Consider the following 56,762-nt stretch of genomic DNA (forward strand, 5'->3'; position numbering starts at 1 on the left):
AGTAGAAATGTCTCCTTGGGATTCTATCAGATGGCACAAGCAGGTTGCTCAAGCAGGTTTAATGTCTATGGTTCCAGGAACAGGTGAGATTAAAGCTTGGGTTGGAGGGATTGATTGGCAACACTTCCAATATGACCACATTAAACAGGGGAAAAGACAGGTAGGGTCTACCTTCAAACCTTTTGTATATGCTACTGCTATTATGAAATTGGGTATGACGCCTTGCTCTACCGTTTCAAATGCAACGTTTGTAAAAGGAAGCTATCGAGTTCCTGGAAGAGGAGGAATGCTTACTTTGAAAAATGCATTAGCGCACTCTCAAAACCCTGTAGCGCTCCGTCTTGCAGATATGGTAGGTACACAAAGTGTTATTCAAACAGCAAGAGATTTAGGAGTTACTGAAGATATCTCTACAAGTTTGCCGATGGCTTTAGGTTCTTCCGATATTACGATTTACGAAATGGTTGGTGCTTACAGTACTTTTGCTAACTATGGAAACTACAATAAGCCAGAGATGATCTGGAGGATTGAAGATGCCAACAATAGAGTAATTAAAGAAATTAATGCAGAGCCAAAAGAAGTAATGAACCCTAATTATGCATACACAATGATTGAATTGATGAAAGGGGTTGCAGAATTTGGTACAGCAAGCGGAGAATTAGGAAGAAAAGGTATTTCTAAAGCGGTAGAAATCGCTGGTAAAACCGGAACAACACAGAATAACTCGGATGGTTGGTTTATGGGAATTGTTCCTAAATTAGCAACCGGAGCATGGGTTGGCTGGGAAGACAGAGCTACTCACTTCTTAGGAACAGGGGAAGGACAAGGAGCTAAAATGGCGCTACCAATTTGGGCAATATTTATGAAGAAAGTTTGGGCAGATAAATCATTGAAAATTTCGCCAGACGATAAATTTGTAAAACCTTCAGAATGGAAAGATGGCTGTAGCAATCTTAAAGGATTAAGCACTGGTTATGGTGATGAAGGAGGTTTGCAGACAATAGATGAAATTAAAAATCCTAAACCGGTAGAAAATAACCCAAAATCACCGGGTAAAAAAGAAGAAAACATCAATGAGAATTTAAATAATTCTGAAGAAATAGACTTCAATAAATAAAAATATTCAACTATAACGATAGAGGCCTTCCATTTCGGAAGGTCTTTTTTTATCAACTTTTTAGTTAATTTTGAAATATGAATTTCCATAAAATACAGCAACCTTTTACCAATATATTTCCGGGAGATTTTTCTGGAAATACAATGCAAAGACAAACTCCAAAAGTTTTGTTTTCAACAGTAAATCCTTCAGAATTTGAAAATCCAGAATTGCTTATTTTTAATCATAAATTGGCTGAAGAAATTGGTTTGGGAAGCTTTGATGAAAAACAGGATGTTGGTTTTTTAGTGGGCAATCATTTACCTGAAAATATTAAAACCTACGCAACCGCTTATGCAGGTCATCAGTTTGGAAATTGGGCAGGTCAGTTAGGCGATGGTCGTGCTATTTTTGCTGGTGAAATCATCAATAATAAAGGCGAAAAGAACGAAATCCAATGGAAAGGAGCGGGTGCAACACCGTATTCCAGACATGCCGATGGAAGAGCTGTTTTACGGTCTTCCGTCAGAGAATATTTGATGAGTGAAGCCATGTTTCATCTTCGGGTTCCTACCACAAGAGCGTTGAGTTTGGCTTTAACAGGCGAAGATGTTTTGCGTGATATCATGTATAGCGGAAATCCTCAATATGAAAAAGGAGCAGTGGTGATCAGAACGGCAGAAAGTTTTCTTCGTTTTGGTCATTTTGAATGGCTGTCTGCTCAAAAAGAGACTGAAACTTTAAAGAAATTGGTCGATTTTACCATCGAAAATTATTTTTCTGAAATCTCTTCTGAAGGCGATGAAAAGTATCAAGACTTCTTCAAAGCGATTTGCACAAGAACCGCAGATTTGATGGTAGAATGGTATCGTGTAGGTTTTGTACACGGCGTGATGAATACCGATAATATGTCAGTTTTAGGCTTATCTATAGATTTCGGACCTTACTCTATGTTGGATGAATATGACCTTAATTTTACGCCTAATACAACCGATTTGCCCGGAAGAAGATATGCTTTTGGAAAGCAAGCTCAGATTGCTCAATGGAATCTTTGGCAATTGGCAAACTCGCTATTTCTTATCATTAAAGATGAGAAGTTTTTAGAGAAAACATTAAACGAATTTGGTGATTATTTTTGGCGAAAACACGACGAAATGCTGTGTGCGAAATTTGGTTTTGATGAGCTGAAAAAAGGAGACGACGACTTCTTTACGAATTGGCAAACAGTGATGCAAGATTTGTCTTTAGACTACACGCTTTTCTTTCAGTTTTTAGAAAGATTTGAGGGGGATGAAATTGATATTTCTGAACTTCAAAAAATAGCGTATTCTCCTTTAAGTGCTTCAGAATTAGTTAAATTTAAAAATTTAGTTGAAGCTTACGAATCGAGGCTTTCCGAAAATGTTTTATCTAAAGAAGAGTCTAAGAAATTGATGCAAAAAAACAACGCAAAGTTTATTTTGCGAAACTATTTATTGTATCAATGTATTGAAGAATTGGAAGTGGGAAATCATGAAATGTTGAACAAATTATTGAAGGCTTTAGAAAATCCTTATGAAGAAATTTTCCCTGAGTTTTCCGTAAAAAGACCCGATGGTTTTGATGGTGTTGCAGGGTGTTCTATGCTTTCTTGCAGCTCTTGATTTAAATTTAAAACAAAGACGTCGTAAAAGAGTTTTGTAAATACTTACTTTTGCAGAAATTTAAATTGATGTCTTTGAAGTCAAAATTTATTCATTTTTTTAAAATGATATTTCCTTCTACATGGGTAGAGTTGGGAGTTTTCATTTTTTTTCTAGTTGGCTACGGAATTTTTGGAACTTTCCTGGCGCAACATTATAAAATAGTTTTCGACAGCCGAATTCCTTGGGATGCATACTTTAGCTTTGATAATAAAGCGATTGTAATGACGGGTGGAAGCTTTGAAAGACATCCGCTTTCATGGTATTTTTTCAATTGGATCCGGGAGTTTATATTTTTATTTACTCATAATAAGATGGGGATGGAGTTCCGGCTTTTCCTGGTTTGGATAAGTAATATTGTAGTAAGTTTAAGTATTGTTCAGGTTTATAAATATTTAAAAAATATTATAGGTCTTCCTGTTTTTTTAGGATTGATTTTAGTGCTGTTTTTTGGGTTGTTTTCTACCTGTCTTTTATTGTCTTTTACCCCAGAAACCTATACTTACACGCTTTTGTTACTTGCATCGTTTAATTATTATTCTGCGGTAAAGCTTAAGAAAAATGGTAAAATTTCGGGTCTATCGCTCGTTCTGGGCTCAAGTTTAATTGGTGGGTTAACGGTCACGAATATTGTTAAAGTTTTTATCCCTGTACTTTTTGAAAAGAACCTGTTCCGAAGCTGGAAAAATTTTGGTTTTGCTGCGCTTAGAGTTTCGGTTTCTTGTATTATTTTTATTCTTTTATATTTGAATAGAATTAATTTCAAGTACGAAAACATCCTGTCCAAATCTGGTGAGCAATACGAAAAGTTTTCTAATGTAAATTCTACTCCTGTTTGGGATATGATTTATTCTTACTTTTTCGGTGGAAATATTCTTTTTCCTGGCTTTTTTATCAGAGAGAAACATAATATGCAAGGGTTTTATTATAAAGCTCTGTTTATGGATGTTTACACTTCTTTTGTACCTTATATTTTTATTGGTTTACTGGTGGTTTTAATTTTTTGGAGTTTTGCTAAAAATTTTAGAAATAAATTAGTACAAATTCTGATGCTTTCTTTCGTTGTTGATATTTTAATACATTGTGTTTTCAGATTTGGCTTGCATACATCTTATATTTATGGGGGTCATTTTGTATTTGTCTATCCTTTGCTTTTGGGTTGGCTTTTTTACGCTTACCGCAAGTCTCGAAATATGATGTCACTCTTTACAGCGGTGCTACTTGTGATGACGGTTTATTTGGGGATAAATAATTATTATCGAATGACAGAGTTTCTAGATTTTGTTAATACATATTACTAGAAAAGAAAAACGTCCGCAACTTGCGGACGTTTTTTATATTTTTACATTAAAGTTTATTTAGCTTCAGAACAGAAAATTCTGTATTGCACAGAAGAGGCAGATTTAAAATACTCTCTTACCTTTGCCAAATCACTCGCAGCACTCTGTTTAGAGAAATAACTTCCGGCTAAAATCTTGTAATTGGGTCTTAGAGAAGCATCGGTTTCCACTTTTAGATTTGGGAACCTTTTTCTGAAATACATCTTTACTTCGTTGGCTTCTTCATTGCTCTTTACAGTAGTAATCAAGATTTTATAACCCAAAATCTTTGGGTTTTTCTTGCAAATTTCAGCATTTGTAAGTTCACGACTTGGAACAAGAATTTTTGCTGGTTTTTTTACTTCTTCACTCGTATTTCCATAAGATTTTCCGTAGACATTCTTCTCGCAACGGTCTTCAAGATCGTTCAAGGCATCCTCCACACGAGCGTCCATCGTTAGAACCAACTCGGTTCCGGAAATAGTGTCTCTTTTTACAACTTGCTGTGCATCAACGTAATTAATGCTACATAAAGCATAAATTGAAAATATCGCAATAATTTTTTTCATTTAAAAGCTTGTTTCGGCAAAGTTATAAATAATAAAAAACATACCAAACATGGTTATTTAGAATAGTTACAAATTAAACACAAATGACATTTTACCCTTTTCGGTGTTCGTTAAAATCTTCTTAAAAATGTTATTTTTGCGGAATTGATTACATATTCAATAATTACTAACATAAGATAATTTAAATGATTAGTTGGAGAAAGCATTACAAAAAAACGTTGATTGCAATTGGTTTGTTGCTATCAACAAGTGCTTCAATTTACGGGCAAGACGGCGATCCTAAAGCAGGAGAGACACTTTTCAAAGCAAATTGTACAGCATGTCACGCTTTAGACAAGCAGGTAGTGGGACCGGCACTGAAAGGTGTGGTAGAAAGATTGAAGTCTGAGCAGGGGCTAGAAAAAGATTGGCTTCATAAGTGGATTAAAGACAACAAGGCGCTAAGAGCTTCTGGTGACAAGTATGCCAATGAAGTTTTTGAAAAATTTAATAAGACTGAAATGCAGGTCTTTCCAAATCTTTCGGATGCGGATATCGACAACATCTTAGCTTACACAACTAATCCTCCTGTAGAGGAGCCGAAGAAGACTGCTACGTCGGAAGCGGGAGGAACGGCAACTGATGCTGCGGCTGCGCCTCAAGACAAAACGGTTACTAACATTATGATCATTTCACTTTTAGCTATCGCGGGTCTTTTAGTTTGGATTTTATTAAAACTAAGACAGTTGGTGAAATTAGGACAGTCTGAAGAATTATCAGGTCTTAATGAGCAAAGAGTAAAATCGTTCAGCGAAATCTATGCTAAATACCAAATGGTAGGTAAAGGGCTTCTTGCAATCCTTGCAATCCTTGCTGCTTATGGTGTTTGGAACTGGATCATGTGGATCGGTGTTTATAAAGGATACAAGCCTGAACAACCAATCTACTTCTCTCACAAAATTCACGCAGGAGAAAATAAAATCGATTGCCAACTTTGTCACTCAAGTGCAAAATATGGTAAGGTTTCTGAGATTCCTTCAATGAATGTTTGTATGAACTGTCACCGTACAATCTCTGAGTACAATGCAGAGCATTATATGGAGCCAGGAAAAGACAAGGCGTTCTATGATGGAGAAATTCAAAAGATTTATGCTGCGACAGGATGGGATCCTGCAAAACAGCAATACACGGGTAAAACTCAGCCAGTAGAATGGACGAGGATTCACAACATGCCAGATTTCGTTTACTTCAACCACTCTCAACACGTTGTGGCAGGTGAGAAAGCAATCATTAATTCTTTCAACAAGAAGAATCCTGATAACAAAATTGACGTAGTTTGTAAAGCTTGTCACGGTAAAATTGACACGATGAACGTGGTGCAAATGGCAAATGATTTCACTATGGGATGGTGTATCGAATGTCACAGAACTACTGAAATCGATATGACGAATGGTTATAATAAAGAATACTTCAAGAATCTACACGACAAGTTGAAAAAACAATATCCTCAGGATGGTGGTAAGATCACAGTAGATGCAATTGGAGGTCTTGAGTGTGGTAAATGTCATTATTAATAACAAAAAATTAGAAGTATAAATGGCTTCAAATAAAATACAATTCAGAAGTATTCACGAACTTAAAGATCCAGCTTTGAATAATAAGCTGGCTCTGAAAGAGTTCCAAGAAGAAATTCCGGTAGAAGATTTCCTAGATAAAGCACAGAGTAGCGATGCGGGAACTTCAAGAAGAGATTTCTTAAAACTTTTAGGTTTTTCAACAGCTGCCGTTACTTTGGCAGCGTGCGAAGCACCGGTAATTAAAACGATACCTTATGTAGTAAAACCGCACGATATTATTCCGGGCGTTCCTAATTACTACGCTTCAACTTATTTTGATGGGTTCGATTTTGCTAGTGTTTTGGTAAAAACTAGAGAGGGAAGACCAATTAAAATTGAACCAAACCCAGTTGCTGGAGATTTAGGTAAAACTAATGCAAGAGCACAAGCAAGCGTACTTTCACTTTATGATAATGATAAAGTAAAGCAGCCAAAACTTGATGGGAAAGACGAAACTTTCGATAAAGTTGATGATTTCGTTATTAAAGGTTTAGAAGAAGCTAAAGCTTCAGGAAAAAGAATCGTTCTTTTATCTCAATCTTTTGCTTCACCTACATTCAAAAAATTATTTGCAGAATTTAAGGCGAAATATCCTACTGCAGAATTAATAACATACGATGCATTTCCTTACAGTGCGGCTTTAGATGCAGCACAAGAGGTTTTCGGAACTAGAGCATTGCCAGTTTATGACCTTAAAGGTTCTGAATTGGTTGTGGCTTTCCAAGCAGATTTCTTAGGAGATTACAATGCATCAAGCTTAGAATCTTCTTACGCAGCAGCAAGAGTTCCTGGGGCTACAATGTTGAGACACATTCAGGTTGAATCTAATATGTCTTTAACAGGTGCAAACGCTGACTCTAGAATTAGTTTAAAACCAAGCGCAGTAAACAAAACTTTGGTTGAAGTTTACAACGCAATCGTTGGTGGTGCAGCTCCTGCAAGTAAAGAAGCTGCGGAAATTGCTAAAGAACTTCAAGCTAAAGGAAACAAAGCTGTAGTTTTCGCAGATGGTTCTAAAGGTGCGCAAGTTTTAGCACACTTAATCAACCAAAAATTAGGATCTGTAGCATTCACTGGTAAAGCAAACTTCCTTAAAGAATTTAACAAAGCTAGATTTGAAGAATTCTTAGGATGGGTAAACGGTGGACAAGTTGGAGTTCTAATTACAAATAACGTAGATCCTATCTATTCTTATCATAAAGGGGAAGATTTCAAAAAATCTTTAGCAAAAGTTCCTTACGTAGTTGCTGTTGCAGATAAGAAAAACGAAATGTATAAAGCAGCTAAAGCTGTAATTCCTGTAGCGAACTGGCTAGAATCTTGGGGAGATATTGAACCTCAAACTGGAGTTTATACATTAATGCAGCCTACAATCCAGAAAATCTACAAATCTAGACAGATTGAAGAGTCTTTATTGGTTTGGAAGAATGGTAAAAACAACGCTGCTAATAATTATTATGATTATTTAAAAGCGAATGCAGGTACAATCTTAGGAGGTACTTCATTCAACAAAGCTTTATATAATGGTTTTGTAGCTACTGCAAACGCAACAATGCTTTCATATGCGGGCGGAAACGCTGCTCAAGCGGTTGCAGAATTGTCTGGCTTTAAAGCTTCAGAACTAGAATTAGTTCTTTATACTAAGACTTCTATTGGTGATGGTACACAAGCAAACAACCCTTGGTTGCAAGAATTACCAGATCCAATCACAAGAATGGCTTGGGATAATTATCTTACAATTTCTCCAAAAGATGCTGAAAAGTTTGAAATTGAAAACGATCTAAACGCAAGAATGCAGTTAGATGGTTCAATTGTAAACATTACAGTAAACGGAGTAAAACTTGAGAATGTTCCTGTATTCATTCAGCCAGGTCAAGCAGAAGGTTCTGTTGGTTTAGCTTTAGGATATGGTAAGAAAAACTCAGGAGCAACTGCAGATACAGGGGTAAATGCTTACCCAGTATTCGATGGTTCAAACTTGGCTATTTCAGGTGTGAAAATCGAAAAAACCGGTGAAGATCACGAATTTGCAGGGATTCAGCTTCAAAATACATTGATGGGTCGTTATGAAATTGCAAAAGAAGTTCCTTTGGCAGATTTCATTAATGTTCCTTTCGATGATGAGCATAAAGGATGGAACAAACCATTGGAGTATCACACAATTAGTGGAGCACTTCCTGCAGGTAAAATCGATCTTTGGGATGCTTTTGATGATACAGATGGACCTCACTTCAACTTATCTGTAGACTTGAACTCTTGTACAGGTTGTGGAGCATGTATTATTGCTTGTCAAGCTGAAAACAACGTTCCAGTTGTAGGTAAAGAAGAAATCAGAATGTCTAGAGATATGTATTGGTTAAGAATTGACCGTTACTATTCTTCTAAACAAAAGGTAGAGGTTTACGAAGGATTGAAAGAAGGTATGGCAGTTCCTGAATTGTACGGAACTAAAATCCCTGGTATGGCAAGCGAAGGTGCTTTAGAAAACCCAGCTGAAAATCCAGATGTAATCTTCCAACCGGTAATGTGTCAACATTGTAACCACGCGCCATGTGAAACAGTTTGTCCGGTAGCGGCAACTTCACACGGTAAGCAAGGACAAAACCACATGGCTTACAACAGATGTATTGGTACAAGATATTGTGCAAACAACTGTCCTTATAAAGTGAGACGTTTCAACTGGTTTACTTATAACCTAAATGATCGTTTCGACTTCAATATGAACAACGATTTAGGAAGAATGGTTCTTAACCCAGACGTTGTTGTAAGAACGAGAGGGGTAATGGAGAAATGCTCTATGTGTATCCAAATGACACAAACTACTATTCTTGAAGCTAAAAAAGCGGGTAGAAAAGTAAAAGATGGTGAGTTCCAAACAGCTTGTTCAGCAGCTTGTTCTACAGGTGCAATGAAGTTTGGTGACATGAATGACAAGGAGTCTGAAATTAGAAAGCTATATTCTGGTAACAGAAGATATCATTTACTTGAAGAGATTGGAACAAAACCAAATGTGTTCTATCACGCAAAAGTAAGAAACAGAGTAGAAAAATAAAGTTTAAATAATAAATAGGTAAAAAATGTCAGGACATTACGAAGCTCCGATAAGGGAACCTCTAATTATTGGTCACAAAACTTATCACGATATCACTGAAGATATCGCACGTCCTATAGAAGAAAGAGCAGGGAAATTATGGTGGATTTCATTGTATGCTGCTTTAGTTCTTTTCATCTACGGATTTGGGTGTATTGCTTACACAATTGGTACAGGTATTGGATCATGGGGGCTTAACAGAACTATTAACTGGGGTTGGGATATTACCAACTTCGTATGGTGGGTAGGTATCGGTCACGCCGGGACCCTAATCTCCGCAGTATTATTATTATTTAGACAAAGATGGAGAATGTCTGTAAACAGATCTGCAGAGGCGATGACGATCTTTGCGGTTGTACAGGCAGCGATCTTCCCGGTAATTCACATGGGTAGAGTTTGGGTAGGTTATTGGGTATTCCCATTGCCAAACCAATTCGGTTCTCTTTGGGGGAACTTCAACTCTCCACTACTTTGGGACGTATTTGCGATCTCTACGTATTTCTCAGTATCTACAGTATTCTGGTTCATGGGTCTTATTCCAGACTTTGCAATGATCAGAGATAGAGCAAAAACTCCTTGGACTAAGAAAATCTATACGCTTCTTGCGTTTGGATGGGGAGGAAAAGCAAAACACTGGCAAAGATTCGAAGAACTTTCTTTGGTTCTTGCAGGTTTAGCAACTCCGCTAGTATTCTCGGTACACACTACGGTATCATTTGACTTCGCAACTTCAGTAATCAAAGGATGGCACTCAACAATCTATCCTCCTTACTTCGTAGCGGGAGCAATCTTCTCAGGATTCGCAATGGTACAGACGTTATTGTTAGTAGCAAGAAAAGTTTGTCACCTTGAAGATTATATTACAATGTATCATATTGAAATTATGAACATCGTAATTATCCTTACAGGAGGTATGGTAACGGTAGCATACGCAACAGAATATTTCATCGGATGGTATTCAGGGTCTAGATTTGAAGATTTCACATACCTTTCTCCAGGTGCAGCTGTAGGACCTTACTGGTGGGCATTCTGGTCGTTGATTATCTGTAACCTTGTTGTACCAGCATCTTTCTGGTTCAAGAGATTAAGAACAAACATTATCTGGACGTTTATCGTAGCTTTAATCATCAACATTGGTATGTGGTTCGAGCGTTTCGATATCATCGTAATCAACCTTTCGAGAGATTACTTACCAGGATCTTGGACGATGTTTAAACCAACGATTATTGACGTAGGTGTATATTTAGGAACTATTGGTTTCTTCTCAGTATTATTCTTACTTTATGCAAGAACATTCCCTGTAATTGCACAGGCTGAATTGAAATCGATTTTGAAAATCTCAGGTGAAACTTATAAAGCAAAAGAAGGAGATGAGCACCACTAAAATTGTATACGGACTTTATGCCGATGACGACGATTTGATGAACGGCGTTAAAGCATTCAACGATAAAGGAATCGCAATCAACGAAGTTTATACTCCGTTTCCGGTTCACGGTCTAGACAAAGCTTTAGGCCTTAAGAAAACTAGAATTTCTGATGCAGCATTTTTATATGCGCTTTATGGAGTTACAATCGGTGCAACGATTACTTGGTATGTGATGAATCACGATTGGCCTCAAAATATTGGTGGTAAACCTGCTTTTGATTGGGCTCACAATATGCCAGCTTTCGTAGTTCCAATGTTCGAATTAATGGTTTTCTGTGCAGCGCACATGATGTCATTAACTTTCCTAGTAAGAAATAAAATGTATCCAGGAGCTCCGGCGCAAAACCCAGATCCTAGAACTACAGACGATAAATTCTTAATGGAATTTGTAACAGATGACGTAGAGTCTGTAAAACAACTTCTTATTGAAACTGGAGTAGAAGAAATAACTGTAAAAGATGCTTAAGATGAAGAATAATATTTTAAAAATTACAGCCGTTTTAGGTATTTCAGCAGCATTGTTTAACTCTTGCGGACCAAAGGAAAATACACCATTGGTGTACTTCCCGGATATGTATTTCCCAGTAGCTTACGATCCATTGATGAAAGCTCAAGATGCATATTCTGATCACGAAAATGAAATTCCTGCTTTCGTAAGAAACAATGGAGCTACAGGTCTTTCTCCAGTAGAAGGTACAGTTTCTCAAAATAAGGATGGTGTTTTTGCCGAAGGTAAACTTCCAAAAACCCCAGATGAATATAACGCTGGTTATGACGCATCTAAAGCTGTAACAGCTTCTCCTCTAAACCCTGCAAATGCAGAAAAGGATCTTGAAAGAGGTAAGTTCTTGTTTGAGCGTACTTGTTCAGCTTGTCACGGTGTAGCAGGAGATGGTCAAGGGCCAATCGTACAGAGTGGTGCTTACCAAGGTGTACCAAATTATGCAGACAGAGAAATCACTGTTGGATCTGTGCATTATGTATTAACTAACGGTAGAAATGCCATGGGATCTTACGCAGGACAATTGAATCCTGGTGATAGATGGAGAGTGGCAATGTATGTAATGAATACCTTCAAGAAAGGAGCAGCAGCACCTGCAGCGGCACCGGCTACTGAAGCAGCAGCAACTACTGAATCTACTGAAACTAAAAAATAAGAAAAGAAATGTATAGTTTTTCACCAAAATTAAAATCAACTTCTATAATACTTCTTGTTGTAGGTTTAGTGCTTTTCGGAATTGGTTTCTTTATGAATAAAGGAATTAGTACAGAGAAGATCAACGAAATGATGGAGGCGGTTCATTCTGCTGGTCACGATGCACCTACACATTCTAGCCAAATGGTAGGTCCGCAGGATCACGAAGCTCACTTAGAGCACGCGACTTTGCAGATTAAAAATTCACCTTTGGCATCGATTCATTTTGTAGCAGTATTTTTCTTCGGAGTTAGCTGTTGTGTACTATTCTTCTATTGTATTCAGCATGCAGCTCACGCAGGATGGCCAATTATTATTACTAGAGTAATGGAAGCTATTGCTTCTTACATTCCTTGGGGAGGTATTATTCTTGTAATTATTATGATTCTGAATATTACACATAATGGGCATCTTTTCCACTGGATGGATCCTGAATTAACAGACCCTGAATCTGCTCATTTTGATGTGATTTTATTCGAAAAGAGAATTTTCTTAAATATTCCTTTCTACGCAATCAGAACGATTATTTATGTAGCGGGAGCATCTTTCTTCGCTTGGAAACTTAAAGCACAGTCTAAGAAAGTAGACGAAACTAAATCTCTTGTTGAGTATCAGTATCTTTACAGATGGGCTGTAGGTTATATCGCATTCTTCGGGTTTGCTTCTGCAGCTTGGGCTTGGGATTGGTTGATGTCTATTGACCCTCACTGGTATTCTACAATGTATATCTGGTATTCAATGGTTAGCTGCCTTTCAAGTGGTATTGCGGTAATCATCCTTTTAAGTGTTTATTTAAAGAAAAATGGTTTCTTACCACAGTTTAATGATAATCACTTGCACGATTTAGGAGTATTCCTATTCGCTACAAGTATGCTTTGGACGTATACATGGTTTGCTCAATTTATGCTGTACTGGTATGCGAACATTCCGGAAGAAGTAAATTACTTCTTTGGAAGATTCCAACATTACTCACCAACTTTCTTACCAATGTTGATCATCAACTTCCTTTTACCTTTATTGGTTTTAGTAAGTAGCAGCATCAAGAGAAATTACAAAGTGGTTACTACAATGGCAGTAGTTGTTATCTGTGGTCACATTTTAGATTACTTTAATATGGTAATGCCAGGAACAGTTGGTCCTTATTGGAAAACTCCAGAAGTATTCTTACTTGTTGCAGGATCTATTTTATTCGTTGCAGGTTTATTTATGTTTACAGTGCTTACTGCATTATCTAAACTAAAACTTATTCCTACAGGAAACCCTTTCCTACACGAATCAGAAATTTACGAATATCCTTTCTAAGGTTTCGTAACAAAATATACTTTAAAAAGACTGATCTTTATGATCGGTCTTTTTTTTTGATCAAAAGCAGGCAACCATTTTTTATTTTTGTTGTCTTTAAAATAAATAACCATAAACAATCAATATGAATTTTAAAATTAAAATTGCAACGCTTCTTATTTTTGTAGTGAATTTTTTCTATTCACAGACTACCACATTGGTTTCGCAGAAAACCAACCTTCCGATTCCCAAAATCACTGTTTTTAGTAAAGAAGGAGATATTGTTGCTTTTTCTGATATTGATGGAAAAATAGACCGTTCTGCTTTAAAGCACGATGAGGAAAACTTCAAACTTGTTTACGATAATCTTGCTTTGGCAGAATTATCATTCGAAGAAATGAATAAAGATGTAGTAAAGTTGAATGATCGAGTACGAGAAATTGAGCAAGTAATTGTAAAGAAAACAAAGCCTGCTAAATATTTCTTAATTAAGGGGAATTTTAATTCATATGTAGTTGTAAATAATAAATTGAATTGCTACGTAGATGGAGTTGTTACTTATGTTTTCGATAATAAATCTAAAAAGGTTAAAAGTACAAATATTGAGCAGTACAGAATTTTTTGGTTAGAAAGTGCAGCTAATGAATTTAGAAAGATGGGTTCTTGGGATTATAGTTCTTCTTTAGAACTTCCAAAATTGAAAGATGTAGGAAATATTTATGATTATAAGTCTAAGAAGGCAAAAATAAAAGAGTTGAAAGGCTCTGGAAAAGATCAAATGGAAATAACAGGTGAAGCACTTCAGGATAAGGAATTTAGTATTTTGGGGCTTCGTCTTTTTGATGTAAAGACTATTCTGAATTTATCTTATGAGAAAGATTCTAAAAAGACATTAAGAGACTTTATTGAAAGCAATGAAATTTACTTTATGAAGTTAAAACATAAGACTGAAGAAAATTATAATCAAGTTGTTGTATATAAAAATTTTAATGCTCTTGAAATTGATTTTAGTAACTCAAATGACACTCCTAAAGTGAAGTATGATAAAACTAAAAGCAACTACACCACAAAATACTGGGAAGATGCGTCTTTTCCAAATATGCAAACTATTTTCAGTTCGTTCTTCAAAGAAGATTTAAAGGAAAAAGAAAACGTAAAATAAAAAAAGCACTCATATAAAAGGTTTTATTAAATTTGCAACAAATCAGCAGCAAATGAAAAAGGTTACCTTTTTACTCATGTTCAGTTTAGCATTGCTTACTTCATGTAAGAAAGATCATGTAGATGCAAGTTCTACTCAGGCTTTACAGTCGAGTATCAACGATATGGCATCTAGTCTCAATACCATTCAACAAATTAAGTTTAATGAGGCTTTATACGTACTTAAAACCTTCGGTGTAGAAGCAGATGGGGACGTAAATGAATTAAAAGCATTAGGAAAACTTATTGATGGAAAAAAAGTTCCGGAAATCTTAGCTCTCGCCGATCAGGTTGCGCAGCAAAATGGTATGGATTGGTCTAGTACAGCACCTCCTTCGTTAGGAGAAATGGATATTTTTGGAGATCTTAATCCTAAAGAGGTAGACGCAAACGACGTACGCGCAAGTTCTATGAATATTCTTACGAGATATTCTGGAGATCAAGGCGATGGTCCTACAGCGGTTCAGATTATTCCTAAATTAGTAGATACAGCAGGAAATCCTGTAACATTTACTGGGGCTACATTAGAAACGACTTTGGAAGTTTTCAATAACGGAGTAAAATTATCTACAGCAAGAAACATTATGCAGGATAATAACTTTAAAGGGTTTCATCTTAAATTTTCATCGCTTCCTGCAGAGAAAGTTATTGATGGTAAAGTAGACATCACGCTTACCGTAAAAACCTCTGGCAAAACAATTAGGATGTCTAAAATTGGGTTAGAAGTAAACTCAAACGCATTAAGAGTTCCAGAACCACCAAAAGTAGATTCTTTAGAAGTGGTAGATCCTGCAACAGTAGATCCAAACGCTCCTACAACAACGGTTACAGATCCAAATGCGGTTCCTGCAACGCCAAAACAACCTACTGCAGATCCAAAAACTACAGTTACTAAGTTTCTAAACAATGTAAGTTCTCAAAACTTAAAAGCAGCATTCGATGCATCAAGCAATCCAAATTGGGGAAGTTATGATGCATTCTCGAACACAACTTCTGGTTTTGGTGCGGTGAAGAGTGTTTCTGTTAAAAATATTACGACCAACGCTTCTAACTCAAATGCTGCAAGTGTAAACGCAACATACGATGTTACCGATAAAAACGGAAAAACAACAGCTTTGAAAGTAACTTTCGGCTTGAAAAATGTAAACGGCGACTGGAAAATTTCTAGCTACAAAATCAATCCTTAAATGGCATCTGCAGAGCTTATTCATAAACTGAACAATACCATTGAAAATATCCCTGATTTTCCTATTGAAGGAATTCAGTTTAAAGATATTTCGACCATTTTTTTAGATCATGTACTGTATAAAGAAGTGATTGATGACTTGGTAAAGTTCAGTAAAGGTAAAATAGATGCGGTTTGCGGAATCGAAAGTCGTGGCTATCTTTTTGGGATTGCCATTGCTGTTGCTCTGGAAGTTCCTTTTATTTTGATTCGAAAAGCAGGAAAACTTCCGCCACCCGTTATTGCAGAAAGTTATGATTTGGAATATGGAAGCGCCATTATCGAAACTCGTGAAGGGCAAATACAACCCGGACAAAGAATTCTTATTCACGATGATCTTTTAGCAACTGGTGGAACGACTGAAGCGGCTGCAAAATTGGTAGAAAAGCAAGGGGCAACGGTTTCGCAATTCAGTTTCTTAATCGGGCTTAAAGGCTTAAATGGTGAAGACAGACTTAAGAAATTCAACGCTGAAGTGTATCATATTTTAGAATATTAATACTTAAATTCAACAATCCCTGCAAAGTATTTTGTAAATCTCTAAGAAACAATTAAATTTGCAGTTCAATTTTTTAAAATTTTATGGCAAAATTGGGAAACAATGCTCCAAACGAGCAGGAAGGAAAAGAAACAGTGGAATTCTTTAAAGAACTCGACAGAGAAGCTTTAAACACAGAAAAATTCCTTGAAAAATATGCAAAACCATTGGGAGGTATCTTTGTGGTATTGGTTTTAGGTGTTTTAGGATACTTTGGATACCAACAATTTGTGGTGGCTCCAAAAAATGCAGAAGCGGTAAAAACATATCTTTCGGCACAGAAAAACCTTACTGAAGGTAAAGATAAAGAAGCTCTAGGAGGGAAATCTGCTGCTAATCCTGGGTTTTTAGGAACTTATGATGAGTATTCTTCTACAAAAGTTGGAAAATTGGCAGGATACAATGCCGCTCTTTTAAAATTTAAAGAAGGAAAATATCAGGAAGCTTATGATTTGATGGATAAATTTTCTTCGGATAATAAGACTTTAGTTGCAATGAAATATGGTGTAATGGCAGATGCACAATCTGGTCTTAACAAAAATACAGAAGCATTAAGCCTTTTAGACCAAGCAATTTCTGCTGCAGACGATCCTTATACTGAATATTATTTTACAAGAAAAGCAGGTATTTTAGCTTTAGGATTAAAGAAAAATGCAGAAGCAAAAAAGTATTTTACAACAATCGACGAGAAATATCAGGATTACGACAACGGAATGTCTGATTCTTATATCGAAATGTCTAAATATTTAAACTAAAACATGGCAACAGTTAATCTTTCAGATTATAAGCCACTTAATATATCCAATGCCGAAGATTTTTCTATCGGCATTGTTTTTTCTGAGTGGAACGATTTTATAACGTACAACCTTCGCGATGCGGCGATTGAAATTCTTGAAAAAGAAGGTGTAAAAAAAGAAAACATCAAGCTTTTCCCAGTTCCGGGTGCTTTTGAGCTTAACTATGCAAGTATGCAGCTTTGTAAAGAGAGAAAGTATGATGCTATAATCTCTATTGGATGCGTTATTCGTGGTGAAACTCCTCACTTCGATTATGTTTGTTCGGCAGTTGCACAAGGTATTAAAGATTGTAATATTCTTACAGATACGCCTACCATTTTCTGTGTTCTTACAGACGATACCAAAGAACAATCTATCGCAAGAAGTGGTGGAGATTTGGGCAATAAAGGTGTTGAAGCCGCTGTTACAGCTTTAAGAATGGTAGATTTTAAAAGAAATCTTTCAGGGAAAAAAGGAAGTATTGGTTTCGGACAATAAACCAAGAACTTATAGAAATAGAAAAGGAGCTTTTTAAGAGCTCCTTTTTTTATGGATTTTAATTTTCTATTAAATGCGGGACAAACCTACTTTGGTTGTTGGTAATGAGATTTACGCTTTCTCTAATGCCAATTCCGGCAGGTTCTTGCCCAATTACCCAACTTCCGATTACAGGATAATTTCCTGATAAATTTGGCAACTCAAACAAAGCTTGGTAAATGAAGCCATTTTTGGCATAATCACCATGATTTTGCTCAATAATTACCTGGTCTTTATGTAGGCTTACATTGGCTCCTTCTCGGGAATAAATTGGCTTTTTTACGTAGTTTTTTAAATCTTTAGGCTCAAAATAGCACTCCAAAAGATAAGGATGATCGGGGTACATTTCCCAAAGAATGGGTAAAATGGCTTTCGAGGAAAGTAAAATCTTCCATGATGGTTCTATCCATTGAGATCTGAAATCGTTTTTAACAAGTTTTTCTCCAAAACCATCTTCCAAAATCCATTCGTAAGGGTAGAGTTTAAAAATATACTCCATGATGCTGTTGTCTGCAGCAATAAATTCTGAAATATCTTCTGCCCAGCCAATGTCTTGAATTGGTATAAATTCGGTTTCGAAACCAGCTTGTGTAGCACAATCTCTTAAATATTCTACATTGGTAACATCTTCAATATTCGTTAATGAAGAAAAATAGACGTAGTGAGGGTTCATGTATTTTTTAAGATACGTCCAATAATCAACCAATTTTTCATGTATAGAATTGAATTGATCTTTTCCCGGAAACATTTCTTGCAACCAATACCACTGAATAACGGATGCTTCGTACAAAGAAGTCGGCGTGTCTGCATTAAACTCCAGAAGTTTTAAGTTTTTGCCATCAAAACCAAAATCGAATCTTCCGTAGATTGATGGATGGTCTTCTTCCCAACTTGTAATAATATATTTTCTAAAATATTCAGGAATGTTGAATTGATCCCAGAGATTTTTTTCAATAACATAATCAACAGCTTCAAGGCACATTTGCCAAAGTTCTGCGGTTGCTTTTTCTATCGTGTTAATTTCATCCATAGAAAACTCGTAGTAATGACTTTCGTCCCAATAAAGTCCTTCTAGAGAATGATAACCAAAACCTAAATTTTCAAGCTTATGTTCCCAGTTTTTTCTGAATTGTGATGGTATTCTTTTCATAGTTTTATGATGATGCTCTGAAGCCGCTTCTGCCAAGATTACCTCTTACTACATTTCCTTTATAGGAGCTTCTTCCGATATTAGATTTTGAACTGATGGCATCGCTGTAATATCCTGTTCTGCGATATGCACCGTTACTATATGCACCGTAAGGTCTAAAGGCGTGATACCAAAAGAAACCCGGCATAAAACCATGTGATCTCGTATAGGAAGCCGTAGAATCTGAGCGCATATATACCTTTTTTTCGTTTTTCCATTCGTCTTTAGGTTTTTCTTGTGCACAAGCAGCAAGAATTCCTGTTACGAACAGCAACTGTATAGATTTCGATTTTTTCATTACTGTACGGTGATATAAAATTCGTAATCTTTTTTCACATTGGTGGTGTGCTCGTTCCCGTTTTCGTCTTCAATGGTTTGCAAAGAATCTCCCAACGCCGGAATGGTGTCTCTTTTTATTATTTCTTTAAAAAGTTTATGGTCTTTCCAGATTTTATGTTTTGTAACAAGAACATCTGCAGAATCTATATGTTGTACAGAAAGTTCGGTTTCTACAGCAGATTTTTTATCTACACTGTTTACTTCGTCTTCCTTATATTCTTTCTCTTCGCAAGCCGAAGTTATCATTAATCCAGATAAAAGAATGGCAATCTTAATTTTTCTCACTTTAGTTATAAATTTTTTACAAAAATATTATTTAAAATTTTAAATTTACTTCCTATAAAATAATAATTTATGAAATGGACAGACGATAGAAGTGATAATGTAGACGACAGACGTGGTTCTGGAGGAGGTGGAGCCATCGTAGGAGGTGGTTTAGGAACCATTATCATTGCGGCGATTATTTTCTTTCTAGGAGGAGATCCTTCATCGGTGCTTTCTTCTGGTGGAAGCTCTTCTATGCCACAGACGGAGCAGAGAGAACTTACCCAAAATGAGCTTCAGATAAGAGAATTTGTAAAAATGATTACGGCTGAAAACGAGGAAACCTGGGCAAAAATCTTCAACGAAAACGGGATGAGCTACAAACCCGCAAAAGTTGTTTTGTTTGAAAATACAACATCTTCCGGTTGTGGAACCGCCCAATCTGCAATGGGACCATTTTATTGTCCGGCAGATCAAACGGTATATATGGATATGAGCTTTTTTAATGAGCTACAATCCAGATTTGGCGCAAAGGTTACAGAATTTACCATTGCTTACGTAATGGCACACGAAATGGGGCATCACGTTCAAAATCTTTTAGGCGTTTTGTCTGAAACAAATAAAGCAAGAACGAGCGGACAGTATTCTGAAACGCAGATGAACAAAATATCTGTCGCAACAGAGCTTCAAGCAGATTTTTATGCGGGAGTTTGGGCAAGATATTCTAATGAAAGAGAAAAGTTCTTAGAACCGGGTGATTTAGAATCTGCCGTGGAAGCTGCAGAAGCAGTAGGAGACGATAATATCCAAAAAAGGTCACAAGGTTATGTAAACCAGGAAAGCTTCACGCATGGCTCTTCTGCGCAGCGTAAAGAATGGTTTATGAAAGGCTACAACTCTGGAGACATCAAACAAGGAAATACATTTCAACAACTGAGATAGTATTAAGCTTAAAAAAATAGAAAACCTGTATTGCTTGGAAGTAATACAGGTTTTTTTTGATGTTGAAAATTCTCATAACAAATGCGACATATCATCTATTTGTTTGTATTTAAGGCTTGGTATAGCTGTTTTTAGCCACCAAAAATTCGCCTTCAAAACTATTATTGGTTTTAAATTTTGTTTTTAAAGTAGTTCTCCAGTTTTTTTCGTTAGGAGATGGGATATATACTGCAAAATGTAAATGCGCAGCTTTGCTAAAACCGGTATTTCCGCTTAAGGCTAAGACATCTCCTTTTTCTACTATTTGTCCGGCTTTTACTCTTGCACCATATTGTTGCAGATGATAGTATTCGGCAAGGGTTCCATCATCATGAAGAATTGTGATATAATTACCATTTTTGGCGCAGTCTTCAGTAGCACAGCCGCTGTCGTTTTTATCAACCATTTCGATAACCTTTCCGCCTCTTGCTGCAAGAATCGCTGTGCCTTCTGGTAAAGTAAAATCAATTGCATTTTCGCCTTGATGAGAAAAACTTCCGCCATAACCTTGTGACACTTGAAATGTTTTTCCACTTCTGTATGGTAAATCGTACACGTAATTTACGTCGTAATGATGCACAGAAACGTCGCCAATAAATGTTTTAAAAGCAGGCATTTCTACAATACCCCAATTTTTGGTTTTATCGATTGGGTAAAAAGAGATTACTTTGTTTTTACTCGTTTTTGGTGGGAGTATATAAGCCTCTTTTAGACCATCAATCTTCATATTCATTACAATCGGTTGCCCTGAAAATGAAATAGAAACAGGGAAAATTTCTCTATTATCCAAAAAATACGTTATTGTATCTTTGGTGTCATTCAACTCGTAATAGATAATAACATTTGGAAGTGCAAAAACTTCAATGTTAAAAATCGCCATCAGTAAAACAAATATCTTTTTCATAGCCAAATCTTTTTCATTGTTAATTTTAAATAAATCTACAACGAATTGATTGCTACTGCGATATAAATGAGGTAAACAGGCAGATTGTATCGGTGAACAGTGGGTAGAATAAAATTATAAGAGTTATAAATCTTTCATTCTATACCAAACTTTGGGTTTTAAGTTTATGTTTTTTTTTGAAATTTTGTTTATTAAATAGCGGTGTTTTATAATTCTAAAAGTTATAATTTTGCTTGTAAGACCAAAAGTAAAAAATGTACGCTCTTGTAGATTGCAACAATTTTTTTGTTTCCTGTGAAAGAACTTTAGACGAGTCTTTGGAAGGAAAACCGGTCGTTGTTCTTTCGAATAACGATGGTTGTGTTGTGTCTCGAAGCGAGGAGGCGAAGAACTTGGGCATTCCGATGGGAGCTCCTGCGTTTAAGTATAAAGAGCTTTTTCAAAAAGAAAATGTAAAGAGTTTTTCGGCTAAATTTGAGCTGTATAATTATAAAAGTCAGCGTGTTATAGAAATTTCTACTTCTTATGTGGATAAAGCTGATTTTGAGGTGTATTCCATCGATGAACTTTTTCTGGACCTCACCAGTTTTAAATATGTAAACATTTACGATTACTGTTTAAGCATTAGAAACTAAATTTTAGAAAAGGAAAAAATCCCTGTAAGTGTGGGAATTGCACCTACAAAAACGCTTTGTAAAGTAGCGAATAGAATTGTGAAGAAATTTCCTTTACAATTTGACGGGGTTTATATTTTAGATACCCCTCAAAAAATAGAAAAAGCCTTAAAGTGGCTCGATATTGAAGATGTTTGGGGAATCGGAAGGAGACTTGCCGTAAAAATGCGCGATAACGGAGTGTATAAAGCTTGGGATTTGCTTTCAAAACCAGAAATGTGGGTACGCAAAATCATGGGAATTCATGGCGTGAGAATGATTAATGAATTAAAAGGAATCCGCCAACTTGAGCTAGACTCTCCATCGCCAAAAAAATCAATTACGGTGACCAGAAGTTTCATGGAAATGCTCACCAAAAAAGAGGATGTAAGAGAGCGTTTGGAAACTTTTGGAATGTATTGTTCAGAAAAATTAAGAAAGCAAAATACGTGTTGCAAAGTGGTTACGGTTTTTGTGCAAACCAATCGTTTTCGCAAAGATTTACCAGAGTATAAAAATGCAAAATCATTCGTATTATCCAATCCTACAAACTCTTCTATCATTATTGGCAGAGTTGTAAACGATTTGTTTGAAGCGATTTTTGAAGAAGGTTTTCATTACAAAAGAGCCGGAGTTATGGTTAATGATTTTGTGCCTGAAAACGAAAGACTTATCGGGCTTTTTGAACCGGATTTTCAAAATCAGCACCTTCCCATTATGAAAGCAATGGATAAAATGAATAAAAAATATGGGAAAGATAAAGTACGTCTCGGAAGTATGAGCGGACAAAACACGTTCGGCAGAGCACAATTATCCCCTGAATATGAAGCTTTTCTAAAGAATAATACTTTGCCAGAAGCTAATTTTAGGTTTCATTAAAAACTTAATTTAATCTAAGAAAATGACCCAATTTGTAAACATCAAGAAGTTGAATTGAGGGGTGTTCAGAAAGAAGATTCTCTTCAATTTTTTTTTCTACAAGAGAAAAGATTGCTAAAAAAGGTTTTGTTAAACGAAATTGTTTTATGAAAGAAGCAGTTTTATAAATTTTAGTTTTTTGAATATAGGACAGCGTATTTCTATCTTTGCTAAGCTGCAAAAGCGATTGCAGACTTATTTTAATTTTTTCTAAAAACACTTGGTTTGAAGTGTTATCGTAATGAAAAACAGGGTTTTGTATTGCTGTAAAACGAATTTTTTTATCTTCTAAAAGCTGAGAAAATAGATAATCTTCATACCCGTATTTGTTAAGATTTTCATTAAAATTAAAGGTTTCAAAAACACTTTTTTTAATAACAAAATTCACTGTTTTGAATACCGAAAAGTCTTCTGAACTCTCTTCCAAAAAGATTTCTCTTGCTACAGAATATCGATTTCTTAGCGTTTTAGAAAATTGAGGTAAAACTCTAAAACTTCCATAGATTACTTCTATATTTGGATTTTCTTGAATTGTTTTTAAGTACGTTTTCAAAAAATCATCGGCGATAATTTTCCCATCACAATCCAAAAACAAAAGATATTCTCCTTTTGCAAATTGTAGAAAAAGATTACGGATTTTAGACCTTCCAATATTTTTTTCAAGCTGAATAGGTTGGCTTGTAATGTTTTGAATTTCAGAATTTAAAGTCTTAAATTCGTTATTGGATGCGTCATCAATAATGATAATTTCTGCGGGTAAATTTTGCTCAGAAATCTGTTTGTGCAAACTGTAAACAAGTTCTCGAATATCAAAATTATAAACAGGGATACAAACAGAAAGTTTCATGAGATTAAATTTTTTCCACAATCTTCGTTACATGAAGCTCTTCCAAACAAGCCCAATCGCCACGGTAACATTCTTTATCACCAAAAACAGAACACGGTCTACAATTGAGATCAGAAACTTGTACAATGTCGTCTTCACTTTGTCCGTATCCTAAAAAGCCAGCGTAATGGTGCGTTGAGCCCCAAACCGAAATACAGCGAGTTCCCACCAAACTGGCAAGATGCATATTTGCAGAATCCATAGAAATCATCAATTCTAGCTCAGAAATTTTCTTTAATTCATCAGAAAGCGTAAGTTTTCCGGCGAGATTTTTCGTGTTGGGAATTTGGTTTTCCCAGGATTGTAGCGTTTGGGTTTCTTCTGCCCCACCTCCAAAAAAATAAACGACATGTTTTTTTGCTAAAATTTTAGCCAACTCAAAAGATTTTTCAAGCGGCATCATTTTCCCTTTGTGCTGCGCGAATGGCGCAAAACCGATCCCTGATTTTTCGTTAGTTTGAGGTCGAAGTTGATGAGAAAGTTCTAGCTTAAAACCCATTTCTCTGAAAACATCTGCATATCTTTCTGTGGTGCGTTTCAGCTGCTTTTTATTAAGATTCCAAACATCAGTAAGCATGTCTTTTTCTTCTTTTCCTTTGTTGATTTTGAAGACTTTCAGACCTTTGTTTTTGTAGATTTTATCAAGAACTTTTGTACGAATTACATCGTGAAGATTGGCAACCAAATCGGGTTTAAATTCTTCTAATAGTTCTTTGGCTAATTTTCTTAAACCAAAAAAACCTTTATATTCATCAAGGTTAATTCCTTTGAATGTAATGTTTTGAATATCAGTGAATAAACTCTCAAAGTTGCTTCTAGAAACCATTACGATTTCTACATCAGGATTTTGCTCAAGAAATTCCTTAAAGACAGGAACCGTCATGGCAACATCTCCAAAAGCGGAAAAACGATATGCTAAAATTCTGGTCACAATTATGATTTCAATTGATAAGCAACTGCGTAAAATTTGATTTGCTTGGTCATCGCCATCAAACCATTAGCTCTGGATGGCGAAAGAAATTCCTGAAGACCAATTTCAGAGATAAATTCAAAGTCTGAATCTAGGATTTCTTGGGTAGGATGACCGCTGTAAATACTTACCAAAAGAGAAACGATTCCTTTAGGTAAAATCCCGTCAGAATCGGCGTCAAAGAATAGTTTTCCTTCTTTAAATTCAGCATCAATCCAAACTTTGCTTTGGCATCCTTTAATTAGATTTTCGTCGGTTTTTTTATCGTCAGAAAGTCCTTTCAGTTCTTTTCCAAGGTCAATAATGTATTCGTATTTTTGCTCCCAATCATCGAGAAAAGCAAATTCAGCGATAATTTCCTGCTGTTTTTCTTTAATGGTCATCCTAAAAACTTAATTTCTGCAAAGATACTAAATTTAGAAACGTGTCTGTTTCGAGAATTATTGCGAAGCTCTACATAAAATTTCGAGCAATTTTACCTCTTCATTTTCCCAACAAAGTTTTTCGGCAGCTTTTTCAAGCTCTGATTGATAGGCTTGTCGCCCCTTTTCTAAAATTTTCTGAATTGCAGCCGCAATATTTTGAGGTTCATGATTTTTAATAATTTCGCCAATATTGTACTGTTCTTTAATGTTTTTCATTTCCGGAAGCGGAGATAAAACCAAAGGAACTCGCGCCTGAATGCAGTCTAAAACCTTATTCGGCAAAGAATAATAATAGCTTTTTCCTCCATTTTCTTCGATACTCATGCCGCAATCTGCCTTAGTTGTGATTTTTCTTAAATCATCCGGATGAATTTTCCCTAAAAACTGAACTTTTTCTTGCAAGTTTTCTCGAATAACCAATTCTTCATATTCTTGCTTTTTGGGCCCGTCTCCTGCAATTTTGAAGATAACATTTTCTAAATGATGCATCGCTAAAATCGCCTTATCGATTCCGCGAAAAGGGTTTATGGCACCTTGATACAAAAGGATTTTAGGATTGTTTTCTGGGATAGAAATTTGGGTGGGAATTTTTCTGGGAGCGTTTTGTACCACAACAGGATTTACGCCGTATTTGTTATGAAACCAATGTGCGTAGCCAGAGCTCGCTGTAATCATCAATTTGATATTTGGAACTAAAGATTTTTCCAAACGTCGCCATATTTTTTGCGAAGTTTTCCCTTGAATGGCGGGCATTTCGGAGAAAATTTCATGGCTATCAAAAATAAGAGGAATGTTTAATTTTTTTGAAAGTAAATAGTTCGGAAGAAGCGCATCCAAATCGTTGGCGTAAAGAATTGTATTTTCGGTAGCTTTCTTCTTTAAAATCTGATATAATTTCCAGTTGAATTCGAAATACGCTGTTTTTAAGCTTTTAGACAACAAAGAAATTCTGACAAACGGATAAGGTCTTGTCATTTTTTCGGCTCCGTTCCAGTCGTTGCCAATTAATTCGATGTCGTAGCCGTTTTCATGTAAAGTTCTGCAAATCTTTTCGATACGTTGGTCTGTGTACAGATTGCTGAAAGCGGAAATGAGAACTTTTTTCTGCATATTATTTCTTTTTTCCTGCAATTAAATGGTACACTTGTACAAAACAAAGAATTGCATTTGGGATAATTACTGGCCAAAGCATTCCGCTGAAAACACCATAGATTACAAAACAGATGCAACCAATAAGATTTACAATTCTAATTTTGCTGAGGTCTTTCAAAATAAAACTCAGCACAATAAAAAAAGAGGCAGCGTAGCCAACATAAGATGCTATTTCGGGAGTCATAATGTAATTTTAGGGCAACAAACTTAGTCATTTTCAATAAGATAAAAAAACAATTTTCTGCCATAAAGTCAGAGATTGTTTTTTGGTAAAATATTTGTAACTTAGATATTGAATTAAAAGCAATGTTGCTTTTATTCTAATGAGTTATATTATGGATTACAAGTTTTCACAGGGTTTGAGCCAAGTGTTCAAACAAAGCAAAAGCGAAGCGAGAAGGCTGAAAAGTGAATTTCTAAATACAGAGCATCTACTTTTAGGGATAATAAAAACAGAAAACTCTGCAAAAGAAATCCTTCAAAGCCTTAATGCGGATCTTACACAAATCAGAAGAAAAATTGAAACTCTGAATGCAGCAAGTCTTAATCCTATTTCTGAAGAAGTTACCAATATTTCGTTTACAAAAATGGCAGATCATGCAGTAAAGCGTGCTGAGCTAGAATGCAGACAATATAAAAGTAATGAAATAAATACTGTTCATCTACTTTTAGGTATTCTTTATAAATATGAAGATCCTTCTTCTAATATTTTAGGAGCTTATGATATAGACTATGAAGGTGTTTCTAAAGAATATCAAACGATGCTGAAAAATTCTGGGCAAGCGCCACAAATGAGTGCTTATGACGACGATGAGGAAAGAGAAGATTTCGAGCAAATGAGAAAGCCTACCGGAAATTTAGGTTCAGCGAAAAGCAAAACGCCAACGTTGGATAATTTTGGTAGAGATCTTACTTCATTGGCAAGAGACGGAAAGCTTGATCCTGTAATTGGGCGTGAAAAAGAAATTGAAAGAGTTTCTCAAATTCTCTCTCGTAGAAAGAAAAATAACCCACTTCTTATTGGTGAACCAGGAGTAGGTAAATCTGCGATTGCTGAAGGTTTGGCGTTAAGAATTCAACAGAAAAAAGTATCGCGTGTTCTTTATGGGAAACGTGTAATTACTTTAGATTTGGCGAGTTTGGTTGCCGGAACAAAATATCGTGGTCAGTTTGAGGAAAGAATGAAGGCGATAATGACCGAGTTGGAGAAAAACAGAGACGTTATCTTATTTATCGATGAGCTTCATACCATTGTTGGTGCAGGAAGTTCTACGGGAAGTTTGGATGCTTCAAATATGTTTAAGCCAGCTTTGGCGAGAGGAGAAATTCAATGCATTGGAGCTACAACTTTGGACGAATACAGACAGTACATCGAGAAAGATGGTGCTTTGGAAAGAAGATTCCAAAAAGTGATGGTAGAGCCAACTTCTATTGATGAGACGATTCAAATCTTAAATCAAATTAAAGATAAATACGAAGAGCATCACAACGTAATTTACACACCAGAAGCAATTGCAGCTTGTGTGAACCTTACTTCAAGATACATTACCGACAGATTTTTACCAGACAAAGCAATTGACGCGATGGATGAAGCAGGATCTCGTGTGTATATTAAAAATATGAAAGTTCCTACCGAAATTATCGATTTTGAAAAGAAAATTGAAGAGGTAAAAGAATTAAAGCAGAAAGCAGTAAAAGCCCAAGATTATCTTGAAGCTAGAAAACTGAAAGATGAAGAAGAAAGACTTCAAATGGAGCTTAATTCTGCGCAGGACAAGTGGGATAAAGATGTAAAAGAGAAAAAAGAAACCGTTTCTGAGGAAAATGTAGCTGAAGTAGTTTCTATGATGAGCGGCGTTCCTGTAACCAAAGTAGGTAAAAACGAACTTGATAAACTTGCCGGAATGGATATGAATCTAAACGGAAAAGTTATCGGTCAGGAAGACGCTGTGAAAAAAGTTGTGAAGGCAATTCAAAGAAACAGAGCTGGTCTGAAAGATCCGAACCGTCCAATTGGTACATTCATTTTCTTAGGAACAACTGGGGTTGGTAAAACTGAGTTGGCTAAAGTAATGGCAAGAGAACTTTTCGAATCTGATGAATCTTTAATCAGAATCGATATGAGTGAGTACATGGAGAAATTTGCGGTATCAAGATTGGTTGGTGCGCCTCCAGGATATGTTGGTTACGAAGAAGGAGGCCAATTGACAGAAGCGGTAAGAAGAAAACCTTATGCGGTAGTACTTTTGGATGAGATTGAAAAAGCGCATCCAGATGTTTTCAATATCTTGTTGCAGATTCTAGATGAAGGTCACGTTACAGACAGCTTAGGTAGAAAGATTGATTTTAGAAATACCATCATTATCCTTACTTCAAACATCGGTACAAGAGATCTTAAAGACTTTGGTGATGGTGTTGGTTTTGGAACTTCAGCGAAGAAAACGACTTCAGATTCAAGAGCAAGAAGCACGATTGAAAATGCACTTAAGAAAGCATTCTCACCAGAATTCCTGAACAGAATTGATGATATTGTAATCTTCAACGCACTTGAAAAAGAAGATATCAAGAAAATTATCGACCTTGAATTGAACAAACTGTACAGCAGACTAGATAAGTTAGGCTACAAAGTAGAACTTACTGAGGAGGCTAAAGATTTTATCTCAGAAAAAGGTTGGGATAAAGATTTTGGAGCAAGACCATTGAAGAGAGCTATCCAGAAGTATATTGAAGATTTATTAGCAGAAATGCTTGTGAATAAACAATTGTCTGAAGGCGAAACAGTGGTTTTAGATGTAAATGAAGCTAAAGACGGTTTGGAAGGGAAAGCTGCTAAAACTAAAAAATCAGCAGAAAAAACTTCTTAAAAAGTAATTATTGACTATAAAAAAAAGGCTACCTCAAATTTAAGGTAGCCTTTTTAGAAAAGTTTCGGCGAGCCAAAGGCTCGCCGAAACTTTTTTCCATTAATTATGATAGGACTTCATCCTATCTTTTACTAATTCGTCCCTTCGGGACTCCTTTCAAATTATTTTTTCAACCAGCTTTGGTTGTCTGTTTTCGCAGATCTTTTTACTCCGTTGTTGATGTTGTAAGCAAGGCCAACTCCCAATGTTTGTTTCAACTGAGTTTTTTGGATTTGGTTATGATCGTACATTACATCAAGAGTTACGTTGGTAGAAATGTATTTGTTGATTTTCATGTTTAAAACCGCTCCGTACATCAAAACCAGTCGTTCAGGATGGTCTAAGTAGTTTGAGAAAACAGAACCAGTATTTAGCAAAGTAATATTTTCCATCAACTTCATTTTATACTGCGCTGTCGCTAAAAAACCGAACTGGAACAACATAGAATCTCCATCATTTTTTAGACCATACGTTCCTGCTGTTTGAAGGTCTTTGTCTAAAACAAAAGTCATTCTTGCGTTGGTAGGTCTTATAGTCATGGTAAAATTATCATTGGGTCTGTATGTAACACCCGCACCGATATTCACGTAACCAGGAGCCATGAAATTTGAAATTTTTGTTGCTGCAGGGTTGTTTCCATCTTCGTAACCAGGTGCAAATTGAGAAATTAAACTGGCTCCCGCAGAAAAATACCAGCTTTTCGCAAATTCTTTTCCGAAATTGGTAGAAAGATTGATGACATCCTGAGTTTTTCTAGTGCCAATACCTTGTGTGTTGTTTTGTCCGTATCCAAGAACGATAAGGTTTTCCCAAAGGTATTTACCTTTTTCGTAGGTTAAGTTATAATTTGCTCCAGCAAGCCAACCCACGTTGTTGGCTCCTCCACCAACCCAGTTTGAAAAAGCAGCTTGGTTCAGCATTAAAGTATTTTGCCCTTGAATAGACCATGCTTTTGTTGTGTCTACAACAGGTTGATTTTCTGGTGTTTCTTGTGCCGAAACAACGCCCCCAATAAATAGGGAAAGGGGAAATAAAAATTTCTTCATAATCAATTTGTTAAACGTTTTATGGCACAAAAATATAAATAAAATTTTTGTGGTATCATTTTGCTGATATTTTACTTATTTAAAAGTGATAAAACGTTTAACAAATTGAAGAACCAATACTGGCGTTTTAAGAAAATTTTGTGTTGGTAAAATGGGTAATTTTTATTTTTTTAACCACATTTGGTTGTCTTTTTTGCTCGATCTTTTTACGCCGTTGTCCAGATTGTACGCAAAACCCACTCCTAAAGTCTGCTTCAACTGGGTTTTTTGGATTTGATTGTGATCGTATAAAAGATCTAAAGTTATATTAGAAGAAATATGCTTATTAATTTTCATTTTCAATAACATATTATATGCTAAAACCAAGTGATCGGGATTTTCTAAATAGTTAGAAAAGACAGAGCCAGTGTTTACCATTTCTATATTCTCCATCAATTTAATTTTATACACTGCATTTCCGTAGAAACCGAACTGTATCAACATACTGTCTCCATCATTTTTTAAACCATAAGTACCGGCAACCTGTAAGTCTTTATCTAAAACAAAGGTGAATCTTGCATTGGCGGGGCGCATAATTACCGTAAGGTTATCATTTGGTCTGTAGGTAACTCCGACCCCTGCATTTACATAAGCGGGAGCCATGAAGTCTGAAATTTTTGCGGCTTCAGGATTGTTTCCATCTTCGTATCCTGTTGTGAATTGCGACTGAAAGCTTGCGCCAACCGAAGCATACCAACTTTTAGAAAACTGTCTTCCGTAATTAGTAGAAACATTTATGAAATCTTGGGTTTTTCGAGTACCTATTCCTTGAGTGGTGTTTTGGCCATAATTAAGGATGAAGATGTTTTCCCAAATATCCTTTCCTCTTTCGTAGGTGAGGTTTTCATTTACACTGGCGAGCCAGCCAATATTATTGGCTCCACCTCCCACCCAATTAGAGAAGGCGGCTTGGTTCAGCATAAGAGCGTTTTGACCGGAGATAGACCAATATCTTGGTTTTTTGATAGTATCTACAGCTGTAGAATCAGAAATAATAACTTGTGCATTGAATTGAATGCTGAAATATAATAGAAACAGCAAATACAATTTTTTCATTTTCATACCTGGAAATTTCTTTTTTTAAACAAAAATAATAATATAAATTTTTTGAGGCCACGCGAAAGGGATTGTTTTTCTTAAATCTTAACAAGCTACAGTCTTGTCTAGAATTGTACATAGAATCAAACTTTATGTCTGAATAATAACTGAAACAATAAAAATAAAGTCAAAATTTCCGAAATTTATTCTTGGCTTTCGTTTTGAGTGTTAGATGTGTATGTTTAAAAATGTAATATCAAAAAACGCGTGGCTTTATCCTTTGTTGATGCTTGCTGCGATGTGGTTTGGCTTTCTTCTTCAGAAGCAAGGTTTTTTCGACAGTTGCTTCGGAGCCATCATTCCTTTATTGCCAGAAGGTCTTTTGGGGATTGTCACATCGCCTTTGCTTCATGGGAGTTTAGATCATATTGTAAGTAACTCTATTCCGATCGTTTTTTTGATGTTTCTTCTTTACCAGTTTTATCCCAATGTTGCACATAAAGTTTTTATTTTGGGGTGGTTGGGAACAGGTTTTTTGGTTTGGGTGTTACCTCCGGTAGATATCCTTACAGGCGATTATCTTTATACCTGTACCATTGGAGCGAGTGGAGTGGTTTATGTTTTGGCATTCTTCCTTTTCTTTAGCGGGGTTTTTCGTTGGAATATGAAACTTCTCACCATTTCTTTACTTGTTGTATTATACTACGGAAGTTTGGTTTGGGGCATGTTTCCAGAGGAATTGTTTAATGATTTACAAGAGCCCAGTAAAATTTCTTGGCAGGCGCATCTTGCAGGTGCAATCGTAGGGAGCGTTTTAGCTTATACTTTCAAAAAATCGGGAGAAAAAAAGAAAAAATTTATTTGGGAATTTCCTAATTATTATAGTGAGAAAGACGATAAACTGTGGCAGGAATACAAAGAAAAGTATCCTGAAGATTTTTCTGAATTACCTTATAAAAAGGAAGACGATATTTGGGATCGCTTAGAAGAATTAAGAAAAAGTAAATCTTAATTTGTTATATTTGAGTAAAATACACAAATGTACACAGAAGAGCATCTTTACTCCATTGCGCTGCGACAATGTGCTAATATTGGAGATCTCAACTTTCAGAAGCTGGTCGCAGTTTTAGGCGATGCAAAATCTGTTTGGCAAAGGCCAAAAAAAGAAATTTCTAAAATTCCCGGGGTTGGCCAGAAAATAGTTTCAGAAATAGGAAGTGTAGATCATTTGCGTTTTGCAGAGAAAGAGCTTCTGTTTTGCGAAAAAAATCAAATCAAAATCCGACTAAAACATAACGGAGATTTGCCTTTTTTACTTGCTCAGTGTGATGATGCACCAGCAATTCTGTATCAGAAAGGACAGTTTGATGAGGCTTTAAAAAAAATAAGCCTTGTAGGAACAAGAAATATAACAGACTATGGCAAGAATTTTATAGAGTCTTTCTTTTTAGAGGCAAAATCAAAATTTATATCGGTAAGTGGTCTTGCTCTTGGTGTAGATAAAGAGGTTCACGAAAACTCACTTAAAAATCATATTCCAACCATTGGGGTTTTGGCTCATGGTTTCCATACTTTCTACCCTGCAAAAAATAAAAAGCTTTCAGAAAAAATTTTAGAAGAAAACGGTGCGCTCCTTAGCGAATTTAATTCTTCAAGAAAACCCGACCGTGAAAACTTCATACAGCGAAATAGAGTAGTGGCAGGTTTGTCTGAAGCTACAATTGTTGTAGAAACAGCATTTGGAGGTGGCTCTATAAGCACCGCCAATTTTGCGAATGGATATAATAGAGATGTCTACGCATTACCGGGAAGAATTACAGATAAATGCAGCCAGGGTTGCAATCATCTCATATATCAGAATAAAGCGACGGCTATCTCTACAATTTCCGATCTGTTGGAGTTGCTCAATTTTTCTGCGAAAGAAGCGATGGAAGAGTTGTTTCCTAGAAGTGAGGTGCAGGTACAACTTACTGATGATCAGGAATTGATCTACAAAACCATTTTTCAAAATCCTCATATATGTTTAGATGATTTGGCGGAGGTAATTTCAGTTTCTTCTCACAAAATATTACCTATAATTCTAGAACTTGAGTTGTTGGGCAAAGTGAAATCGTTTTCTGGGAGAAAATTTTTAGCCATTTTATAATTAATGATTTCTTAATATTTCATTATTTTATATATAACATTTAATTTTTAGCAAAAATTAGTGAATAATTATTGATTTAATAATATTGGTCGCTATTTTTATTAAATTTTCAGCAAATATTAAATAACCTATTGCAAATATTGAAAAAAAAATTAAATTTGTTGACATAATTTTCAACCCTAATATATGGAACAATATAATGTTGACCAGAAAATTCAAGAATTTATTGCCAAGATAGAGGCAAAAAATCCTAATGAACCGGAATTCTTACAGGCTGTAAAAGAAGTCGCTGTAACCGTAATTCCATTTATCCTTACCAGAAAAGAATATACAGGAATGAAACTGCTAGAAAGAATGGCAGAAGCTGAAAGAATTATTATTTTCAGAGTTCCTTGGGTTGACGATAAAGGTGAAATTCAAGTAAACAGAGGTTTCAGAATTCAAATGAACTCTGCAATTGGCCCTTACAAAGGAGGTATTCGTTTTCACCCTACAGTAAACCTTTCTGTGCTTAAATTCTTAGCTTTTGAGCAGGTATTCAAAAACTCTTTAACAACTCTTCCTATGGGTGGAGGAAAAGGAGGTGCAGATTTTGATCCTCAAGGTAAATCTGATATGGAAATTATGCGTTTTTGCCAAGCGTTTATGACGGAACTTTGCAAACACGTAGGTCCTGAAACAGACGTTCCTGCAGGAGATATCGGTGTAGGAGCGAGAGAAATCGGGTATTTATTCGGTCAGTACAAAAAAATCAGAAACGAGTTTACAGGTGTACTTACAGGTAAAGGTCTTGCATACGGTGGTTCATTAATCCGTCCTGAAGCTACAGGATACGGTGTAGTGTATTTCGCTGAGCAAATGCTGAAAACTATCGGACAAACTTTTAAAGATAAAATTGTAACGGTTTCTGGTTTCGGAAACGTAGCTTGGGGAGTTATTAAAAAAGTAAACGAGCTTGGCGGTAAAGTGGTTACACTTTCTGGTCCAGACGGATATGTTTATGATAAAGACGGAATTGATGGAGAAAAAATCGATTTCCTTCTAGAATTAAGAGCTTCAGGAAACAACAGAGCAGAAGATTATGTTAAACAATATCCATCTGCAGTATTCCACGCAGGAAAAAGACCTTGGGAAGTGAAGTGCGACGTTGCAATTCCTTCGGCTACTCAGAACGAACTTGATTTTGAAGATGCTAAAATCCTTGTTGAAAACGGATGTGTTTGTGTTACAGAAGCAGCAAACATGCCTTCAACTTTAGAAGCAATCAATTATTTCCTTGAAAATAAAGTGTTATTCTCTCCAGGAAAAGCGTCAAATGCAGGTGGTGTAGCAACTTCAGGTCTTGAAATGACTCAAAACTCAATCAGACTAAACTGGACTTCAGAAGAGGTTGATGCAAGATTGAAAGAAATCATGATCGGTATCCACAAAGCTTGTAGAGATTACGGTAAAGAGGAAGACGGATATGTAAACTACGTAAAAGGGGCAAACATCGCCGGCTTCGTAAAAGTAGCAGAAGCAATGTTGGCTCAAGGTGTAGTCTAAAAATAATAAAAGTCGGGAGGTTTTCCCGACTTTTTTCATACAGCCTGTTCCCGGGGTTAATTGGGAAAAAAGTAATAGTGAAAGTGAAAGCATTGATTTTTTTAGTCAATGCTTTTTTTTATTTTTAGCCAATGAAAAACACATTCTCCAATTTTGATGAATACTTCCTGCTTTTTCCTGAAGAAGTACAGATGAAACTTGATATTTTACGAGAATTCGTACATCGCCAAAGCTCAGAATTTGAGGAGTATATAGGATATCAAATGCCTGCTTTTAAATATAAAACTAAACCTTTAGTTTATTTTGCGGCGTATAAAAATTATATTGGGTTTTATCCAATGGCAAAAGCAATCCAATGCTTTGAAAATCATTTTATTGAAAGAAATTATAAATATTCAAAAGGAGCCGTTCAATTTCCTTTAAAAGAAGATTTACCTCTGGATTTAATCGCCGAAATGGTGAAGTTTAGAATGAAAGAGATTGATGAGGTTGAATGAAAAAGGTTTCGGCGCCGAAGGCGCCGAAACCTTTTTCAACTTCAAATCATTAGAGTAAAGAAGAGTATTTTTTAACTTTTTAAACGTGTATTCATTCTCTCCACAAACTCATATGCAGCCGGACAAATCACTGTGTTTTTAATCATCAAATTGTTGATTTGATAGATTTTTTTGCGGTCTGTATGCGGATATTCTCTACACGCTTTCGGGCGCACATCGTAAATGGAGCAAGTGTTGTCTTCGTTCAGAAAAAAGCAAGGAAGATGCTGTAACACCTTGTCGTTGTCTTCATCTACACGAAGAAATTTAGCTTCAAAATCGGCTTGTTTCATACGCAAGTGTTTAGAAATACGTTCAATATCTTTTTCGGTATAAAGAGGTCCGGTTGTTTTGCAGCAATTGGCGCATTTTAGGCAATCGATTTTTTCAAAAACTTCGTCGTGCATTTCCTGAACAATATAATCGAGGTTTTTGGGCGGCTTCTTTTTTAGTCCGTCCAAAAATTTTTTGTGTTCTTTTTGCTTTAGAATAGCCTGTTTTCTATAAAAATCTAAATCCATTTTACATTGTTTATGCTTTCGCAGGAAGCTCTGCTTCTACGTAATCATTTATTTTTTCTAAATCTAAAACCGTTGTATCGCCATCTTCATCAGGATAATACATCGGAGCGAATTTTGCGCCGTAAATAACTTCATCTGAAAGATAAGAAGACCGCTGTACCACGGTGTTCGAAAATACTTCATCAAAAGCTCTAATGTGTACAATAATTTCTAAATCTGTATGCTTAAAATCATCATCAGAAAAGCCAAAGAAAGGAGAGTTTTCGTCTATTTTATGAACAACTGTCCAGTTTAAAGCTAAGCTGTTAATCTTCGCAAGTTGAGTTTCCAGTCTGTAAAAATTACTTTTGGTTTCACCGTTTTCGGTGATTTCAATTCCGACCGCCAAAACAACTTCTGCATCTGTTAAAGCATTGTTTTTATAGGGAGCCAATCTAAACATTAATGCAGTACTGTCTTCAAAAGGAGCAATTACCGCAATGTCTGAAAACCTTAAATACGCTCTCGGTCTGGAGAATCTTCCGTAAAATAAACCTGTTGCAATTGCAAAAGTAAGCAGCCCTAGAAAGGCTTCAAAAGTGGCAATAAGACTTGCCAAAAAGCCAACAGGTGCAATTCTTCCGTATCCAACGGTGGTAAAAGTTTGGGAACTGAAGAAAAATACATCAATAAATTCATTCAAAGGGTCGCTTTGGTCGATTCCGGTGAGGTGTTCTACGCCGATAATGTAATATATTAAGGCAAAAAATATGTTGATGAGAACATACATTATCACCAAATACGAAATGAATCTGAAAGAAGACAAATTCAGCATCGTATGATACCAACTGAGTTTGCTCAAGAAGTTTACTCCCTGAATTTTTACATTCGGAAGCCCGTCTTTATTGATAAACCTTCCGGAAGCGCTTGATCCAAAACCGCTGTTTTCCGTTTTCTTTTGATTGATTTTCTTTTTAAATCCTCTAGCCATGGTTGTTTGTCATTTGTGCACGATTCTCGTGATAAGAATCTACAAAGATAAAATATTGTTTTTATGAATTTTATCAATTGGAACTTGTGGTTTCTGATTTAGAATTAAACTAAATTTGAGTTCGAAATTTTATCAACATGAAAGATTTAGCAACAAGAGAAGATATTGAGTTACAAGTAAATTCTTTTTATAACAAAGTTGTAAAAGACGATGTAATTGGTTTTTTCTTTAAAGACGTGGTAAAAGTAGATTTCGAACAGCATTTACCTAAAATGTATTCTTTCTGGGAAAGCATTCTTTTCGGTCAAATGACGTACAAAGGAAATCCGATGGGGGCGCATTTTCCTATCAACGAGATAGAAGCGATGGAGCAGAAGCATTTCGACAGATGGCTGCAACTCTGGAAAGAAACATTACTTGAGAATTTCTCAGGCGAAAATACCGATATGGCCATCACAAAATCTGAAAATATCGCCAAATTGATGGCTTTCAAAATGGATTTAGCAAGAAGGTTGTAAAAATTTTTGCCTTTACGGAACAATAACTGTAAAAATATACGCAGCTAAATTGACCAACAAAACAGTGCCATAAAGCACATTGGTTTTACCCCTGCTTAAAGAAAGCATCACGATGAAAACAGATAAAGTAAGAAGGATAATGTCTTTTTTGTCTAGACCTAAAGCCAAAGGAATATCGTATAAAATACAAACAATGGCAACTGCAGGAATACTTAAACCAATACTTGCCAAAGCAGAGCCTAAAGCCAAGTTTAAACTCGATTGTATTTGATTGTTTTTTGCCGCTCGAATGGCTGCTAAACCTTCCGGTAAAAGAATGACCGCAGCAATAATTACTCCAACCAAAGATTTGGGCGCGCCTAAACTTTGCACCATATCTTCTATTGTTTTTGAAAGTCCTTTTGCCATTAAAACCACAATAATTAAGCAGATTACAAGAAAGAAAAAACTTAAAATGGCTTGCATTTTTGTGGGAATATAATGGTGGTTTTCACCTTCTTTTTGGTTCGGAACTATGAAGTAATTTCTGTGTCTTACCGTTTGTACCATTAGAAATACACCATAAATCACAAGACAAGCAAGCGAAACAAAAATCAATTGGGCATTATTGTAATAAGGTCCGTTGACGCTCGATGTAAAATTAGGAAGCACCAAAGTAATTACCAAAATAGAAACAATGCAAACCAAATAGGTTGTTGCAGAAGTTCTCACAAAATATTGCTCAAAATGTTTTACACCGCCTACTAAAATGCAGATGCCAATAATTCCGTTGAGGATAATCATAACTGCAGAAAAAACGGTGTCTCTAGCAAGAGTACTGGCTTGTTGGCCTCCTGCAACCATCAAAGAAATGATAAGTGCAACTTCGATAATGGTGATGCAAAGTGCCAAAATAATAGTTCCGTACGGTTCGCCCACTTTATGCGCAACAACTTCCGCATGATGAACAGCAGAAAGTACAGTTCCAGTTAATAAAATCCCTGCAAAGACATCATATACAACGCCATTTCCCATGAGATTCAAGGAGTAGTAAATCACGGCTAGAACAGGGAAAATGTAGGTGTAGTGTAAAAAGTCTTTAAGTTTCATAAGTGTTTCTAAAATACAAAAAATCTATGGAAAATTAAATTGTAAAAGAAAACATTAATCAAATTTTAATGTGGCCAAAAATAAAAGTCTTGGAAATCTGTAAACATGTGAAAAAGCAATCCGATGGCTACAATTCTGATGTTTCCTTTAAAAAAAAGCATCAAAAAATAAACCGCAATCGCAGGATAAGAATGTAAAATATGAAAGCCAATACTCATTCTTCCTGAGTCAAAAACTGGGTTTGCCAAAAGATGGTCTGCATCTACCAACATCGTAGCGAGTAAAATAAAGTACGTTTTCTTCCAATTTTTTCTGTAAAAAACCAAGGCAATAAACACTGGAAAAATCAGGTGTAGAGAATAATGGGTAACCGTTTTCAGGAGCGCAAGGTTTTCAGAATTCATGGGAGATTTTAACGTAAAATAAGTGGGAGATTTCCTTTTTTAAACTGCAATTTTAGTACAAAATCATTGCCTTTATTCAAGTAAAAAAGATAATCGATGTCGTTACATTTTCTTCTTTCAGTTTCAGATAAAGACGTAATGGAAGATAAAAGAAGCGCGTCGTTTTTTAGTATAAAATAATTATCGGGAATGTTTTTTAAAATTTGAGGATGATTTTTTGTTTGAATCCATAAACCATTCTTCTCTTTTTGAATTTGATTTGGCAAAAATGGAACCGCTGTAAATTGGTTTTTAGCATCAATTTTACGTTGATTTTTCAAGTTCGCCCAAACTTTATTCGGATTTGAAGTCTTTAGTTGAATAGAATATTGTGGCTGTATAATTTTTTGAATGCTTACTTTTTCTACTTCATTAAAATTTTCATCATAATCGAAGCTGATAATGGTATCTGAAACCTGTTTTAAATCTGAAACGATTTCCACAGAATTGATGTTTTCATCCAGAAATACATCGTTTTTAAAAAGGGTAGAAAATAGTTTTAAATTCTTTTGGTTGAGGTTGGATTCCAGAAAATGTTTGGGTTGTAAAGTAGAGGGAATTTTACTTTTAAAATCATTAGAATTGCTTATTTCAATGAAATCTTCTCCCAAATTGATGCCGTATTTTTGAATTTTTTTATCTTTTAAAATCGCCAAAACGCCAAAATCTTCGGTCATAAATTCATCGGCGTTTTTAATATTTTTAGGAGGTGACGAAAATGTTTTTTCAAGAGTGTTAAAAGCTGTTTCCGAATTTCCGGCGATAAGAATTTTGTCTACGATTTTTAAGGAAATACTTCCTTTTTGGTAAACATTTTCATTTTTTAACTGAAATTTTTCTGCCTTTAAAAATTCCTGCAATTTTTCTTTGTTTTTAATTGGTAAAATCGTGTACCAAGAATTTGTTTTCTCGTTCGGAAGGTGGAAAAACGCAATAAAATCCGGAATTTTTATTCCTGCATTCAACCATTTTTTTTGGCCTTTCTCTTGGTTTTCTTTAAACCAGGTTGAAGGATGCAAAATTGCTTCTGAAAGGTAGTTTCTTGCCAGTTTTTTTACATCGATTACCACAACGGCGTCTGCGTTGTCGGGAATGTATTTTAGGTCTTTGTTTTTGTGAAACAATCCAAAATACAACGCCAACAACGCAGCAACCAATATCAAGAAAAAGAGCTTTCTTTTTTTCATTTATAGGGTGTGGTTTTTCTTTTCAGATTCTGTAATCTTGTAGATTTCATCGGCTAAATTGAAGAAATACATCAAGCTGTTTTCGGCAGCATTTTTTATGTTGTAATCTATTTCAGTCTGTATGCTGTTGTTTTTTATTTCGCTTTTGTAGATAAATTCTCCAGCGTTTTTCTTCATCAGATTCAATAGTTTTATTTCAGAGCTTTCGGTAAGTTCGTGGTCTAAAGCAACCAAAAGTTTTTGCAAATCAAATCTTCCGGAAACTGCGTATTTCGCTGCATCTTTCGTCCATTTTTTAGAAGATTCAGACTGCGTTTTTGGAGTGATGTTTTCTTTAGAAGTCGTTATATATACGATTCCGTCTTTAATAGTAAAGTAAAGTTGTTCAATTGCACCTTCACTTTTTTCTTCTTTAAATTTGTAGAAATTGCCTTCTTTCGTCATCACTTTCGCCGTTTCTTTATTCGAAATCAGCATGTCGAAAATTCTGTTCCAATATTTTTCATTTTCTGTTGCAAACGCAAAAGTGAATTCCGGAACGGTAACATCTTTGGTTTTCTTTACTTCTTTTTCGTTGTAATCGTCGTCGTATTCAAAATCTGTGTACTCTACTTTTTTAGATTTAAGTTCGTTTAAAACAAAAATTCCGTTTCCTGGAGCGATTTTTGAGATTGCTTCTTCGTCTAAAACAATTTTCACTGTTTCTAAAATCAGCTGAATTTCTTTTTGATAAGCGCCGTCTCCTGAGTTTTCAAAAAGACTGTAAATAAGGTCGAAATATTTGTATCCGTTGAGGTTTAATGAATAATAACCAATACTTTTATCGTTGATTAAAGCGGTAAGGTTTTTATTCTTTTTTCCGTCGTAAACTGCTGCAAATCGATTATTAATGTCTTCGTTTTTATGTTGATAATTGCTAATCAACCTTACTTTATCGTCATCAAAGTAAAGATTATAGGTGGTGTTCGAATTGTAAAGCTTTCCTAAAATTTTATCAACATCAAAATCTCTGTACAAACTTCTGTAGGCATCGTTCCCAAAGATTTTTCCGTAATTACTGTAGATAAACATATCTGAATTTGCATCTCTAAAGCTTAATAAATCCTTAGAAACCTCTAGTTCAAGAGAAGAATCGAAGTAAAGGTCGAAGTCTGCTTCAGCTAGTTTTTTAGCAATTTTAAAGTTTTCTATGTTAATAGAATCCATCTCTTTTTGGTAAAGAGAATCGGCTTTTGCTTCGGCTTTGAAGTCGTAATCGTCTTCCATTTCTTCATCGTCATCTTCGCTCTGGTCTTTGTTGGGCGGAGTCGGAAGAGGCATTTCTTCATCGCTTTTTTCTTTGTAAGTAGAGTCGCTTACTTTCTTGGCTTCTTCAGGATATTTGTGGTTTTTCTCTAAATATTTGATGTCTTTTTTGAACTTCGCAATTTCTGCGTTGCTGTCTTTAATGTTTTCTTGAAGATATTTGATTTCGTCTTTCAGGTTCTGAATTTCTTCTTTGTAATCAAATGGTTTTTCAACCTCAATTTCTGCAATGGCTGCGCTGTCTATGGCAACGGCAACACTGTCTACTGCGACCGTCGTGCTGTCTGCAAAAACCATATCATCATATTTGTATGGCTTTTCGTAGGTCATCATTTTTAGAACCGCTTTTCTGTCGTTCCAGGCAACAAAAACATTATCGTTGAGGTCTACAAATTCGTATTTTGCTTTTTTTGTGATTTCTTGTCCGGTTTTCTTTATCGTATTGATGAATTCTTTGAATTTTGACTGATTATCAATCGTGAAATACGATGTATAGGCGTAAACAGAATCATTTTTTGATGCGTAATGATACTGTGTTTCATCATATTTTATTCCGGTTTTTGAGAAATCGTTCCAAGAAGGTTTTTTATTGTCTTCGTCTTTGCTGATTTCTTTAAAAAACGGATTCAGCTTTTCCCAATTCATTTTTTTATTGAGCTGTTTTCCGTTGATTTCCATGTACAAAAGAGCGTCTTTCGGAAGCTTCATATTTTGCTGTGCACTCAGAAACGCAAAGGAAAATATGAGGAAGCCAATTTTTTGAGCTTTTATGATAAAGTTTTTCATTTTGTAATTAGTTTATTGAAGTTGTATATTGTTTTGAAGTGGTTTTTTCTCAAGAATAAAATCTAAAATATTACCATCAACTTTTACCGCTTTTTTGTTTGGTGAAAGCTGGTAAATAGCGTTGCTTTGAGATTTTATAGTGTTTTCAAACTGTAAAACCGAAGTGTATTTTGCGGTTGCAAAAACCTCTTTATCGGCGGCGCTAAGTTTTTGATAATCGTCTTTAAAGGTATTCACTTTATTTCTCGTAAAAGTTTTTTTTGCCAAATTTGAAGTGTAAATATTTGTCGGAATCATCTTTCCGATAATATTTTTGGCTTTTAATTGTTCTAAACCGGCATTTACGTTTTCAATTTTTTTGAAACTGCAACTTAGTTTAATGATGTAATTATCAAAATCCATCGAGGTTTTCACGTTTGAAATTCCTGGTGTAGTTTTGAAAATTTGTGCGGCTTGGTTTATTTTTGATTCAATTTCTGGTCTTTTCGGAACTTTTTTTCCGTTCACGGTTTCCATTTTAGAAAGGGATGCGATTCTTGTTTTGCTTTTGCTTGCATTCAAAATTAAGGTATAATCGCCGCTTCCGTCTGCTTTTATATTTACTTTGTCTAAAATATCAAAACAGCTCGTTAAGAGAAAAATTGGAATGATGAAAAGTATGTTTTTAAATTTCATTTTCGTATTAAATGTTTCCTTTTAAATAATCTTGTCTCAGGTTTTCATCAAGCTTTTCAATGGCGTATCGAAGGCTTGTTCGAGGCATTTCTGTATAATGTTCATTCAGGAAATCGAGAAGTTCTTTTTCGTTTTTATTTCCCATTTCTCGCAAAAGCCAACCGTTTGCTTTGTGCATTAAATCGTGGCTGTGTTGAAGGTTTTTCAAAACCAATTTTTTGGTGAGTTCAAAACTACCTTTTTTCACGTAATGCATCGTCCCAACTACGGCAATTCTTTTGTGCCACATGTTTTCAGACTCTGCAAGTTTCATTAATATTTCAGCTTTATCGTTTTCAAAAGCATATCTTCCTAAGATTTTGTAGCAACTAGAATCTACTATATCCCAATTGTTGATGCCTTCTAAATTGTTTAAATAAAACTGAACAATCTCTTCTTTCTGGTTTTTATCTTTTGTTTTTTCAAATTTCGAAACCAACATAAAAACGGCAGTCAGTCTGTGTTCATGATAGTTTGATTGCAGAAGTTCTGCAATTTCCGGTAATGAAATTTTAGCATAAAATTCTTTGGCAACCGCTCTTTGGTCTGGAACTTTTACTCCGAGAAACAAATCTCCTTCGCCGTATTCTCCTTTTCCTGTTTTAAAAAATTTAGGAAAAAACACCGCTTTTTCTGGAATCGCGAGTTCTGAAAGTGCCTGTTTTATATCTTCAATCATGGTTTGTGTTTTAATGTTCTTCTAAAGTAATTTCCAGCTCTTGTTCTTCTTTTGCAATTTTGTTTGGGTTTGCCACTTTTGCAATGGTAAGTCCTTGAACAATAATGGAAAACACCACAACGCAATACGTAATACTCAAAATCGCATCGCTGTATTCGCCTTTCGGAATCGACATGGCTAAAGCGATAGAAACACCGCCACGAATCCCTCCCCAAACCAAAACTTTTACCGTTTGCGGACTGAACCTTGTTTTTAGTGACATAAATCTTGTCGGAAGCCAAATGCAGACAAATCTTGCAATGAGCACCACAACAATCGCCACAAGACCAGGAATCATAAAGTGTTTTAAATCTTTAATCATTAAAAGTTCGAAACCGATAAAAAGGAAAAGGACGGCGTTTAAAATTTCATCAATCAACTCCCAAAATTTAATTAAATAATCTTGTGTGATAGATTTCATTTTAAATTTCATGTTGAAATTCCCCATGAAAAGTCCGGCTGCAACCATCGTTAATGGCCCTGAAATATGCATTTGATGGGCAATAAGATAACCTCCCATTACCACAGAAAGCGTTACCAAAACAGAGATGATATAATCGTCTACTTCACGCATTAATCTCGAAGTAATCCATCCTAAAATAATCCCCAAAAGTAAACCGCCACCTGCTTCTTTTAGTAAAAGTAAACCAATGCTTTCAAGGTTCAAATCTACTTCTTCCCCAATTGCAATTTGTAAAACTACGGTGAAAACAACAACCGCCATCCCATCGTTGAACAAAGATTCTCCCGCAACTTTGGTTTCTAAAGCTTTGGAAACTTTGGCTTGTTTTAGAATACTTAAAACCGCAACAGGGTCGGTTGGAGAAATTAATGCTCCAAAAACCAAACAAAATATGAACGGAATTTGTACTCCAATTATCGGCATTAAATAGTACATGCCGATTCCCACCACGAAAGTAGAAATCACAACGCCGGCTGTAGAAAATATAACGATCGGGCGAAGTTGCTCTTTCAAATCATCAATATTTACATGAATTCCTCCTGCGAAAAGTAAAAAATTGAGCATTGCGCCCATCAAAACTTCGGTGAAGTCTATACTCGTCATCAATTGATGAAGTCTGTTGAATGTTTTCGGGAAAAGTGTTTCGCCAAAGAAAACCAAAACGATAGACACGGTAATGGCAATCACCATAATTCCTATGGTGCTTGGAAGTTTTAAGAAGCGATAATTGATATAAGCAAATATAGATGCAAGTACGATTAATACTGAAAACGAATAATATAATTCCATTAAAATTTTTTAAATATTTAAAAGCCCAAATACAGAACTTTTATATATAATTTGTCTTCACCTTTCTGCCAAATGTCGAACATTGCGTCTTTTGAAGCTTGCGAATGTCTTTCGTAATCTTGTCCGATATTTAAAATATTCAAAAGAATATATTCGTCTCCAACTGTGTTTACTACATACGCTGTTTTTTCTGATTTTCCGTCTCCAGAACTTTTTATAGCGTCTGTAAGTGTTCTTAACTGCGTCATGTGATGCGAAAAATTTGAAACATCTTTTTTAGCTTCATAACCGCGCAAAAGAATCAGCAGAATATCGAGATTTGTGGGGTCTTTGCTGTACAATTCTTTTCCCAAAGCAAGGCATTTATCCATGTCTTTGTCTCGGAAAGAGTCTGTGAGTTTTTTAAATTCCGAATCGGTTGTAGAAATGGTTTTCTGAAAGTTTCTACCGTAGTAAAGATGTTGTGCTTCAATACTATCCAGAGACTTTGGAAGACCTTGATATTTGAAAATCAGCTTGTCGTAGCTGTAATTAGACTTTTTGCTTTCAAGGTTTTTTTCAATGCTTTTAAGGTCGATTTTAGATTTTTGAGCCAAAATCAACCCAAAACCAAGCATTAGAAAAAGGATGAAATGTTTTTTCATCATAAATTTTTAGGTTATTTGTTTTCTTCTTCCTCGTCAAAATATTCAAAGAGAAAATCGTTGTAAGGGAATCTTGAGATATGAATTTTGTGTATTTCGTCATAAATCAATTTCTTCATTTCCGGGAAGTTTTCTTTCGTTAAAGCAGAGATAAAAACGGTAGGATATTTAGATTTAGACATCCATGTCTTTTTCCATTCTTCCAACGAAATATTTTTCTTGGTAGATGGAGTAAGGTCGTCTTCGTCTTTCTTTTCGTAGCTGAAATCATCAATTTTATTGAAAACCATTACCATCGGCTTTTGGTGTGAATTAATTTCCATTAAAATTTGGTTTACAGATTCGATGTGGTCTTCAAAGCTTTCGTGAGAAATATCAACTACGTGGATAAGTAAATCTGCCTCTCTTACTTCATCCAAAGTAGATTTGAAAGATTCTACCAACTGCGTCGGAAGTTTTCTGATAAAACCAACAGTATCTGTCAATAAAAACGGAAGGTTTCCGATAACCACTTTTCTCACCGTTGTATCTAGCGTTGCAAACAATTTGTTTTCGGCAAAAACTTCAGATTTTGAAAGGGCATTCATCAAAGTAGATTTTCCTACGTTGGTGTAGCCTACCAAAGCGGCACGCACGACTTTCCCGCGATTGTTTCTTTGGGTAGCCATTTGTTTGTCGATAATCTTCAGTTTGTCTTTCAGTAAAGTGATCCTGTCTCTAATAATCCTTCTATCGGTTTCAATTTCTGTTTCACCGGGACCACGCATCCCGATTCCCCCTTTTTGTCGCTCAAGGTGGGTCCACATTCTGGTAAGTCGCGGAAGTAGGTATTGATATTGCGCCAATTCTACCTGAGTTCTTGCGTAAGAAGTTTGTGCTCTTTGTGCGAAAATATCGAGAATTAGGTTGGTTCGGTCAAGAATTTTCACTTCTACTTCTCTTTCTAAATTTTTAAGCTGAGAAGGAGAAAGTTCATCATCAAAAATGATGGTTCCAATTTCGTTTTCTTTTACGTATTCTTTTATTTCCTGTACTTTCCCGCTTCCTACAAAGGTTTTAGAATCTGGCTGAGTAAGTTTTTGGGTAAAACGACGGTCTACTGTAGCTCCTGCAGTGTACGCAAGAAACTCCAGCTCGTCCATATATTCTTGTAGTTTGTCTTCGTCCTGATGTTGTGTAACAACGCCTACCAAAACTGCTTTTTCGTAATTATGTTGCTTTTTTTCTAACATTAAAATTGATCTATTTTATAAGATTTACAAGATAACATTTTTTCTTTTGAAATACAAAATTCACCTATGAGAAAGTGTATTGTTGAGCTAATTTTTTCTTAAGGATTAATTTTTCAGTCTGAAAAGTGAAAAATTGTGCTTAATCCCAATCTGCTGCAACAAATCTCATCACTTGTCCATTTTCGTCGGTAATAGTTAAAAAATGCCCGTTAATTGAGTAATTTTTGGTTCCTGGAAGTGTTTTTAAAAACTCTGTTTCGAGTTTCATATTTAGACAAGCCATCATAGTGCTTCCTGCATCTGAGAACATTATTTTGTCTTTACTTTTCAGTTCTGCACTGAAAAAAATGCTGTTGCAACCCATTTTTGCACCGCCTTTAAAAAGTTCTGGTTTGTCAGTTGGCTTCAAATCAATTTTAGCATTGGCTTTTACGAGTTCTTCTTTAGAAAAATTTTTGAAAGAAACGAGCATCCATTCTCTTTGCAGATTGGGGTTTGCGACAGGTTTTGTTGCGCAAGAAATTATAAATACCGTAAAAAGGGTAAGTAAACTAAGTAATTTTAACTTTTTCATACAGGAAACCTACCCAATTTTATACCACTTACCATCAGAATAAGGTAAAAATTAGTAAATTAGCCACACAAAAATTATTTAAAAAATGAAAAGAATATTTTTATTATTCACTTTCTTACTGAGCTTTGCTCAGATGAGGGCAGATGAAGGGATGTGGCTTCTGATGCTTGTCAAAAGACTTAACGGTGTAGATATGCAGAAAGAAGGTCTGCATCTTACTCCGGAAGAGATTTATTCTGTAAACAATTCAAGCTTAAAAGATGCTATCGTAAGTTTTGGAGGTTTTTGTACAGGAGAAATCGTTTCAGACAGAGGTCTTATTTTTACCAATCACCATTGCGGTTATGGTGCTGTAGCTGCAGCTTCTACGCCTGAAAAAGATTACCTGAAAAATGGTTTCTGGGCAATGAAAGACAAAGACGAGTTCAATGCGAAAGATCTTTACGTAAGATTTTTGGTAAGAATGGATGATGCTACACAAAGAATTAATTCAAAGCTTAACAACAATATGTCTGCTGCTGAAAGAAAAGCTGTGATTGATGCAGAGACAAAAGCTATTCAGAAAGAAAATTCAGAAAACGGAAAATATACGGTAGTTGTAAGAGATTTCTTCAACGGAAACGAGTTTTATTATTTCGTTTATCAAGATTATAAAGATATTAGATTAGTGGGTGCACCGCCTTCATCTTTAGGAAAATTTGGTGGTGATACAGACAACTGGGAGTGGCCAAGACATACTGCAGACTTCACTGTTTTCAGAGTGTATGCAGATGCAGCGGGAAATCCTGCAGAATATTCTCCAGCAAACGTTCCTTTGAAGCCTAAACATTTCTTGCCTGTTTCTTTGAAAGGAGTAAAACCAGGTGATTTTTCTATGATTTTAGGGTATCCAGGAAGAACCAACCGTTACCTTTCTTCATTCGGAATTCAGCAGATGGTAGATAAAGACTATCCAGCTTGGGTACAAGCTTCTAAATTGGCAATGGATGTAATGAAAAAGTATATGGATAAGGATAAGACCACTCAATTGGCTTATGCTTCTCAGTATGCTTCTGTTGCAAACTACTGGAAAAACAGACAAGGAACTATTGATGCCGTAAACAAAAACGGAACAATTGAAGATAAAAGAGCCCTGGAAAAATCTTTCTCTGAATGGGTTATGAAATCTGGAAGTTATGAGTATGATGATGTTTTAGAACAACTTAAAAACTATTACAAGCAAACTTCTGATAGAAATGTTGAGAGAAATTATGCTTCAATTTTAACAAGAAATACAAAATATTTCTCGATCGCTCTTCAATTATCTAGTGTTTTGAATACTTATGCAACACAAGATATGGCGGGAAGATTGGCGATGAAACCAAAATTGGAAGCAGCTATTAAAGAAACTTACGAAAACATCAATACCGAATTGGAAGGTGAAATGATGAATTCTATGGTAAATCTTTACCAAGGATATGTAAACCCAGATGTAGCTTCACCAACTTTAATGGGGCTAGATGCAAAAAATCTTTCAAACGTAGCGTACTCTTCAATCTTTGCAAATAAAACTTCGGTTACCAATTTTGTAATGAATCCAGACCGTGTGAAGCTAGATGCAGATCCTTTGTTGAAAATCGCAAGAGGAATTATGGCCGATCAAAAAGCTTCTTCTGACAGATGGATGAAAGTAGACGAAAATTTTGCTAAGAATAACAGAATGTTCCTTGCAGGGCTAATGAAAGCAATGCCTGAGAAAAAATTCTATCCAGATGCAAACTCTACTATGAGACTTACTTATGGGCAAATCGATACTTTGCCAATTAGACAAGATAGAAACTACTACGGTGTTACAGAAAACTACTATACTACAATGGAAGGTTTAGTAGGTAAATACAAACCAAACGACGAAGAGTTTGATCTTCCACAAAGAGTTCTTGCTCTTCAAGGGGCTAAAGATTACGGAATGTATGCTGATAAAGCAGGTTATTTGCCAGTAAACTTCCTTTCTAACAACGATATTACTGGTGGTAACTCTGGTTCTCCGGTAATCGATGGAGACGGAAATCTTATCGGGATCGCATTCGACGGAAACAGCGAAGCTTTAAGTGGAGATATCGTTTTCGAAAAAGAATGGCAAAAAACAATCAGTGTAGACGTTCGTTTTGTTCTTTGGACAATCGACAAATTCGCTGGAGCAAGAAGAATTGTAGACGAGTTGAAATTAATTAAAGACGAAAACACTCCTGCAGATACAGGAAAGTCTAAAGTGCCGACAAAAGCACCTGCAAAAAAGAAGAAGTAATTTTTCTAAATATATTTTAAGAACCGTAGAATTTTTATTCTGCGGTTTTTTTATTTTTGAGAATAAATAGGAGAAATTATGGAAAATCAAAATATTGAGTTTTTGGCTGTAATCCTGCAAAACGGAGAGATGAATGCTGCTTTTGTGGAATTTCCTTTTTCTGTTGAAAAACTTTTTAATAAAAAAGGTCAGGTGAAAATAAAGGCGATTTTCGATGGAAAAGTTGAGTATAGAGGAAGTTTAGCAAAAATGAAATCAGATTGTCATATTTTGGGATTAACACAGGAAGTCAGGAAGGAACTTGGAAAAAGCTTTGGAGACGAAGTTTTTGTTTCTTTAATAGAAGACAAAGAAGAAAGAACAGTTTCTGTTGCGGAAGATATTGCGCTTATCTTTAGCGGAAATCCAACTGCAAAAAATCTTTTTGATAAAATGAGTTATACCCACCAAAAAGAATATATTCGATGGATTGAAGAAGCCAAAAAACCTGAAACAAGAGAGCGCAGAAAAGTAAAAATGATAGAAATGATTCTTCAGGGTAAAAAAGGAATTTAATTTTTTACACATTCCAAAACTCTCTATCCAAACTTCTGTACTGTATCGCTTCAGAAACGTGGTGCGAAAGAATAGGTTCAGATTCTTCCAAATCGGCAATAGTTCTGGCTACTTTTAGAATTCTGTCGTAAGCTCTTGCTGAAAGATTTAGTTTTTCCATAGCAGTTTTGATGAGGTTAAAAGAAGCATCATCCAACTCACAGTATTTTTCTAATTCTCTAGAGCCAATTTGAGCGTTGTAACTGATTTTTAAATCTTTATATCGTTCGTTTTGTATCTCGCGTGCCTTCAAAACACGTTGGCGAATATCTTCGCTTTTTTCACCTTTTCGTTTTTCGGTAAGTTGCTCAAATTCTACTTTTTGAACTTCCACATGAATGTCAATTCGGTCTAAAAGCGGTCCCGAAAGTTTATTCATATATCGTTGCATTTCAAATTGAGATGAGGTATTATTTGGGTCATCCGGAAAATATCCACTCGGACTTGGGTTCATCGATGCCACCAACATAAAACTTGAAGGATAATTTACAGTAAATTTCGCCCTCGAAATCGTAACTTCCCTGTCTTCCAAAGGTTGTCTCATCACTTCCAAAACTGTTCTTTTAAATTCAGGCATTTCGTCTAAAAATAAGACACCGTTATGTGCCAAAGAAATTTCTCCCGGTTGCGGATAACTTCCACCACCAACAAGCGCTACATCCGAAATCGTGTGATGCGGACTTCTAAAAGGACGCACAGTCATTAACGAAGTTTCTGCGCCCATTTTTCCGGCAACAGAATGAATTTTTGTGGTTTCTAAAGCTTCTTTTAATGTTAAAGGAGGCAAAATACTCGGAACTCTTTTTGCCAACATAGTTTTTCCACTTCCGGGAGGGCCAATTAAAATAATGTTGTGACCGCCCGCTGCAGCAACTTCCATCGCTCGTTTTGCGGTTTCCTGTCCTTTCACTTCAGAAAAATCGAAAGGGAAAAGGTTTATTTTTTCTTGAAATTCTTTTCGGGTGTCTAAAACGGTTTTCTCTAAAGGTTTTCCTTCGTTAAAAAAGTCTATCACTTCTTTAATGTTTTCAACACCATAAACGTCAAGATTGTTTACAATAGCTGCTTCTCTCGTATTCTGTTTAGGCAAAATTATACCTTTGAAACCTTCTTCCCGCGCTTGAATAGCAATTGGCAAAACACCTTTTATCGGCTGAAGACTTCCATCAAGTGAAAGTTCTCCCATAATGATGTATTCGTTGATGTTTTCTGCAATAATTTGGTCAGAAGCCACAAGAATCCCCATTGCGATACTCAAGTCGTATGCAGCTCCTTCTTTGCGCAAATCTGCGGGAGCCATATTGATGGTAATTTTTTTTCCGGGGATTTTGTAGCCAACATTTTTAAGTGCCGCAGAAATTCTGTAACTGCTTTCTTTAATTGCGTTATCGGGTAAGCCAACCAAATGATAGCCAACTCCGCCTGTGTCTATATTTACTTCTATGGTGATGGTTTGGGCAGAAACTCCGAAGATGGCACTTCCGTAAATTTTTATCAACATTATTCTGTGTTTTAAGTAAAGTTAAAAATTTTTTCAATTGATGTTGAGGTATTTTCACGGAATTTTTGTGTTTAATTTTTAATATTTTTGTTTAAAAAATTCAACAATGAGTGTAAAACCTGAAATTTCTTGGGCAGATTTTGAAAAATTAGATATTAGATGTGGAACGATTATTTCGGTTGCCGATTTTGAGAATGCTAGAAATCCTTCTTATAAATTGGAAATCGATTTTGGAGATTTAGGAATCAAAAAATCATCTGCACAAATTACCGCATTGTATGAAAAAACTGATTTAGTGGGCAAACAAATTTTAGCGGTTGTAAATTTTCCAAAGAAACAGATTGCTAATTTTTTTAGTGAATGTTTGGTTTTAGGAGTGTATGGTGAGAATACAAAAGAAGTGACGCTGCTTACAACATCACTTCCTTCTAAAAATGGTTTGGCAGTCGGCTAAAATCGTTTATTGACTAAGTGTTTTTATACCTAGATCAGTAATTTGTCCGAAAGTTACAGGGATATTATTGGCGTTTTCATCCATATATCCTGTTGTGTTGCCTGCGTCGTAAGAAATGGTATAATTTCCTTGGTTTAAGCCAGAAAACATAAAGAATCCGTCCGGATTTGGAATTGCCGTCGCAATTGTATCCGAAGCAACGATTGCGTGAATGACTGCATTAGCGCTTTGTGGTTTCACGTAACCTTTAATTTGTCCGTTGGTAAGCTCAGAGAAAGCTTTGATAACAGGTTTTAGAATATAAGAGCCATTTCCTGTCTTTACGATAGATCTTCCTGCATCAAAATCAATCCAAACGGTATAAGCTCCATTTCCTGCAAGGTTTTGATTCCAATTAAATTTTAAACCACTTTGTTGTGCTGAAGGAGTTTGAAGAGGATAACTAACTCCATTTATCAATATAGAATTGTTGGGACCTAAAACCATTCTCATCTGAGAAACGTTTCCTGCGGGAAGAATTGCTTGTCCTAAAACAACATCTGCACCGTTTTTGAAGTCTAAAAGATTGTAAATCCCGGGATTTGGGAAATTAAGCTCGGTCCATTGTCCGTTGCTGTTGATTTCTATTCTTTGAATGTCGATATTTACAGCATCATAATCTGCAGGACCATCGGTAAGTCTTACATTTAAGGTGGCTGAAGAACCGTTGTCGTCTGCATTTTCGCTACAAGATGCTAAACTAAGTACAAAAATACCACTGCATAAAATTAATAGCTTTTTCATAAAATAGGATTTTGTTTGGTTTGATGTCTTGTTATTTCACATATTATGCCATACCTTTCATTTGAAAAAAAATAACGATGATACAGAATATACCTTTAGAAAAAATTTTATTTCTCGATATAGAAACCGTCCCTCAATACGGCGATTGGCAAGAGTTGTCGCCTGCAGAACAAGCGTTGTGGGATAAGAAAACAAAACATCAAAGAAAAGACGAAATTTCTGCCGAAGATTTCTATGAAAGAGCAGGAATTATGGCTGAATTTGGTAAAATAATCTGCATTACCATCGGAATGTTGGAGAAAAATGATACTTTAAAAATCAAAAGTTTTTCTGGTGACGATGAGAAAGAGCTTCTCTTAGAATTTGGCGAAATTTTTAACAGTATGCGACTTCGTGATGTGATTCTCTGTGCTCACAACGGGAAAGAATTCGATTTCCCTTGGATTGCAAGACGTTTTTTGATTAACGGAATGCAGCCACCATCGCCATTTCAAATGTTTGGGAAGAAGCCTTGGGAAATTCCGCATATCGATACAATGGAGCTTTGGAAGTTTGGCGATTACAAAAGTTTTGTCTCTTTGGAACTTCTAGCTCATGTTTTCGGAATTCCAACTCCGAAGGATGATATTGATGGCTCAATGGTTTCATCAATTTACTACATAGAAAAAGACTTGCAGAGAATTGTAGACTATTGTGAAAAAGATGTCTTAACTTTGGCGAATATTTTCCGACGTATGCGTCAGGAAGATTTGTTGAAAAGGTACTCAAATTAAGATTAATCATTAAAAATGAAATTTACAGACGATCAGATTGCAGATATTGGCGAAGAAATAATAGGAGTTTTAAAAACGGTTTACGACCCGGAAATTCCGGTAGATATTTATGAATTGGGATTGGTTTATGATGTTCAAATCTCTGAAGATGCCGATGTAAAGATTATTATGACGCTTACGACACCCAATTGTCCTGTTGCAGAAACGCTTCCTCAAGAAGTAAAAGATAAAGTTGCAGAGGTTGAAAACGTAAAAAGTGTAGATTTAGAATTAACCTTCGAGCCAAGTTGGCATAAAGATATGATGAGCGAAGAGGCTAAATTTGAACTGGGAATGTTGTAAAACCATTCATTTAGCAAATAAAATAAAGGAAAAGCTGTCACGAGAATGATAGCTTTTTTTGTGTTTAAAAAAACTATTGACTTTCAAAATACATCAATTCTTCATCATCCTTAGGAAGTGTCACAAACTTCATAAACTCAAGACCGAGTTTTTGAATGAGTTTTTGAGACGAAATATTATCTTTTGTGGTAATTGCGGAAATCTTTTTTAAACCAAAGTTTTGCATCACCTCGTCTTTTATTTTTTTTGAAGCTTCAAACATCAATCCTTTTCCTTCAAATGCTTCTAAAACAGAAAAACCAATATCGGCAACATCTAAACCTTCTCTTTCGAAAATTCCTACTGCGCCAATTTTCACATTACCTTCTTTTAAAATGACAGCATAATTTCCGTATCCTAATTTTTCAATTTGAGGAAAAAATCTGTTTTCAATATAGTTTTTTGCGGCTTCAAGATTGGTAATATTTCGGTTTCCGATAAATTTAATGAAACTCGGCATATTGTAAAGATCAAAAATGAGTTGTGCATCATCTAAAGAAATGAGACGAATGATAAGGCGTTCTGTTTCAAACGGGTTATTTTCGCTTTTTTGCAGGCTGTTTTTTAGGGTCATCTTTGGGTTCTTCCTTTTTTTCGAGTTTTAAAAGTCTCGGATTGTTCGTACATTTTTTATTATAAAGCTCAATGTAAGATCCATTTTCTTTTGCTTCTTCAATTTTTCCCGTAGCTTTTGAAAGTCTTAATGTAAAATGTTTCTTTTGATAAGGGCATTCTTTCGAAGTTAATTTCCCTAGATCCAAATAATAGTTTTTGTTATCCTCATAATAATTGGCTGCATAATCTGCAAATTCATGCTCGATAACATAGCCTTCCAAAACGGCAGAAAGTGCAGCTTCTTCCGCATTATCAATCTTTCCGATAAAGGGTTGTAGTGCAGGGAGTTCGGTGATGTAATTAGTTTTTCCACCTTTAGAATATACAATATAAAAGAAAGAATCTTCATTTGGTGCTATATTGAAGCCCGAAAATTGGGGAAGGTAATCTTTCTTGCTGCCCGAAAATTTTACTTCTTGATCTTTACCATAGCTATTATAAACCAAAGCCCAAAAATCATATCGATCGTTTGGAATAATTCTCGACAAAATATTTTGATCGCTAGAAAACTTCTTCTTTTCTTGCGCAAAAAAGAAGGTAGAAAAAAACATTATGATGAAAGCTGCCGTATTTTTTAAAATATTCATAAACAGAATTGCAGCATAAATAATGCCGACTTTTTACATAAATTTATCTCCTTTTTTAAGGTTTTTTAGATCCAGAACATAATCTTTAATCAATTGATCGTGTTCTCTGGGGCAGATCAACAAAACCTTTTCTGTATCTACAACGATAAAATCGTGTAAACCGTCTATCACCACCGCTTTATTTGTGTTTTTTAGATGGATAATGTTTCCGGCTGCATTATACGTTAAAGAGTGTTTATGAGGGTTTGCGTTGTTGTTGTCGTCTTTTTCGCTGTTTTCGAAAACAGAAGTCCAGGTTCCAAGGTCGCTCCAGCCCAAATCTGCAGGAATTACGTACACGTTTTTAGCTTTTTCTAAAATTCCGTTATCAATAGATATTTTCTGAATTTTAGGATAAATAATTTCTACACAGCTACTTTCGCTTTCTGCATTGTATTCGCAAGAGGTAAATTGCTGAGTCATTTCCGGTAGAAACTCGTCGAAAGCTTTTTTAATAGATTGTACATTCCATATAAAAATACCTGCGTTCCAAAGAAAATCACCACTTTCTAGAAATGTTTTAGCCAGTTCTAAAATTGGTTTTTCGGTAAAAGTTTTTACTTTATGATAATCTGCTCCTTTTTTGTCTACAAACTGAATGTATCCATATCCTGTATCGGGTCTTGTTGGGGTAATTCCTAATGTAACAAGGTAATCTTGTTCAGAAGCTAGTTTTAGAGCGATTTTTGCTTTTTCTAAGAAAATATCTTCTTTTAAAATTAAATGGTCTGCAGGAAGCACAATCATTGTAGCTTCTGGGTTGAGTTCTGCAATTTTGTTCGCCATGTAAAGATTACATGCCGCTGTATTTTTCATTAATGGTTCGCCAACAATATTTTCTTCAGGTACTTCGGGAAGTTGTTGGTGCGACAGAGAAACATATTCTTTGTGTGTAATCACAAAGATGTTTTCTTTAGGAATTATTTTGCTGATTCGGTCATAGGTTTGTTGAATCATGGTGCGCCCAGTTCCCAAAATATCCTGAAATTGTTTAGGGAATTTCTGCGTGCTTAGAGGCCAGAAACGACTTCCGATACCTCCTGCCATAATTACACAATATTGATTTGATGCTGACATTTTTTAACTACAATTTTGTACCCTCGCCAAAGGTCTGAAAGAGTACTTTCTTCCTGTTTCGAGGTTCTTACAAAGATAGTTTTTTTTAATCAGACCTTCTAAAACATAACGTTGATTTCGGTAAATAAACTGCTCTCCTTTATTGATGTTTTCTATGTAAATACCACTATCATCTTCACTTTCAAAGCGAAAGTATTTTACCAATTCGGGGCTTGCCATAAAATTAGCTTTTGGAGATCTAGAAAATTTTACAATAA

General features: G+C 35.5%; 58 protein-coding genes (2 of these 58 cut by a window edge). 28 read left to right on the forward strand and 30 right to left on the reverse strand.

From position 1 onward, the window contains the following. The 3 genes from AC2A1D_RS11295 to AC2A1D_RS11305 all read left to right on the forward strand — a co-directional run. On the forward strand, window positions 1-1,117 hold the final stretch of the coding sequence (locus AC2A1D_RS11295) for a penicillin-binding protein 1A (RefSeq protein ID WP_484043743.1). 1,259 nt of this gene lie to the left of the window's left edge; only the last 1,117 of its 2,376 coding nucleotides appear in the window; its start codon lies beyond the left edge, outside the window; it ends in the stop codon at window positions 1,115-1,117. Window positions 1,118-1,194: 77 nt separating this feature from the next. Further along, on the forward strand, window positions 1,195-2,739 hold the full coding sequence (locus AC2A1D_RS11300; RefSeq protein ID WP_484043744.1) for a protein adenylyltransferase SelO: 1,545 nt from the start codon (window positions 1,195-1,197) through the stop codon (window positions 2,737-2,739). Between the two features lie 68 nt (window positions 2,740-2,807). Beyond that, the gene (locus AC2A1D_RS11305) at window positions 2,808-4,079 is read left to right on the forward strand and encodes a DUF6080 domain-containing protein (RefSeq protein WP_484043745.1); all 1,272 of its coding nucleotides are present in this window, start codon (window positions 2,808-2,810) and stop codon (window positions 4,077-4,079) included. Window positions 4,080-4,132: 53 nt separating this feature from the next. On the opposite strand, the gene AC2A1D_RS11310 is transcribed toward AC2A1D_RS11305, so the two are convergent. Beyond that, window positions 4,133-4,666 carry an SPOR domain-containing protein gene (locus AC2A1D_RS11310; RefSeq protein WP_484043746.1) on the reverse strand — a complete coding sequence of 178 codons (534 nt, stop codon included), beginning with the start codon at window positions 4,664-4,666 and terminating at the stop codon, window positions 4,133-4,135. Between the two features lie 185 nt (window positions 4,667-4,851). Between AC2A1D_RS11310 and AC2A1D_RS11315 the strand changes: the two genes are divergently transcribed. The 11 genes from AC2A1D_RS11315 to ribH all read left to right on the forward strand — a co-directional run bounded on the left by AC2A1D_RS11315 (window position 4,852) and on the right by ribH (window position 17,491). After that, window positions 4,852-6,219: a c-type cytochrome gene (locus AC2A1D_RS11315; RefSeq protein ID WP_484043747.1), complete on the forward strand. Its 1,368-nt coding sequence runs from the start codon at window positions 4,852-4,854 to the stop codon at window positions 6,217-6,219. A gap of 22 nt (window positions 6,220-6,241) precedes the next feature. Beyond that, a complete protein-coding gene (locus AC2A1D_RS11320; protein ID WP_484043748.1) occupies window positions 6,242-9,313 on the forward strand; it encodes a TAT-variant-translocated molybdopterin oxidoreductase in 3,072 nt (1,023 codons plus the stop codon). Between the two features lie 25 nt (window positions 9,314-9,338). Next, window positions 9,339-10,736: an NrfD/PsrC family molybdoenzyme membrane anchor subunit gene (nrfD, locus tag AC2A1D_RS11325; RefSeq protein ID WP_484043749.1), complete on the forward strand. Its 1,398-nt coding sequence runs from the start codon at window positions 9,339-9,341 to the stop codon at window positions 10,734-10,736. Then, on the forward strand, window positions 10,723-11,244 hold the full coding sequence (locus AC2A1D_RS11330) for a DUF3341 domain-containing protein (protein ID WP_484043750.1): 522 nt from the start codon (window positions 10,723-10,725) through the stop codon (window positions 11,242-11,244). Before nrfD ends, AC2A1D_RS11330 begins: the two co-directional genes overlap by 14 nt. Beyond that, window positions 11,237-11,935, forward strand: a complete 699-nt coding sequence (locus AC2A1D_RS11335) for a c-type cytochrome (RefSeq protein ID WP_484043751.1) — start codon at window positions 11,237-11,239, stop codon at window positions 11,933-11,935. Before AC2A1D_RS11330 ends, AC2A1D_RS11335 begins: the two co-directional genes overlap by 8 nt. A gap of 8 nt (window positions 11,936-11,943) precedes the next feature. Further along, on the forward strand, window positions 11,944-13,275 hold the full coding sequence (locus AC2A1D_RS11340) for a quinol:cytochrome C oxidoreductase (protein WP_484043752.1): 1,332 nt from the start codon (window positions 11,944-11,946) through the stop codon (window positions 13,273-13,275). A gap of 124 nt (window positions 13,276-13,399) precedes the next feature. Next, window positions 13,400-14,416: a hypothetical protein gene (locus AC2A1D_RS11345; RefSeq protein WP_484043753.1), complete on the forward strand. Its 1,017-nt coding sequence runs from the start codon at window positions 13,400-13,402 to the stop codon at window positions 14,414-14,416. A 52-nt stretch (window positions 14,417-14,468) separates the two neighbouring features. Then, window positions 14,469-15,641 (forward strand): hypothetical protein, encoded by a 1,173-nt coding sequence (locus tag AC2A1D_RS11350; RefSeq protein ID WP_484043754.1) that lies wholly within the window; start codon window positions 14,469-14,471, stop codon window positions 15,639-15,641. Then, the gene (locus AC2A1D_RS11355; RefSeq protein WP_484043755.1) at window positions 15,642-16,178 is read left to right on the forward strand and encodes an adenine phosphoribosyltransferase; all 537 of its coding nucleotides are present in this window, start codon (window positions 15,642-15,644) and stop codon (window positions 16,176-16,178) included. An 83-nt stretch (window positions 16,179-16,261) separates the two neighbouring features. Continuing rightward, on the forward strand, window positions 16,262-16,972 hold the full coding sequence (locus AC2A1D_RS11360) for a tetratricopeptide repeat protein (RefSeq protein WP_484043756.1): 711 nt from the start codon (window positions 16,262-16,264) through the stop codon (window positions 16,970-16,972). Window positions 16,973-16,975: 3 nt separating this feature from the next. After that, complete coding sequence (ribH, locus tag AC2A1D_RS11365; protein WP_484043757.1) at window positions 16,976-17,491, forward strand: 6,7-dimethyl-8-ribityllumazine synthase; 516 nt, start codon at window positions 16,976-16,978, stop codon at window positions 17,489-17,491. A 58-nt stretch (window positions 17,492-17,549) separates the two neighbouring features. Here ribH and AC2A1D_RS11370 read toward each other — a convergent pair whose 3' ends face one another. Genes AC2A1D_RS11370 through AC2A1D_RS11380 form a run of 3 tightly spaced genes read right to left on the reverse strand, consistent with a single transcriptional unit; the run spans window position 17,550 to window position 19,343 of the window. Continuing rightward, a complete protein-coding gene (locus AC2A1D_RS11370) occupies window positions 17,550-18,680 on the reverse strand; it encodes a glutathionylspermidine synthase family protein (protein ID WP_484043758.1) in 1,131 nt (376 codons plus the stop codon). Between the two features lie 4 nt (window positions 18,681-18,684). Further along, on the reverse strand, window positions 18,685-19,017 hold the full coding sequence (locus tag AC2A1D_RS11375) for a hypothetical protein (RefSeq protein WP_484043759.1): 333 nt from the start codon (window positions 19,015-19,017) through the stop codon (window positions 18,685-18,687). Next, window positions 19,017-19,343, reverse strand: coding sequence for a hypothetical protein (locus tag AC2A1D_RS11380; protein WP_484043760.1), 327 nt, complete (start codon window positions 19,341-19,343; stop codon window positions 19,017-19,019). Before AC2A1D_RS11380 ends, AC2A1D_RS11375 begins: the two co-directional genes overlap by 1 nt. Window positions 19,344-19,412: 69 nt before the next feature. Here AC2A1D_RS11380 and ypfJ point away from each other — a divergent pair, with 69 nt between their 5' ends. Next, the gene (gene ypfJ, locus AC2A1D_RS11385) at window positions 19,413-20,264 is read left to right on the forward strand and encodes a KPN_02809 family neutral zinc metallopeptidase (protein WP_484043761.1); all 852 of its coding nucleotides are present in this window, start codon (window positions 19,413-19,415) and stop codon (window positions 20,262-20,264) included. 109 nt (window positions 20,265-20,373) lie between these two features. Here ypfJ and AC2A1D_RS11390 read toward each other — a convergent pair whose 3' ends face one another. Continuing rightward, the gene (locus tag AC2A1D_RS11390) at window positions 20,374-21,207 is read right to left on the reverse strand and encodes a M23 family metallopeptidase (RefSeq protein WP_484043762.1); all 834 of its coding nucleotides are present in this window, start codon (window positions 21,205-21,207) and stop codon (window positions 20,374-20,376) included. Window positions 21,208-21,461: 254 nt separating this feature from the next. Between AC2A1D_RS11390 and AC2A1D_RS11395 the strand changes: the two genes are divergently transcribed. Both AC2A1D_RS11395 and AC2A1D_RS11400 read left to right on the forward strand, forming a co-directional pair. Further along, window positions 21,462-21,842, forward strand: a complete 381-nt coding sequence (locus AC2A1D_RS11395; RefSeq protein ID WP_484043763.1) for a Y-family DNA polymerase — start codon at window positions 21,462-21,464, stop codon at window positions 21,840-21,842. A gap of 30 nt (window positions 21,843-21,872) precedes the next feature. After that, window positions 21,873-22,739: a DinB/UmuC family translesion DNA polymerase gene (locus AC2A1D_RS11400; RefSeq protein WP_484043764.1), complete on the forward strand. Its 867-nt coding sequence runs from the start codon at window positions 21,873-21,875 to the stop codon at window positions 22,737-22,739. 4 nt (window positions 22,740-22,743) lie between these two features. Here the strand turns inward: AC2A1D_RS11400 and AC2A1D_RS11405 are convergent, their stop codons facing one another. The 5 genes from AC2A1D_RS11405 to AC2A1D_RS11425 are packed head-to-tail and all read right to left on the reverse strand — an operon-like array spanning window position 22,744 to window position 26,395. Beyond that, entirely contained in the window at window positions 22,744-23,625 is an 882-nt protein-coding gene (locus tag AC2A1D_RS11405) for a glycosyltransferase family 2 protein (protein WP_484043765.1), read from the reverse strand. 4 nt (window positions 23,626-23,629) lie between these two features. Next, window positions 23,630-24,595 carry a glycosyltransferase family 9 protein gene (locus tag AC2A1D_RS11410; RefSeq protein WP_484043766.1) on the reverse strand — a complete coding sequence of 322 codons (966 nt, stop codon included), beginning with the start codon at window positions 24,593-24,595 and terminating at the stop codon, window positions 23,630-23,632. A gap of 2 nt (window positions 24,596-24,597) precedes the next feature. Further along, window positions 24,598-25,017, reverse strand: a complete 420-nt coding sequence (locus tag AC2A1D_RS11415; protein ID WP_484043767.1) for a SufE family protein — start codon at window positions 25,015-25,017, stop codon at window positions 24,598-24,600. A 57-nt stretch (window positions 25,018-25,074) separates the two neighbouring features. Next, complete coding sequence (locus AC2A1D_RS11420) at window positions 25,075-26,169, reverse strand: glycosyltransferase (RefSeq protein ID WP_484043768.1); 1,095 nt, start codon at window positions 26,167-26,169, stop codon at window positions 25,075-25,077. Between the two features lies 1 nt (window position 26,170). Continuing rightward, window positions 26,171-26,395 carry a uroporphyrinogen decarboxylase gene (locus AC2A1D_RS11425; RefSeq protein ID WP_484043769.1) on the reverse strand — a complete coding sequence of 75 codons (225 nt, stop codon included), beginning with the start codon at window positions 26,393-26,395 and terminating at the stop codon, window positions 26,171-26,173. Window positions 26,396-26,546: 151 nt separating this feature from the next. Between AC2A1D_RS11425 and AC2A1D_RS11430 the strand changes: the two genes are divergently transcribed. Beyond that, window positions 26,547-29,075, forward strand: coding sequence for an ATP-dependent Clp protease ATP-binding subunit (locus AC2A1D_RS11430; RefSeq protein WP_484043770.1), 2,529 nt, complete (start codon window positions 26,547-26,549; stop codon window positions 29,073-29,075). A 161-nt stretch (window positions 29,076-29,236) separates the two neighbouring features. Here the strand turns inward: AC2A1D_RS11430 and AC2A1D_RS11435 are convergent, their stop codons facing one another. Both AC2A1D_RS11435 and AC2A1D_RS11440 read right to left on the reverse strand, forming a co-directional pair. Then, on the reverse strand, window positions 29,237-30,160 hold the full coding sequence (locus AC2A1D_RS11435; RefSeq protein WP_484043771.1) for a DUF3078 domain-containing protein: 924 nt from the start codon (window positions 30,158-30,160) through the stop codon (window positions 29,237-29,239). 162 nt (window positions 30,161-30,322) lie between these two features. Continuing rightward, window positions 30,323-31,255: a DUF3078 domain-containing protein gene (locus AC2A1D_RS11440; protein WP_484043812.1), complete on the reverse strand. Its 933-nt coding sequence runs from the start codon at window positions 31,253-31,255 to the stop codon at window positions 30,323-30,325. A gap of 220 nt (window positions 31,256-31,475) precedes the next feature. Between AC2A1D_RS11440 and AC2A1D_RS11445 the strand changes: the two genes are divergently transcribed. The 4 genes from AC2A1D_RS11445 (at window position 31,476) to AC2A1D_RS11460 (ending at window position 35,425) form a co-directional block, all read left to right on the forward strand. Then, entirely contained in the window at window positions 31,476-32,249 is a 774-nt protein-coding gene (locus tag AC2A1D_RS11445; RefSeq protein ID WP_484043772.1) for a rhomboid family intramembrane serine protease, read from the forward strand. A 27-nt stretch (window positions 32,250-32,276) separates the two neighbouring features. After that, a complete protein-coding gene (gene dprA / locus AC2A1D_RS11450) occupies window positions 32,277-33,383 on the forward strand; it encodes a DNA-processing protein DprA (RefSeq protein ID WP_484043773.1) in 1,107 nt (368 codons plus the stop codon). Window positions 33,384-33,569: 186 nt separating this feature from the next. Further along, on the forward strand, window positions 33,570-34,928 hold the full coding sequence (gene gdhA, locus AC2A1D_RS11455) for an NADP-specific glutamate dehydrogenase (protein WP_484043774.1): 1,359 nt from the start codon (window positions 33,570-33,572) through the stop codon (window positions 34,926-34,928). A 131-nt stretch (window positions 34,929-35,059) separates the two neighbouring features. After that, a complete protein-coding gene (locus tag AC2A1D_RS11460; protein ID WP_484043775.1) occupies window positions 35,060-35,425 on the forward strand; it encodes an iron chaperone in 366 nt (121 codons plus the stop codon). A 71-nt stretch (window positions 35,426-35,496) separates the two neighbouring features. On the opposite strand, the gene AC2A1D_RS11465 is transcribed toward AC2A1D_RS11460, so the two are convergent. Next, window positions 35,497-35,985, reverse strand: coding sequence for a YkgJ family cysteine cluster protein (locus AC2A1D_RS11465; RefSeq protein WP_484043776.1), 489 nt, complete (start codon window positions 35,983-35,985; stop codon window positions 35,497-35,499). 10 nt (window positions 35,986-35,995) lie between these two features. Beyond that, complete coding sequence (locus AC2A1D_RS11470; protein ID WP_484043777.1) at window positions 35,996-36,955, reverse strand: ion channel; 960 nt, start codon at window positions 36,953-36,955, stop codon at window positions 35,996-35,998. 137 nt (window positions 36,956-37,092) lie between these two features. Between AC2A1D_RS11470 and AC2A1D_RS11475 the strand changes: the two genes are divergently transcribed. After that, on the forward strand, window positions 37,093-37,473 hold the full coding sequence (locus tag AC2A1D_RS11475; RefSeq protein WP_484043778.1) for a group III truncated hemoglobin: 381 nt from the start codon (window positions 37,093-37,095) through the stop codon (window positions 37,471-37,473). Between the two features lie 12 nt (window positions 37,474-37,485). Here the strand turns inward: AC2A1D_RS11475 and AC2A1D_RS11480 are convergent, their stop codons facing one another. From AC2A1D_RS11480 to AC2A1D_RS11525, 10 genes are all read right to left on the reverse strand, one after another. Further along, a complete protein-coding gene (locus AC2A1D_RS11480) occupies window positions 37,486-38,562 on the reverse strand; it encodes a calcium:cation antiporter (RefSeq protein WP_484043779.1) in 1,077 nt (358 codons plus the stop codon). A gap of 65 nt (window positions 38,563-38,627) precedes the next feature. After that, complete coding sequence (locus AC2A1D_RS11485) at window positions 38,628-38,966, reverse strand: DUF6122 family protein (RefSeq protein ID WP_484043780.1); 339 nt, start codon at window positions 38,964-38,966, stop codon at window positions 38,628-38,630. Window positions 38,967-38,974: 8 nt separating this feature from the next. Further along, window positions 38,975-40,192: a hypothetical protein gene (locus AC2A1D_RS11490; protein WP_484043781.1), complete on the reverse strand. Its 1,218-nt coding sequence runs from the start codon at window positions 40,190-40,192 to the stop codon at window positions 38,975-38,977. Next, window positions 40,193-42,283 (reverse strand): hypothetical protein, encoded by a 2,091-nt coding sequence (locus AC2A1D_RS11495; protein ID WP_484043782.1) that lies wholly within the window; start codon window positions 42,281-42,283, stop codon window positions 40,193-40,195. 12 nt (window positions 42,284-42,295) lie between these two features. Beyond that, a complete protein-coding gene (locus AC2A1D_RS11500; protein WP_484043783.1) occupies window positions 42,296-42,958 on the reverse strand; it encodes a hypothetical protein in 663 nt (220 codons plus the stop codon). A 7-nt stretch (window positions 42,959-42,965) separates the two neighbouring features. Further along, the gene (locus AC2A1D_RS11505; RefSeq protein WP_484043784.1) at window positions 42,966-43,676 is read right to left on the reverse strand and encodes a DNA alkylation repair protein; all 711 of its coding nucleotides are present in this window, start codon (window positions 43,674-43,676) and stop codon (window positions 42,966-42,968) included. Window positions 43,677-43,686: 10 nt separating this feature from the next. After that, on the reverse strand, window positions 43,687-44,967 hold the full coding sequence (locus AC2A1D_RS11510) for a cation:proton antiporter (RefSeq protein WP_484043785.1): 1,281 nt from the start codon (window positions 44,965-44,967) through the stop codon (window positions 43,687-43,689). Window positions 44,968-44,984: 17 nt separating this feature from the next. Further along, window positions 44,985-45,614: a DUF4919 domain-containing protein gene (locus AC2A1D_RS11515; protein ID WP_484043786.1), complete on the reverse strand. Its 630-nt coding sequence runs from the start codon at window positions 45,612-45,614 to the stop codon at window positions 44,985-44,987. A gap of 11 nt (window positions 45,615-45,625) precedes the next feature. Beyond that, the gene (gene hflX, locus AC2A1D_RS11520) at window positions 45,626-46,843 is read right to left on the reverse strand and encodes a GTPase HflX (RefSeq protein ID WP_484043787.1); all 1,218 of its coding nucleotides are present in this window, start codon (window positions 46,841-46,843) and stop codon (window positions 45,626-45,628) included. 139 nt (window positions 46,844-46,982) lie between these two features. Then, window positions 46,983-47,417, reverse strand: coding sequence for an META domain-containing protein (locus AC2A1D_RS11525; RefSeq protein ID WP_484043788.1), 435 nt, complete (start codon window positions 47,415-47,417; stop codon window positions 46,983-46,985). Window positions 47,418-47,502: 85 nt separating this feature from the next. Between AC2A1D_RS11525 and AC2A1D_RS11530 the strand changes: the two genes are divergently transcribed. Further along, complete coding sequence (locus AC2A1D_RS11530; RefSeq protein ID WP_484043789.1) at window positions 47,503-49,701, forward strand: S46 family peptidase; 2,199 nt, start codon at window positions 47,503-47,505, stop codon at window positions 49,699-49,701. Window positions 49,702-49,779: 78 nt separating this feature from the next. Beyond that, entirely contained in the window at window positions 49,780-50,256 is a 477-nt protein-coding gene (locus tag AC2A1D_RS11535) for a YdeI/OmpD-associated family protein (RefSeq protein ID WP_484043790.1), read from the forward strand. Between the two features lie 4 nt (window positions 50,257-50,260). On the opposite strand, the gene AC2A1D_RS11540 is transcribed toward AC2A1D_RS11535, so the two are convergent. Further along, window positions 50,261-51,796: a YifB family Mg chelatase-like AAA ATPase gene (locus tag AC2A1D_RS11540; protein ID WP_484043791.1), complete on the reverse strand. Its 1,536-nt coding sequence runs from the start codon at window positions 51,794-51,796 to the stop codon at window positions 50,261-50,263. A 106-nt stretch (window positions 51,797-51,902) separates the two neighbouring features. On the opposite strand from AC2A1D_RS11540, the gene AC2A1D_RS11545 reads away from it, so the two are divergent. Further along, complete coding sequence (locus tag AC2A1D_RS11545; RefSeq protein WP_484043792.1) at window positions 51,903-52,250, forward strand: tRNA-binding protein; 348 nt, start codon at window positions 51,903-51,905, stop codon at window positions 52,248-52,250. Between the two features lie 6 nt (window positions 52,251-52,256). Here AC2A1D_RS11545 and AC2A1D_RS11550 read toward each other — a convergent pair whose 3' ends face one another. After that, a complete protein-coding gene (locus AC2A1D_RS11550) occupies window positions 52,257-53,033 on the reverse strand; it encodes a DUF4382 domain-containing protein (protein WP_484043793.1) in 777 nt (258 codons plus the stop codon). Window positions 53,034-53,110: 77 nt separating this feature from the next. Here AC2A1D_RS11550 and AC2A1D_RS11555 point away from each other — a divergent pair, with 77 nt between their 5' ends. Further along, the gene (locus AC2A1D_RS11555) at window positions 53,111-53,806 is read left to right on the forward strand and encodes a 3'-5' exonuclease (protein WP_484043794.1); all 696 of its coding nucleotides are present in this window, start codon (window positions 53,111-53,113) and stop codon (window positions 53,804-53,806) included. A gap of 15 nt (window positions 53,807-53,821) precedes the next feature. Beyond that, complete coding sequence (locus AC2A1D_RS11560) at window positions 53,822-54,148, forward strand: iron-sulfur cluster assembly protein (RefSeq protein WP_484043795.1); 327 nt, start codon at window positions 53,822-53,824, stop codon at window positions 54,146-54,148. Between the two features lie 73 nt (window positions 54,149-54,221). Here AC2A1D_RS11560 and AC2A1D_RS11565 read toward each other — a convergent pair whose 3' ends face one another. The 4 genes in view from AC2A1D_RS11565 to AC2A1D_RS11580 are tightly spaced (at most 33 nt apart) and all read right to left on the reverse strand, a layout consistent with a single transcriptional unit that may run on beyond the window. Beyond that, a complete protein-coding gene (locus AC2A1D_RS11565; RefSeq protein WP_484043796.1) occupies window positions 54,222-54,761 on the reverse strand; it encodes a GNAT family N-acetyltransferase in 540 nt (179 codons plus the stop codon). Then, window positions 54,724-55,389 (reverse strand): hypothetical protein, encoded by a 666-nt coding sequence (locus AC2A1D_RS11570; protein ID WP_484043797.1) that lies wholly within the window; start codon window positions 55,387-55,389, stop codon window positions 54,724-54,726. Before AC2A1D_RS11570 ends, AC2A1D_RS11565 begins: the two co-directional genes overlap by 38 nt. Before the next feature lie 33 nt (window positions 55,390-55,422). Further along, complete coding sequence (locus AC2A1D_RS11575) at window positions 55,423-56,505, reverse strand: mannose-1-phosphate guanylyltransferase (RefSeq protein WP_484043798.1); 1,083 nt, start codon at window positions 56,503-56,505, stop codon at window positions 55,423-55,425. Between the two features lie 3 nt (window positions 56,506-56,508). After that, window positions 56,509-56,762: the end of a SprT-like domain-containing protein gene (locus AC2A1D_RS11580; protein ID WP_484043799.1), read on the reverse strand. The gene runs 337 nt beyond the window's last position; only the last 254 of its 591 coding nucleotides appear in the window; the start codon falls outside the window, past its right edge; it ends in the stop codon at window positions 56,509-56,511.

Source organism: Chryseobacterium sp. HNCC26DJ239 (assembly GCF_057180445.1).

Bases quoted from the DNA above. Each gene is read 5' to 3' on its own strand.
- AC2A1D_RS11300 (WP_484043744.1), top strand. From the start codon at position 1,195: ATGAATTTCCATAAAATACAGCAACCTTTTACCAATATATTTCCGGGA.
- AC2A1D_RS11305 (WP_484043745.1), top strand. From the start codon at position 2,808: ATGTCTTTGAAGTCAAAATTTATTCATTTTTTTAAAATGATATTTCCT.
- AC2A1D_RS11310 (WP_484043746.1), bottom strand. From the start codon at position 4,666: ATGAAAAAAATTATTGCGATATTTTCAATTTATGCTTTATGTAGCATT.
- AC2A1D_RS11315 (WP_484043747.1), top strand. From the start codon at position 4,852: ATGATTAGTTGGAGAAAGCATTACAAAAAAACGTTGATTGCAATTGGT.
- AC2A1D_RS11320 (WP_484043748.1), top strand. From the start codon at position 6,242: ATGGCTTCAAATAAAATACAATTCAGAAGTATTCACGAACTTAAAGAT.
- nrfD (WP_484043749.1), top strand. From the start codon at position 9,339: ATGTCAGGACATTACGAAGCTCCGATAAGGGAACCTCTAATTATTGGT.
- AC2A1D_RS11330 (WP_484043750.1), top strand. From the start codon at position 10,723: ATGAGCACCACTAAAATTGTATACGGACTTTATGCCGATGACGACGAT.
- AC2A1D_RS11335 (WP_484043751.1), top strand. From the start codon at position 11,237: ATGCTTAAGATGAAGAATAATATTTTAAAAATTACAGCCGTTTTAGGT.
- AC2A1D_RS11340 (WP_484043752.1), top strand. From the start codon at position 11,944: ATGTATAGTTTTTCACCAAAATTAAAATCAACTTCTATAATACTTCTT.
- AC2A1D_RS11345 (WP_484043753.1), top strand. From the start codon at position 13,400: ATGAATTTTAAAATTAAAATTGCAACGCTTCTTATTTTTGTAGTGAAT.
- AC2A1D_RS11350 (WP_484043754.1), top strand. From the start codon at position 14,469: ATGAAAAAGGTTACCTTTTTACTCATGTTCAGTTTAGCATTGCTTACT.
- AC2A1D_RS11355 (WP_484043755.1), top strand. From the start codon at position 15,642: ATGGCATCTGCAGAGCTTATTCATAAACTGAACAATACCATTGAAAAT.
- AC2A1D_RS11360 (WP_484043756.1), top strand. From the start codon at position 16,262: ATGGCAAAATTGGGAAACAATGCTCCAAACGAGCAGGAAGGAAAAGAA.
- ribH (WP_484043757.1), top strand. From the start codon at position 16,976: ATGGCAACAGTTAATCTTTCAGATTATAAGCCACTTAATATATCCAAT.
- AC2A1D_RS11370 (WP_484043758.1), bottom strand. From the start codon at position 18,680: ATGAAAAGAATACCATCACAATTCAGAAAAAACTGGGAACATAAGCTT.
- AC2A1D_RS11375 (WP_484043759.1), bottom strand. From the start codon at position 19,017: ATGAAAAAATCGAAATCTATACAGTTGCTGTTCGTAACAGGAATTCTT.
- ypfJ (WP_484043761.1), top strand. From the start codon at position 19,413: ATGAAATGGACAGACGATAGAAGTGATAATGTAGACGACAGACGTGGT.
- AC2A1D_RS11390 (WP_484043762.1), bottom strand. From the start codon at position 21,207: ATGAAAAAGATATTTGTTTTACTGATGGCGATTTTTAACATTGAAGTT.
- AC2A1D_RS11395 (WP_484043763.1), top strand. From the start codon at position 21,462: ATGTACGCTCTTGTAGATTGCAACAATTTTTTTGTTTCCTGTGAAAGA.
- AC2A1D_RS11405 (WP_484043765.1), bottom strand. From the start codon at position 23,625: ATGAAACTTTCTGTTTGTATCCCTGTTTATAATTTTGATATTCGAGAA.
- AC2A1D_RS11415 (WP_484043767.1), bottom strand. From the start codon at position 25,017: ATGACCATTAAAGAAAAACAGCAGGAAATTATCGCTGAATTTGCTTTT.
- AC2A1D_RS11420 (WP_484043768.1), bottom strand. From the start codon at position 26,169: ATGCAGAAAAAAGTTCTCATTTCCGCTTTCAGCAATCTGTACACAGAC.
- AC2A1D_RS11425 (WP_484043769.1), bottom strand. From the start codon at position 26,395: ATGACTCCCGAAATAGCATCTTATGTTGGCTACGCTGCCTCTTTTTTT.
- AC2A1D_RS11430 (WP_484043770.1), top strand. From the start codon at position 26,547: ATGGATTACAAGTTTTCACAGGGTTTGAGCCAAGTGTTCAAACAAAGC.
- AC2A1D_RS11435 (WP_484043771.1), bottom strand. From the start codon at position 30,160: ATGAAGAAATTTTTATTTCCCCTTTCCCTATTTATTGGGGGCGTTGTT.
- AC2A1D_RS11440 (WP_484043812.1), bottom strand. From the start codon at position 31,255: ATGAAAAAATTGTATTTGCTGTTTCTATTATATTTCAGCATTCAATTC.
- AC2A1D_RS11445 (WP_484043772.1), top strand. From the start codon at position 31,476: ATGTTTAAAAATGTAATATCAAAAAACGCGTGGCTTTATCCTTTGTTG.
- dprA (WP_484043773.1), top strand. From the start codon at position 32,277: ATGTACACAGAAGAGCATCTTTACTCCATTGCGCTGCGACAATGTGCT.
- gdhA (WP_484043774.1), top strand. From the start codon at position 33,570: ATGGAACAATATAATGTTGACCAGAAAATTCAAGAATTTATTGCCAAG.
- AC2A1D_RS11460 (WP_484043775.1), top strand. From the start codon at position 35,060: ATGAAAAACACATTCTCCAATTTTGATGAATACTTCCTGCTTTTTCCT.
- AC2A1D_RS11465 (WP_484043776.1), bottom strand. From the start codon at position 35,985: ATGGATTTAGATTTTTATAGAAAACAGGCTATTCTAAAGCAAAAAGAA.
- AC2A1D_RS11470 (WP_484043777.1), bottom strand. From the start codon at position 36,955: ATGGCTAGAGGATTTAAAAAGAAAATCAATCAAAAGAAAACGGAAAAC.
- AC2A1D_RS11475 (WP_484043778.1), top strand. From the start codon at position 37,093: ATGAAAGATTTAGCAACAAGAGAAGATATTGAGTTACAAGTAAATTCT.
- AC2A1D_RS11480 (WP_484043779.1), bottom strand. From the start codon at position 38,562: ATGAAACTTAAAGACTTTTTACACTACACCTACATTTTCCCTGTTCTA.
- AC2A1D_RS11485 (WP_484043780.1), bottom strand. From the start codon at position 38,966: ATGAATTCTGAAAACCTTGCGCTCCTGAAAACGGTTACCCATTATTCT.
- AC2A1D_RS11490 (WP_484043781.1), bottom strand. From the start codon at position 40,192: ATGAAAAAAAGAAAGCTCTTTTTCTTGATATTGGTTGCTGCGTTGTTG.
- AC2A1D_RS11495 (WP_484043782.1), bottom strand. From the start codon at position 42,283: ATGAAAAACTTTATCATAAAAGCTCAAAAAATTGGCTTCCTCATATTT.
- AC2A1D_RS11500 (WP_484043783.1), bottom strand. From the start codon at position 42,958: ATGAAATTTAAAAACATACTTTTCATCATTCCAATTTTTCTCTTAACG.
- AC2A1D_RS11505 (WP_484043784.1), bottom strand. From the start codon at position 43,676: ATGATTGAAGATATAAAACAGGCACTTTCAGAACTCGCGATTCCAGAA.
- AC2A1D_RS11510 (WP_484043785.1), bottom strand. From the start codon at position 44,967: ATGGAATTATATTATTCGTTTTCAGTATTAATCGTACTTGCATCTATA.
- AC2A1D_RS11515 (WP_484043786.1), bottom strand. From the start codon at position 45,614: ATGATGAAAAAACATTTCATCCTTTTTCTAATGCTTGGTTTTGGGTTG.
- hflX (WP_484043787.1), bottom strand. From the start codon at position 46,843: ATGTTAGAAAAAAAGCAACATAATTACGAAAAAGCAGTTTTGGTAGGC.
- AC2A1D_RS11525 (WP_484043788.1), bottom strand. From the start codon at position 47,417: ATGAAAAAGTTAAAATTACTTAGTTTACTTACCCTTTTTACGGTATTT.
- AC2A1D_RS11530 (WP_484043789.1), top strand. From the start codon at position 47,503: ATGAAAAGAATATTTTTATTATTCACTTTCTTACTGAGCTTTGCTCAG.
- AC2A1D_RS11535 (WP_484043790.1), top strand. From the start codon at position 49,780: ATGGAAAATCAAAATATTGAGTTTTTGGCTGTAATCCTGCAAAACGGA.
- AC2A1D_RS11540 (WP_484043791.1), bottom strand. From the start codon at position 51,796: ATGTTGATAAAAATTTACGGAAGTGCCATCTTCGGAGTTTCTGCCCAA.
- AC2A1D_RS11545 (WP_484043792.1), top strand. From the start codon at position 51,903: ATGAGTGTAAAACCTGAAATTTCTTGGGCAGATTTTGAAAAATTAGAT.
- AC2A1D_RS11550 (WP_484043793.1), bottom strand. From the start codon at position 53,033: ATGAAAAAGCTATTAATTTTATGCAGTGGTATTTTTGTACTTAGTTTA.
- AC2A1D_RS11555 (WP_484043794.1), top strand. From the start codon at position 53,111: ATGATACAGAATATACCTTTAGAAAAAATTTTATTTCTCGATATAGAA.
- AC2A1D_RS11560 (WP_484043795.1), top strand. From the start codon at position 53,822: ATGAAATTTACAGACGATCAGATTGCAGATATTGGCGAAGAAATAATA.
- AC2A1D_RS11565 (WP_484043796.1), bottom strand. From the start codon at position 54,761: ATGACCCTAAAAAACAGCCTGCAAAAAAGCGAAAATAACCCGTTTGAA.
- AC2A1D_RS11570 (WP_484043797.1), bottom strand. From the start codon at position 55,389: ATGAATATTTTAAAAAATACGGCAGCTTTCATCATAATGTTTTTTTCT.
- AC2A1D_RS11575 (WP_484043798.1), bottom strand. From the start codon at position 56,505: ATGTCAGCATCAAATCAATATTGTGTAATTATGGCAGGAGGTATCGGA.